Origin of the sequence: Mucilaginibacter sp. (assembly GCF_041660805.1) — a bacterium.
Classification (GTDB): Bacteria; Bacteroidota; Bacteroidia; order Sphingobacteriales; family Sphingobacteriaceae; genus Mucilaginibacter.
The window spans coordinates 1-43,731 of the sequence record NZ_JBAZVP010000038.1 but is presented as its reverse complement, the minus strand read 5'-3'; the positions used below and the strand labels follow the sequence as shown (position 1 = coordinate 43,731).

General features: G+C 42.7%; 27 protein-coding genes. 7 read left to right on the top strand and 20 right to left on the bottom strand.

The genetic code is table 11. The features are described from left to right. The 5 genes from WC743_RS25550 to WC743_RS25530 form a co-directional block, all read right to left on the bottom strand. Positions 1 to 750, bottom strand: a 750-nt coding sequence (locus tag WC743_RS25550; RefSeq protein WP_373016389.1) for a beta-L-arabinofuranosidase domain-containing protein, incomplete at its 3' end; no start/stop codon positions are given. A gap of 10 nt (positions 751 to 760) precedes the next feature. After that, positions 761 to 2,602 (bottom strand): glycoside hydrolase family 2 protein, encoded by a 1,842-nt coding sequence (locus tag WC743_RS25545; RefSeq protein WP_373016388.1) that lies wholly within the window; start codon positions 2,600 to 2,602, stop codon positions 761 to 763. Between the two features lie 84 nt (positions 2,603 to 2,686). Continuing rightward, complete coding sequence (locus tag WC743_RS25540) at positions 2,687 to 3,391, bottom strand: DUF3823 domain-containing protein (RefSeq protein ID WP_373016387.1); 705 nt, start codon at positions 3,389 to 3,391, stop codon at positions 2,687 to 2,689. A gap of 20 nt (positions 3,392 to 3,411) precedes the next feature. Continuing rightward, entirely contained in the window at positions 3,412 to 5,319 is a 1,908-nt protein-coding gene (locus tag WC743_RS25535; protein ID WP_373016386.1) for a RagB/SusD family nutrient uptake outer membrane protein, read from the bottom strand. Positions 5,320 to 5,342: 23 nt separating this feature from the next. After that, positions 5,343 to 8,555: a SusC/RagA family TonB-linked outer membrane protein gene (locus tag WC743_RS25530; RefSeq protein WP_373016385.1), complete on the bottom strand. Its 3,213-nt coding sequence runs from the start codon at positions 8,553 to 8,555 to the stop codon at positions 5,343 to 5,345. Positions 8,556 to 8,746: 191 nt separating this feature from the next. Here WC743_RS25530 and WC743_RS25525 point away from each other — a divergent pair, with 191 nt between their 5' ends. Then, on the top strand, positions 8,747 to 12,736 hold the full coding sequence (locus tag WC743_RS25525; protein ID WP_373016384.1) for a two-component regulator propeller domain-containing protein: 3,990 nt from the start codon (positions 8,747 to 8,749) through the stop codon (positions 12,734 to 12,736). A gap of 2 nt (positions 12,737 to 12,738) precedes the next feature. On the opposite strand, the gene WC743_RS25520 is transcribed toward WC743_RS25525, so the two are convergent. Continuing rightward, on the bottom strand, positions 12,739 to 14,058 hold the full coding sequence (locus tag WC743_RS25520; RefSeq protein ID WP_373016383.1) for a vanadium-dependent haloperoxidase: 1,320 nt from the start codon (positions 14,056 to 14,058) through the stop codon (positions 12,739 to 12,741). Positions 14,059 to 14,329: 271 nt separating this feature from the next. Here WC743_RS25520 and WC743_RS25515 point away from each other — a divergent pair, with 271 nt between their 5' ends. The 6 genes from WC743_RS25515 to WC743_RS25490 all read left to right on the top strand — a co-directional run bounded on the left by WC743_RS25515 (position 14,330) and on the right by WC743_RS25490 (position 23,179). Further along, a complete protein-coding gene (locus tag WC743_RS25515; protein ID WP_373016382.1) occupies positions 14,330 to 17,896 on the top strand; it encodes a VCBS repeat-containing protein in 3,567 nt (1,188 codons plus the stop codon). A gap of 136 nt (positions 17,897 to 18,032) precedes the next feature. Further along, positions 18,033 to 19,109: a YncE family protein gene (locus WC743_RS25510; protein WP_373016381.1), complete on the top strand. Its 1,077-nt coding sequence runs from the start codon at positions 18,033 to 18,035 to the stop codon at positions 19,107 to 19,109. A 144-nt stretch (positions 19,110 to 19,253) separates the two neighbouring features. After that, positions 19,254 to 19,835 (top strand): Crp/Fnr family transcriptional regulator, encoded by a 582-nt coding sequence (locus WC743_RS25505; RefSeq protein ID WP_373016380.1) that lies wholly within the window; start codon positions 19,254 to 19,256, stop codon positions 19,833 to 19,835. 117 nt (positions 19,836 to 19,952) lie between these two features. Beyond that, positions 19,953 to 20,369: an ABA4-like family protein gene (locus WC743_RS25500; protein WP_373016379.1), complete on the top strand. Its 417-nt coding sequence runs from the start codon at positions 19,953 to 19,955 to the stop codon at positions 20,367 to 20,369. Continuing rightward, positions 20,366 to 21,130: a hypothetical protein gene (locus tag WC743_RS25495; protein ID WP_373016378.1), complete on the top strand. Its 765-nt coding sequence runs from the start codon at positions 20,366 to 20,368 to the stop codon at positions 21,128 to 21,130. Before WC743_RS25500 ends, WC743_RS25495 begins: the two co-directional genes overlap by 4 nt. Positions 21,131 to 21,457: 327 nt before the next feature. Then, on the top strand, positions 21,458 to 23,179 hold the full coding sequence (locus tag WC743_RS25490; protein WP_373016377.1) for a hypothetical protein: 1,722 nt from the start codon (positions 21,458 to 21,460) through the stop codon (positions 23,177 to 23,179). Positions 23,180 to 23,206: 27 nt separating this feature from the next. Here the strand turns inward: WC743_RS25490 and WC743_RS25485 are convergent, their stop codons facing one another. The 14 genes from WC743_RS25485 to WC743_RS25420 form a co-directional block, all read right to left on the bottom strand. Further along, the gene (locus WC743_RS25485) at positions 23,207 to 24,199 is read right to left on the bottom strand and encodes a FecR domain-containing protein (protein ID WP_373016376.1); all 993 of its coding nucleotides are present in this window, start codon (positions 24,197 to 24,199) and stop codon (positions 23,207 to 23,209) included. Further along, entirely contained in the window at positions 24,196 to 24,771 is a 576-nt protein-coding gene (locus tag WC743_RS25480; RefSeq protein WP_373016375.1) for an RNA polymerase sigma-70 factor, read from the bottom strand. The genes WC743_RS25485 and WC743_RS25480 overlap by 4 nt, the downstream gene beginning before the upstream one ends. Positions 24,772 to 24,851: 80 nt before the next feature. Next, positions 24,852 to 25,427: a porin family protein gene (locus WC743_RS25475; RefSeq protein ID WP_373016374.1), complete on the bottom strand. Its 576-nt coding sequence runs from the start codon at positions 25,425 to 25,427 to the stop codon at positions 24,852 to 24,854. A gap of 114 nt (positions 25,428 to 25,541) precedes the next feature. After that, a complete protein-coding gene (locus WC743_RS25470) occupies positions 25,542 to 26,609 on the bottom strand; it encodes a hypothetical protein (RefSeq protein ID WP_373016373.1) in 1,068 nt (355 codons plus the stop codon). Between the two features lie 322 nt (positions 26,610 to 26,931). Continuing rightward, a complete protein-coding gene (locus WC743_RS25465) occupies positions 26,932 to 27,753 on the bottom strand; it encodes a family 16 glycosylhydrolase (RefSeq protein WP_373016372.1) in 822 nt (273 codons plus the stop codon). Between the two features lie 10 nt (positions 27,754 to 27,763). Continuing rightward, positions 27,764 to 28,939 carry a galactokinase gene (locus WC743_RS25460; RefSeq protein ID WP_373016371.1) on the bottom strand — a complete coding sequence of 392 codons (1,176 nt, stop codon included), beginning with the start codon at positions 28,937 to 28,939 and terminating at the stop codon, positions 27,764 to 27,766. Between the two features lie 162 nt (positions 28,940 to 29,101). After that, positions 29,102 to 30,970 (bottom strand): glycoside hydrolase family 2 protein, encoded by a 1,869-nt coding sequence (locus WC743_RS25455; protein ID WP_373016370.1) that lies wholly within the window; start codon positions 30,968 to 30,970, stop codon positions 29,102 to 29,104. After that, entirely contained in the window at positions 30,954 to 32,096 is a 1,143-nt protein-coding gene (locus WC743_RS25450; protein WP_373016369.1) for a glycoside hydrolase family 43 protein, read from the bottom strand. Before WC743_RS25450 ends, WC743_RS25455 begins: the two co-directional genes overlap by 17 nt. 2 nt (positions 32,097 to 32,098) lie before the next feature. Continuing rightward, positions 32,099 to 33,337: a DUF2264 domain-containing protein gene (locus WC743_RS25445; protein ID WP_373016368.1), complete on the bottom strand. Its 1,239-nt coding sequence runs from the start codon at positions 33,335 to 33,337 to the stop codon at positions 32,099 to 32,101. 54 nt (positions 33,338 to 33,391) lie between these two features. After that, positions 33,392 to 34,600, bottom strand: coding sequence for a glucuronyl hydrolase (locus WC743_RS25440; RefSeq protein WP_373016367.1), 1,209 nt, complete (start codon positions 34,598 to 34,600; stop codon positions 33,392 to 33,394). Positions 34,601 to 34,611: 11 nt separating this feature from the next. Continuing rightward, a complete protein-coding gene (locus WC743_RS25435) occupies positions 34,612 to 35,934 on the bottom strand; it encodes a BNR repeat-containing protein (RefSeq protein ID WP_373016366.1) in 1,323 nt (440 codons plus the stop codon). Between the two features lie 87 nt (positions 35,935 to 36,021). After that, positions 36,022 to 37,647, bottom strand: a complete 1,626-nt coding sequence (locus WC743_RS25430; RefSeq protein ID WP_373016365.1) for a RagB/SusD family nutrient uptake outer membrane protein — start codon at positions 37,645 to 37,647, stop codon at positions 36,022 to 36,024. A 17-nt stretch (positions 37,648 to 37,664) separates the two neighbouring features. Beyond that, on the bottom strand, positions 37,665 to 40,655 hold the full coding sequence (locus WC743_RS25425; protein WP_373016364.1) for a SusC/RagA family TonB-linked outer membrane protein: 2,991 nt from the start codon (positions 40,653 to 40,655) through the stop codon (positions 37,665 to 37,667). Between the two features lie 265 nt (positions 40,656 to 40,920). Then, positions 40,921 to 43,731: response regulator (locus WC743_RS25420; RefSeq protein ID WP_373016363.1), on the bottom strand; the 2,811-nt coding region annotated here is incomplete at its 5' end.

Here is a 43,731-nt window from a genome sequence, read left to right as displayed (position 1 = left end):
GGCGGTATTTTTATCCAGCTTGGTGGCCAGATCGAGTAAAAATTTATCACCGGTGCGGTTGTAAAGCCAGTACACACTCGTAATGTTATCGCCACCGCGGCTGTTCTCCCAGTAATCCTCCAATAACTTATCATCAGGCAGGGATAACTGATACTTAAAGTATTTGGTCATGAAGGGAATAACGCGCGGATCTTTACTGTACTCGTAATACGACTGCAGGCACCAAAGCATAGGCATATTGGTCCAAAGATCGCGATTGCCTTTACGCTCAACTGCCGGGCCAAAGTCGCCGTTATCCCGCTGATTATTTAGCACGGCATCAATCCAGAACTTGGCTTCGGCAATCATCTTTTTATCGCCAAGCATATAGCCAATGTTGGCATATCCTTTAAGCCAGTAAGGCAGCTCTTCCCAGCCGTATTCGCCTTTACCCTCTTTATTAAGCCATGCATTGTTAGTTTTTGACAGCCAGATACTTATTTCTCCAAGGTTGCCGGTAAGTCCGTCGCGCTGTAGTTCCAATGCTTTTTTAAGCCAGCCACCCGCTTTAATACTACCTACCGGCAGCTTAACAAAGTAGGCTTTTTGCAATGGTGCACGGTTACTTACATAATTGGCATTTATTTGACCATTATCTATCTTTTTAAGCGCAATGGCTTTAATAGCCTGAGCCGATGATGTTTCCATCCCGGCCCAGTTTAGTATCATTGATAAACAAACCAGCTTACCAATCTTGTTTAAATAGTTCATTCAGCAGTGTTTATTTTACTAACGCCGGATCATATAGTTTTACATGTTCCTGATGCAATTTTTCTACCGGCATTTTTATAAATTTTCGGTCGTAAGTTATAAAACCATTTACCTCACCCTCCACATCTGTAGTTTGCGTATATACAGCAGCCGAAAGGCCTTGCCTGATCAGCTCCTGCAACCTGTTGGTAAAGGTGATGTATTTTTTCAGGACATCATCGCCGTTCTTAAAATTCTGGTAACCCCAGTTTTTATTGGCCTGCCAGATGTGGCCTTCAACCGGCCAGCCTAAGCCGCCAAATTCGCCCAGCACTACTGCCATGTTTTTTCCAAAAATATCCGGTCGCGGCATGGCAGGGTTTGGGTAATTGTGCAGGTCAACAATATGGCCTGTTGTATAAAAATTACCTCCGCTGGCGCTGTTAACCAACCGTGACGGATCATTTTTTATGGTCCACTCAGATATCTCAACGGTTTTGAACTGGCCCCATGCTTCATTAAACGGCGTCCATACCACAATACACGGATAGTTGTGCAGGGCTTTCATAATAGCCGCCCACTCTTTACGATAATATCCCTCAGATTCGGGCGTGCGTGCCTGATCTGTGGCCTTGTCCAATACACCGGGGCGGTTCTCCCAACCGTTGCCCAGGTCACCACTTGGCATATCCTGCCAAAGCAGCATGCCGTTTTTATCGCAATAAGTATAATAACGGGCCGGTTCAACTTTAATGTGCTTACGGATCATATTAAAACCCATAGCTTTTAGCTTGTCAATATCATATATCATGGCCTCTTCGGTAGGCGGCGTGTACAAACCATCGGGCCACCAACCCTGATCAAGCGGGCCATATTGAAATACGAATTTGTTATTAAGCAGCATCCGCTGAATACCGTTAGCATCAGGCCCAAGCGATATTTTCCGCATAGCGAAATAGCTTTTTACCTCATCAACCGGTTTGTTATTACGGATAACGGTTACTTTAAGATCGTACAAAAAAGGGTCGGTTGTTGACCATAGTTTCTGATCTTTAATGTTTAATACTGCGGTTGCATTGGCGTCAACCGTTTTATCATCAACCACCGTTTTGCCATCAAATGCTGTTATTTTTAATTTGTCGCCGGGTTGGCTGTTAGCAACTTCTGCAGATATGATGAGCGTTTTATCATCAATGTTTGGTGTTTGTTTGGTAGCCTGTATATAGGTTTTGGCCACACCTTCCAGCCAAACGGTTTGCCATATACCGGTTACCGGCGTATACCATATGCCTTCGGGCTTTTTAACTTGTTTACCACGTGGCTGCGGGCCATCATCTGTAGGGTCCCAAACACTTACCTTAATTTCCTGTTTACTTCCGCTTTTTAAATAAGGGGTGATATTGAATGAAAACGGGTCAAAGCCACCTTCGTGGGTGCCTGCGCTTTTACCATTCACAAAAATTTCGGTACGCCAGTCTACCGCGCCAAAGTGCAGCAGCACATTTTTCCCTTTAAGGTCTTTGCTGAGCGTAATATCTGTCCTGTACCATAACATGCTATCCTTTCCAACGGTTTTACCTACGCCGGAGATTGCCGACTCGACAGCGAATGGCACTAATATCTTTCCGGAATAAGCCGCCGGTTCTTTTTGTGTTTTAGGAACAATAGCATAGTTCCATAAGCCATTCAAATTTTGCCAGCTTCCTCTAACCATTTGAGGGCGGGGATATTCGGGCAGGGGAGCTTTAGGGTTAACCTTTTCGGCCCAGGGCGTGGTAATTCTGTTTTTAATTAAATGCCATTCGCTTTGCTGCGCAACGGCATGGAAGTACGTGGAAATTAATAGAGACAAGCAGAGTGTAACTTTCTTCATTATAGATTAATAGCGGTAAATGTGTTAATGCTTTCTTGAAAGCAAATTAAAAGGCCGCTTTGGGTAAGAGCGGCCTTTGGAAATTTAAAAAGTGACTTTGGTAACAGGTGTAAATATCATATCCTCTACTCCGGCTATCTTGATACCTACACGTGCAAAAACATAGTTTTGCGTGGGTACCAATGCCGGGATAGTAACGTTCATGCTGATATTATTTAAGCTGGTGATAGCAGAGCCGGCCAGATCTGTACGGGCAATATTATTATCACTGTTGCCCGATACAAATTGGGTCTTATTAATAAACAGGCTTACGCTTTCTATATCTTTTGCGTTACTGTCAGTGATTATCTTTTCAATATTAAAAGTGGTGTTAACCTTGCCCGCGGCAGCGGTAAATGTTGCCTGCCTGATCATATAAAAAGGCGTTACTTCGATGTCCAGTGTCTGGCTGCCGCTCATGGTGATGGCAAGCGTGTCCCGCTTTCCGCCGGCCAGCTCTTTCCATAAAAAAGGCCCCTGGTTGGCAGCAATGGTAAATTTATAGTTGCCGTTAAAAAGCAATGTTGAGTAGGCTCCATCCTGGTCAAAAGTTCCGTTTATTGCCCCTGTTTTACCAAAGCCAGGTTGGTATAACTGAAAAGGCACCTGGTTATATTCTACGTTTACATGCTCCCCCTGATAAATAAGATGACCGCTAAGGGTTGCTGAAGGCGCATCGTAATTATCTTTTTTACAACCTGTAGTTGCAAGCAGGAGGGCGATGATTATATGATGAAATTTTATTTTCATGATCTTAAGTTGAAAAATGACTATTGATTTGGTTGTCTTACAATTTTAGGATTAGCCGATAATATATCATCACTAATTTGTGAATAATAATTACCCAGCTGGAACCTGTTGGCGCCGGTAACCGGGCTTGGTTTAACCTCTTTAAATAACCATTTGCCATTGTTTATGTTACCAGGGTTATAGTATTTATAAGGCCATAAGCCAAAGGGTTGCGTGTTGCGTTTCCTGGCATTGCCAATATTACTAACCAAATCGGCAACTGTCATCTGGTTACCATCCCATACTACAGTGGCCAATCTCCAGCGCTTCATATCAAACAGGGTATGGCCTTCAAATACAAGTTCAACACGGCGCTCATGCACTATCCTGTCAAAAGTGATATCACCGACTGTAAGCGGAACGGTTAAACCGGCCCTTGACCTTACCTGGTTAAGATAACCTGCTGCAACTGCTGGCTGGCCAAGTTCAAAAGCGGCTTCGGCGGCATTCAGCAGTACTTCTGCGTAGCGGTAGCGGATAAAATTGATATCACTACCACGCCCGCGACGCCCAGACCCTACGGTTGGATCAAGGTACTTGCGGATGTAAAAACCGGTTTGCGTACGGAATTCAGCTCCGTTAACCGGCCCGTCCTTACCTACCACCTGCACCCTGCCAAGGCCCGGAACATCCTGCGGCAAAGTAGCATCTCCACTGGTAATGATGGTGCCATTGCCTAACTGATATCCTGCAAATACCTCCGTACGTTTACCTTTAAATAAACCGTTTGGTAACAGCACTGTACCGGCAAGCCTTGCATCCCTGCCGGCAAAAATATCCAGCTGGTCTGTATAAAATATAGGATTGCCTGCTGCATCATTAGTTGCAAGCGGGGCGTAGGTATTATCGAGTTTTTCAAATGCCTCTACCAGGTTAAGCGAAGGGTTTAAACGGCCGGCATCCAATCCTTCGTCAGATATTGAATAAGGCTGGTCATTTGTTGTAAAACCATGTGTTTTACCTCCATTCGCTTTAAAATCTTCAACAAATATTGACTCTGAACTATTCTTGTCCAGAAAAAGGTTTGCAAAGTTATCACTCAGATCGGGCAGCTGCCTGTATAAGGAATAACTGCCTGCTGTACCGGTTATTATAGCCTGTGCTGCAGCTAATGCTTTGGTATAATAGCCGTTGGCCATAGATGAGGGTATACCTACTTCGCCACCAGACAAAGCTACCTGAGGGGTTGTTACGCCATATTTGGCAATTGAACCCGCGTATAATGCAGCCCTTGCTTCCATTGCCAGCACGGCACCCGGGGTTGCCCTTGATTTGTCTGTCAAACCTACAGAGAGCAGGCCTTTTATAGCTTCTGCCTCGCTTATTATAAAGTCATATATATCTGATTCCTTAGCACGTGGAACTTGTAATACGCTTACGTTACCAGAAAAATCATAATCAAGCGGCTCGGTAATAAGTGGTACGCCACCCATTCTTTTTACCAGTTCAAAATAGTAATTGGCACGTAAAAACCTTCCCTCGGCAATAAACCTGTTTTTATCTGCGTCGGTAAGTTCGGTGGCGGCAGTAGCGCGCTGAATAAAAAGGTTAAGCTCGCGGATATAGGTATAATCCCAGATGGCCCACTCATTGTAGCCCCAACCTGTTCTTTGTACCAGAAAGTAGCTTCCGTTCTCTGATGGAAAAGCTTCGCTGAAATCAGCAAAAGTGCGCCATCCGGGTTCATTGGTAAAACCATCCAGACTTGAAAAATCTCTTTGCCTGTTATACAGATCGCCCAGGATAGACAGTACGAGGTTAGGATCTGAAAAAGCAACTTCGGCAGTAATCACCTGCTTAGGCGGCACATCTAAAAAATCACTGTCTTTTTTGCAGGATACTGTAATTAACAGGGCTGCATATATAGTTATAAAGGATATTTTTTTCATTTGGTTTAAACTTAAGGGATTAATTAAAAAGTTAAATTAACACCGAAGTTGAGTACTTTACTTTGAGGGAACTGAAGCCCGTTATCGTCTGTTGTTTCCGGATCGACCCCGTATTGTTTCAGATTATCAAATGAGAACATATTGTACCCGTTAATATATACTCTTGCTTTCCTGATCTTTGCTTTTGCGAGTAAGCCCGTAGGTAAAGTGTAACCAAGCTCAATGGTCCTTGCCCTCAGATATTTTACGCCATGAAGCCAAAACGTTGAATTACGTTGCCCGTTAAGCTCATAGTCGCTGTGGGTAAAACTCGGATTTACCCTGTTTGCCGGATATTTACCCGGGATCCAGGTACTGTTCACATCGTACGGATCGGTACGGTGCCATCTGTCCTCAAAAATTGTATTTAAGTTCCCATTATTTTGGAAGGCCCACCTGGTTTCCCAATTTTGGAACCACGTAAATCCGGCGCCACCTGAAAAGTCTGCATGGAAGTCGAAACCTTTATAGGCCGCACCTAATGTAAACCCAAAGTTGATATTAGGCTGCCTGCCATATCCAAAGCCGATAGGGCGTTCATCATACTGGTCAATTTTACCGTCACCGTTCTGATCTTTGTATATCAGGTCACCCGGTATGAGTGTACGGTTACCTCTCCCGTCATTATTGACCGTATAATTATTGATCTGCTCCTGGGATGTGAACTGGCCCGTAACTTCGTATCCCCAGTCAATATTCGCATACCTGTTAACAGTAGAGTTACGGTATTGATCAAGAGAGTTGTTAAACAGCGGTTTGTAACTCTCCAGGTTCTTTTGGCGGCTATAGGAGAAGTTACCCCCAACATTATAGCTAACATCACCAATCTTGCTATTATAACTTAAAGAAAACTCGGCACCGTACTGGGCATCACTTCTCAGGTTTTCAAGCGGCAGCAGGTAGCCTACCTCAAGCGGTAAAACAACATCGCTCTTTCTATCAAGCAACCCGCTTCGCTTTCTGTAAAAGTAATCTACCGTACCGCTTAGTTTATTATTAAGGAGGGTAAAGTCCATACCAATGTCTGTGATCTTGCTTTTAAGCCAGGATATATTTGTGGTTACCAAACCTTTATCTGCCGATGTAACCAATGCATTCCCACCAATTATAGCGGTACCGGTATTGTAGTTATAGCCCGGCAGGTAAGCATAAGGTGTTACAATAGGGTTTGCTGAATTACCAGGATCGCGGTCATCACCGAGTACGGCATATGAAGCACGGATCTTCAAATCATTAAGGAAACTGTTATCACCCAACAGTTTTTTAATAAAACCTTCCTGCGTGATTCTCCAGCCTACAGAAACACCAGGGAAATAACCAACCCGTTTATCCGGAGCAAACAGATAAGAAGCATCGCGCCTTGCAGAAGCTTCCAGGTAGTATTTATTATCGTAGTTATAGTTTAAACGACCAATATAACCTATACGGGTTTCTTTGTTATCGCTGTCCTGATACTGATCTGCCGTTGGGAAATAAATAAGCGGCAGGTTGTTAGACACTGGCGATGCATGTATCCAGTTCCTTAAATGTTGTAGCTCTATCCGTTCAGAAACAAGTGTAGCGCCAATAGTATTTTTCCCAAATGTGTTGTTATAATTTATCTGCAACTGCTGGGTTTTGGCAAACTCTTTCCGCTGTTCACGTTCCCTCCATGGGTTTGTACTACCACCTGTTACGTCATAAGTATTAGTTGCCGGCCTGTAGGTATAGGCATTATAGGTGTATTCCTGATTATTCAACAGATAATCAGCCACATAGTAAGAATATAAACCTTTAACGGTTAAACCCTTCACTCCCGGTATCTGGTACTCGGCACCAAAATTAGTTTGTAATACCCGCCAGTCGCTATGGAAAACACCCGAAAGCTTCTTATTCAGAAATGCATAGTTAGATTCTGTATGACCGATATCATTAAGATACTCGGGGTTATCATTCGCATATGGGCGTTCTAACGGGGTATTTCTTAAAACCGCAAACTTGGCCAATCCATAGTCGTCAAGGCCCGGTACACCGGGGTTTTCGCGCGTTTCTATACGACCGTTTATGTTTAAGTTAACCTTTAAGCCGTTAGCAACTTTTACAGAAACATTTGACTGTATGTTTGAGCGGTTAAATAAATATTCTTTACCCAATTGCGAGCTTTGGTGCAAATTGGTAGCTGATACATAGTAATTAACCCTTTCTGTTGCGCCGGTAAAATTGGCATTGACAGAGTTGAGCGGCGCATTGTTATTTTCTTTGAGGATATAGTCGCGCCAGTTAAAACTGCGGTATGCAGGATCGGTACCAGCTTTGTATTTTTCAAGTTCGGCTGGTGTTATTGAGGTAGATCCATTACTGTTAACCTGCGCTTCTGCCAGGTACCGCATATAATCATAAGCGTTGGTGGTAACGTTAGGGAACCGGTAAAAATTCTGATAGCCGGTATATGCATCAATATTGATACGGGCATCTCCGCTACCTTTTTTTGTTGTTACTACCACAACGCCGTTTGCTGCCCGGACACCATAAATAGCCGCCGAACCATCTTTTAGTACCGAGATACTTTCTACATCGTTTGGTGAAAGGTTATTGAACTGGCCTTCATCCTGTTGTATCCCATCAATTACATATAGAGGAGAACCCATGTTTCTGATCTGCAAACTGGCAGTTGCGCCCGGCCTTCCTTCAGATTGCCTGAAAGTAACACCGGGAATTTTGCCGGCCAAACTCGTACTTACAGTAGAACCCGCGTGCACGCGGTCAATGTCTTTACTGGTAACGCTTGAAATGGAACCGGTTATCGATTCCCTTTTTTGCGTACCAAACCCGGTTACTACAACTTCCTGCAGGGAGGTGTTATTGGCCTTAAGCCGGATGTTGAAGGTTGTTTGCCCGTTCAATGGAACTTCCTGACTTGCAAAACCAATGTAGCTGAATACCAGTACGCTATTGGCATCCGGGGCTGTAAGGCTAAATTTGCCGTTCACATCTGTTGTGGTGCCGGTCTGCGTTCCACGGAACTTGACTGCTACCCCTGTAAGTACAGCACCTGTAGAATCGATTACAGTGCCGCTTATTTTTATCTGGCCCTGGGCGAATACCCTGTCTGATAAAAACATACAAATGATAACGGTACAAATAATAAATACTGATTTGGGGTACAGCCAGTGTGAACGAACATAACCCTCCTGTCTGAGCAGTAAAGATTTTCTCATAAATAAATTTATTATTGGTTAAATAAGTTTTAAGCAGACGAGGATGTCAGCTTTAAACTTAAGTGTAAAGAAAAAGGATTTATTATCCAGTAATTAACCAAATCATATCAAAAATTAGTCAATATGTATCAATATGTTTTAAAACGAAAACCTCTAATTGGATTAAGTATATTTGTTTTAAGTCAACTAATTTGAAACCTATTTATCTACTTTATTATTTGTTATTAACGCTACCATTGCTGAGTAGCGGGCAAACCCATTACTTTAAGCACTACCAGGTAGAGCAGGGCCTGTCAAATAATACAGTTTACAGTTGCCTGCAGGATAAAAAGGGCTTTTTATGGCTGGGGACAAAAGATGGCCTTAATCGTTTTGATGGCTACACTTTTAAAATTTTCAGGCACAACCCCAGCGACAAAAAAACCCTTTCTAACAATATGGTGCACACCCTAAGCCTGGATAAAGACGGCAGTTTGTGGGTAGGCACCGACCAGGGGGTTGATCACTACAACCCCGAAACAGAAACCTTTACACATTTAAACATTGGCAATGATGGCGTTAGGTGCATCATTCAGGATAATTATGATAACTGCTGGTTTATATCCGGGCCGGCTTTAATGAAATACAATAAAAAAACAGCCAGGATCACCAATTACCGGCCCTATCAACACTTTGAAGCCACATCCCTGGCCTTTAATAATGGCGATCTGTGGCTGTCGACCACAGCAGGTACAATTGAGAAATTAAACCCGGCCAGCCGTACTTTCACCAGCTACAATGTGTTTAAAAATTCAAGGCGGGTTGCATCAAACTTTATTGAAAAGATCTGTTTTGCCGGCAACAATAAAATATTTGTAGGCACTACCAACCAGGGATTTAAAGAGTTTAACTGCGCTAATGGCACTTACCGCGATATGCTAACTTACAATGCCGATATGACCGAGGTATATGTGCGCGACTTTGTAAAATACAATGATAACGAGTATTGGATAGCAACTGAATCTGGCCTTTTTATGTATAATATAAGCAAAGGAACTTTCACCAATATCAAAAAGCATTATAACGATCCCTATTCGCTATCAGACAATGCCGTTTACATTCTTTATAAAGATATTGAAGGCGGAATATGGGCGGGCACTTATTTTGGCGGATTAAACTATTACCCAAAGCAATATTCATTATTTAATAAATACTACCCGGCAGAAAAAAATACTTTACAGGGCAACGTAGTGCGCGAAATATGTAAAGATATGTATGGTAACCTTTGGATGGGCACAGAAGATAACGGCTTGAACAAATTATCACCAGATAAGAGTACCTGGACACATTATTATCCCGGCGCATCAAAGGGCATATCAAATTCAAACATCCACGGCTTGTTAGCCGATGGCAATTACCTGTATATAGGGACGTTTGAGCGCGGCCTTAATGTTTTTAATATTAAAACCGGCAAAGTTGAACAGGTTTTTATAGCGGGTGCAGGTAAAAACGCATTAAAAAGTAACTTTATAATTGGTTTCCTTAAAACCCGGACAGGCGTTATCCTGGTTGCTACAACCCGTGGATTATATCGATATAACATCAGCAACAAGGATTTTACACTGATAGACAAGGTTCCACCCAATGATTTTTATTACTCAATGATGGAAGATCATAACGGTAAAATATGGCTCGGCACCGTTCGGGATGGTATTTACTGTTACGATATTAAGAATAACACCAGCAATAAGCTTCCTTATACTTATCATGTTAAAAACGCATTAAAAACGTCCATCGTTAATGGCGTATTTGAAGATAGTAATAATAACCTGTGGTTTGCAACAGAAGGTTTAGGCCTTTGGTACTATAATACAGATCATAAAACCTTCAAATATTACGATTCAAACAACGGGCTGCCCAGCAATTACACTTTTAAGATATTGGAGGATAGTAACAAAAACTTATGGGTGAGCACTACCCGCGGGCTTATTTCTTTAAACCTCAATAATAATGATATAAAGATTTACACCAAAGCCAATGGCTTACTTAGCGATCAATTCAACTATAACTCTGCCTTTAAAGATGCCGATGGGACTATGTATTTTGGATGCGTTAGGGGTATGATTAGCTTTAACCCGTCACTTTTCACAAAAAATGAATTTGTGGCGCCCGTTTATATCACCGGTTTCCAGGTACACAACCGTGAAATTTCAGTCAATGGAAAGGATTCATTACTTAAGAAGTCTATTATTTGCACCAAAAATATCAACCTTAATCACAACCAATCATCATTTAGTATTGATTTTGCCTCGTTAAGCTTTCCTTCGCCCGAAATGACGCAGTATAAGTACATAATGAAGGGGCTTGACAAAGGATGGACCATTCTTAAAACCAATCGTAAGGTTTATTTCACCCAGTTATCACCAGGGCATTATACCTTTATTGTAAAAGCAGCCAATAACAACGGAATCTGGACAAATAAAGAAACCACTATCGAGATAGAGATTGCACCACCTTTCTGGAAAAGCGTATGGGCATATATATTTTATACACTACTGCTGGCCGCTACCATTTATTACCTGCTATGGCGTTATCATACCAACATAAGGCAAAATAATGAACGCCTTATACAACTATTGGAAAATGACAAGGAGAAAGAACTATACAACGCAAAAATTGAGTTTTTTACAAACGTTGCACATGAAATAAGAACACCGCTTACCCTGATCAAGGCGCCAATGGAAAAGGTGATGAAAAAAGCTGATCATGTTCCGGAGATACAAGCCAATCTTAAAATAATGGAGCGTAATACCGACAGGCTGCTTGAGCTAACGAACCAACTGCTCGACTTTAGGAAGACTGAAACCAACGGCTTTAGTTTGAACTTTGTTAAGACAGATATTACTGAACTACTTACTGATACTTATTTGCAGTTTAAGACCATAGCCGAGCAAAAAAACCTAACCTATGAACTTAAACACCCCGGTCAAAACATCTATGCCTGTGTAGATATTGAAGCTTTTACCAAGATCATCAGTAACCTTATCAATAATGCTATAAAATATGCTTCTTCTATTATTGAAATTGAACTTATAGAGTATACAAAACACGATACCTTATTTACAATTGTTGTTAAAAACAATGGTTATCTCATCCCTCCAGAATTACGTGACAGAATATTTGAACCGTTTTTCAGGATGAAAGAATCAGAGAAGCAAACCGGCACCGGTATCGGTTTATCATTGTCGCGTTCGTTAACGGAGCTGCATAAAGGTTCACTTTTTTTAAATGATTCAGTTAATAATTTTAATATCTTCACTCTCACATTACCAATTCATCAGGAGAAAGAATTTGACTTTCATAACACATCTGATGATTATGAGCATCCTGGCATTATAAACCGAGAAGAAAACTTTGACTTTATGAAACCAATTATACTTTTGGTAGACGACAACCCCGAGATACTGGATTTTATTGCAAATGAACTGGCCGAAAAATATGCCGTTATTAAGGCGATGAACGGGCAGGAAGCACTTGATATGATAGATATAGAAAATATTCAGCTCATCATTTGCGATGTAATGATGCCTGTTGTTGACGGCTTTGAGCTTTGTAAGCGTGTTAAAACCAACTTTGACCATAGCCATATACCTATTATATTGTTAACAGCACGAAACACGCTGCAAAGTAAAATAGAGGGCTTGGAAGTGGGTGCCGATGCTTATATAGAAAAGCCTTTCTCGCCTGAGCATTTGCAAGTACAGATAGCAAACCTGCTCATCAATCGAAATAAAATAAAAGATTATTTTGCGAACTCGCCGCTGGCACACATCAAAACAATGGCTTATTCAAAGCCCGACGAAAGCTTTTTAGATAAACTGAATGCTGTTATTTACAGAAACATACAAGATGCGGATCTGGATGTTGAGCATATTGCTAATTTTATGAATATGAGCAAACCCACCTTGTATCGTAAGGTAAAGGCTATATCAAACCTCACTATAAACGAGCTGATCAACATAACACGCTTAAAAGCAGCCGCTAAATTACTGGAAGAAGGCGATTATAAAATTTACGAAGTAGCCAATATGGTGGGTTACAGTTCTCAATCACATCTGGGCCGCAATTTTTTAAAGCAGTTTGGCACCACTCCTACAGAGTACCAGCAAAGTAAACGCGCTAATAAAGTTAAGTCGTTTTAAACCTACTTACGTGTTTTAAGTTTGCTGAGTGCAAACCGGCCAATCCTCTCGCCTTCGTCAACACCGTTTACTATTGATGGCATGTAATGGATACCCCCGTAAAAGCGACTGATAGACGCCTCATTGGCCGCGGCTTTAAAGGATTTGAATTTCCGTGCCGGCAAATCAAATGCAACTTCGGTTGAATCGGTAAAGGAAAGGTTATCTCCAAACATATCACTAAGCACCACAGCCGATGCATTTGATACCACACTATGGCCGCTGGTATATTCGGGGAAGGGCGGTGTTTGTAATAATGGCACCCAGCTTTGATCAATATACTGGTTTATGTACGTCTCCGGCCTTATCACTTTGCTTTTATACTTCTCATCCCAGCAATTAATAAAGCTGTCAGCAATTACAACAGCCAGGCATGCGTAGGTTTCGGCTGTGCGCACATAATCTGCTTTTACCTTACGGCATACAAGGCCGGCTATATTTATCCAATGCCCCCCTGGCGAGATCTTTTTTATGGCATACATAGTGTGCCCGTTAGTGTTCACTTTAAAAGGATTATCATCCCAGTAAGTGGCTATCAGGGTCTGTTCGGGCGATAAACGCATTCCGGTATCTCTAACCGCCATAGCCAGCTTGTAAAAATAACTGTCAGGTTTTAAAGAAAAATCTACAGACTTTGCGGGCTTAAACTGCTGTGCCGAATCCAATAAAAAAGGCCGTATCTCGTTCCAGTGCGGCTCAACCCCTTTCATATACGCAGGCGGGGTGGGTTTCCAGGTGGCATCATCCGTCTGCACATCATATTTAGCTAAAGACCGGGTCTGCTTGTAATTGTCATTACCCGCCCACTTCAAGATCCTGGCTGCTATAAGTTTTCCATATTCAATTGAATTTAGGTAAACATCTTCAGGCATACCGGTTTCTTTAAACTCTTTCATCATTTCATCATGAAAATGTTCTATCCTCCCTTCAGACATCACCAGTATCTTACCAACTGTTAATATAGCGTGCGAGGCCGCCAATGCATAACAGTACTGCTTACCCGCTTCAGGTTTTGGCACTGAGTCTAACCCGTTGAGCTGGCCGGAAAGTGATATGTAATTTTTGCTGCCGTTAACGGCAGCTTCGTACCCCGCAACAGTAACATAGGCATAAATGCGGCTGGCTACCGGTGGCGAATAAATATCATGCAGCATAACATCAGTAACCTGCCTAACCGAGCGGTGGATAAAATTGGGGTTCCCGGCCATCTTTTCCCAATTGTTATTTGACCTGCACGATACAAACAATAATATCGCCAATATGGCAATGCTCGTTTTCTTCATAATAATATAAAAACAATTTACAGGTTTACAGCGCCGGATGCCGCTTATCAAAACTATAAGTAAATATATACTCTTAAAATATGATTATACTTTGCGATACATTTTGACTAACTTTTGAGAGCATTTGACGAATAGCATGTTTTAAAATACATTTTCTTTACAAGTAAATACCGAATATTTGTCGATGGGTAGAAGCTCGACCAAAGCATAAAACCAATTCTGATAACCGCCCGCGGCGCAAATATTTATCATGTTAATTAATAATTTTTAAATGTTAACCTGCATACAAAAACTGTATATCGTGCTGTTGGGTGTGGCGCTTTTTTCATTAGCAGCGTGCTTTAAGAAACAAGATACGCATACGCTTTTTAAATTATTGGATCCCTCCGAAACCGGCATCAATTTTAAAAACACTATTGTTGAAAGTGATAGCTTAAATATACTTAATCACCCTTATTTGTATAACGGAGCCGGCGTTGGCATTGGCGACTTTAACCACGATGGCCTGCCTGATGTTTATTTTGCAGGTAATATGGTGCCGGGTAAACTGTATTTAAATAAAGGGGCTTTAACTTTTAAAGATATTACCGCTACTGCAGGTGTTAATGGTGATGGCAGGTGGTGCACCGGCGTATCGGTAATAGACATCAATAACGATGGCTGGCTGGATATTTATGTTTGCGCTTCTTTTAAAAAAGATGCCGGGCAGCGTAAAAACTTGTTGTATATAAACCAGGGTATCAATAAAGATGGCATACCTACATTTAAAGAATCAGCCCGGTCATACGGCCTGCAGGACACAGGCTATAGCACGCAAGCCATATTCTTTGATTATAACCGCGACGGCTTTTTAGATATGTACCTGCTTACCAATGTGCTTGGTAAAACCACGCCGGTTGCCTATCGCCCTAAATTAACCGATGGCAGTGCCGAAAACAACGACCGCCTGTACCGCAACAATGGCAATGGCACCTTTACTAATGTGACCAAAGAAGCCGGTATTATACTGGAAGGTTTTGGCAACTCGGTATCGGTAGCCGATGTAAATAATGATGGCTGGCCGGATATTTATGTGGGTAACGACTTTATATCGAACGATGTGTTATACATCAATAATAAGAACGGAACATTTACCAATCGTTCTGCAGAGTACTTCAAGCACACCGGTTGGTCGGTAATGGGGGCAGATATGGTGGATATTAATAATGATGGCCTTGCCGACCTCGTCTCTCTTGAAATGTTGCCGGAAGAGAACCTGCGTAAAAAAACCATGCTGGTAGGCGATAATTATATTACCTACATCAATAACAACAAGTTTAACTATGACCATCAGTATATACGCAATGTGCTGCAATTAAACCAGGGTCAATTGTCGGCATCCGGGCATCCGCAATTTAGCGAAGTTGCTTACATGGCGGGCGTTTATCAAACCGATTGGAGCTGGACCCCATTAGTAACAGATTTTGATAACGACGGCTTTCGCGATATGGTAATCACTAACGGTTACCCACGAGACGTTACAGATCTTGACCATGCCCTTTACACAAATGACCAGGGGCGTACCGTTAAAGAAAACACAAACCTTGCCGCCGCAGACTCATTCCCCGTAGTTAAAACGGCTAGCTATGCTTTTAAAAATAAAGGCGGCTACACCTTTAACGACGAATCAAAAAACTGGGGAATTGTTAAGCCTACGTTTTCAACAGGAGGCGTTTATGCAGACCTGGATAATGACGGCGATATGGACCTGGTGATCAATAACATCAATGACGATGCCTTTATCTATGAAAATACATTAAACAGCAAAACCAAAGTAAACAGTGCCTATCATTATCTTGCTGTTAAGCTGGAGGGTGATGCTAAAAACACGGGTGGCATAGGGGCAACTATCCGTATCTATTATCAGGATAAGCAGCAATATTATGACCAGCAGCCCTGCCGCGGTTACATGAGCACTGTTGATGCCATGGCACATTTTGGCCTGGGTGCGGCCGGTTCAGTCGATTCGTTGCGCATTAGGTGGGCAGATGGTAAAAGCCAGTTATTAACCAATGTAAAAGCCAACCAGGTAATAACGCTTCAATATAAAAACAGTTCAGGTAATTATCCGCCGGGTATTCCTCAAATAGCCAGCCCTATTTTCCGGTCTGCTTTAAACCGGTTAGGTATCAGGTATGTTCACCAGGAAAAAGATGCCATAGACTACAATATACAACCCACATTGCCGCATAAACTAAGCCAATATGGCCCATGCATTGCCGTTGGCGATATTGACAATAATGGTTATGACGATTTTTATATAGGCGGGTCCGCAGGCATAAAAGGGGTATTTTTTATGCAGGATAAAAACGGCGGCTTTGCTATGGATAATAAGCGCTTTTTGAATGAGGATTATAAAGATGAAGAGGACATGGGCGCCATTTTATTTGATGCTAACGGCGATGGCTCGCTTGATCTGTATGTGGTTAGCGGCAGTTATGAATTTTCTAAAGGGCATACTACCGCGCAAGACCGTCTTTATATAAACAATGGCAAAGGGCAGTTTAAGCGCGATTATTTGGCAGTGCCGGTTGAGTATGATAACGGGTCATGTGTGCGGGCCGTTGATTTTGATGCCGATGGCGACCTGGACCTTTTTGTAGGCGGGCGTTCTGTTTCAGGCGCTTACCCTTCTTCGCCGCTAAGCCATATTTTCCAAAATAACGGTGGAAAATTTACGGATGTAACCGCCCAGCTTTGCCCGGATATTCTGCATGGTGGCATGATAACCGACGCCCTTTGGAGCGACTTTAATAAAGATGGCCGGCCTGATCTGGTTGTTGTAGGTGAATGGATGCCGGTTACTTTTTATAAAAACACCGGCAGTGGTTTTACCAAAATAAACAGCACAACCGGCATTGATACCCATGTTGGCTGGTGGAACAGCATTGTTGCAGGCGACTTTAATAATGATGGTAATATAGATTACATTGCCGGCAATCTTGGGCAAAATTCAAATTACAAAGCTTCTTTTACGCAACCAATGACAGTTTTGGGTAAGGATGTTGACGATAATGGCTCATTTGATGCCATGATATTCTGCTATATGAAAGCGGAAGATGGTTCGCAAAAGCCTTTCCCAATGCACACCCGTGACGATCTTATCAGTCAGCTCATTTCCATTCGCAAAAAATATCCCACTTACAGCGGCTTTGGCCGTGCTACCATGCAGGACCTTTGGAGCGATAAGGACAAAGAAAATGCCCTTATATTAAAAGCTACAGATATGAATACCAGTTTCATTGAAAACAAGGGTGACGATAAATTCAGCATATCGGCTATGCCATTAGCTGCACAAATGGCCCCGGTTTATGGTATGATAGCCAAAGACATTGACTTTGACGGCAACCTGGATTTGCTGATGACAGGTAACGATTATGGCATGGAACCGTTTACAGGCAGGCACGATGCCTTTATGGGCCTGTATTTAAAGGGCAATGGTAAAGGTAGCTTTAAAGAAATTTCAATGGCACAAAGCGGCTTATGTATAAACGGAGACGCTAAAGGACTGGCATCTGTACAATCGGCCAAAGGGAACGAGCTGTTTATTGCCACACAAAATCAGGATAGTTTGAAAGTTTACGAAAAAACCGGCAATGGGTCATCAAAATTTATCCGCTTAAAACCAGATGATTTTTATGCAGACATTATTTATAAGGATTCAGGCAAAAGAAGAATTGAGTTTTATTACGGCTCTACCTATCTTTCCCAGTCATCCCGCACATTACAGGTTGATCCCAAAATGTCAAAAATAATTATTACAGACTATAGTGGCCGAAAAAGGGAGATAAGAAACTAATCATTCATCTGTCAGCCATAAAGAAAGCTTGGCTGGGGTTCAGTATATTTGTTTTCGGGAAGGTCATTGCTTATGATCAACTTTGGTAGTTATACTATAAACGAATTATTACCTGCTTCTCTAATCTATAAATCATATGGACAAAGCCACGCACAACCAAATCTTTAAAGCTATAAAATTCAGCTTGATCAAAGTACTTGCTGTAAGCTTTTTATGCATATCATTAATTTTTGCAGCAACCGGATGCACCGCGCAGCCTACACCACAGCGTTCTCTGCTTGCGCTTTCAAAAAGTGATCATACCCTGGCCATTATTGACCCGGTTACGCTGAAGGTTCTCACAAGTATTCCGGTGGGTGACGATCCTCATGAGGTTATCGCATCGGCTGATGGGAAGACAGCCTATGTTTCAATCTATGGCGGTGGGAGCCTGCACGAGCTTAGTGTGATCGACCTCGTGGCACAAAAGCCCTTACCCGCTGTTGATACCAGGCCACTGATGGGCCCGCATGGGCTAACGTTTGCTAATGGTAAGGTGTGGTTCAGCGCAGAGGGCACTAAAGCCGTTGGCCGCTTTGACCCGGCAACAGGTAAATTAGACTGGGCCATGGGAACAGGCCAGGACAGAACGCATATGATTTATGTTACCAGCAATGGAAAAAAGGTTTACACCACAAACGTATCGGCAGGAACAGTGAGCATTTTGGTGGATAGTCTGCTCAAGCCCGCAGCCTCCCCAACGGGATTCATGCCTCCCGCACGCCAGGACTGGGTACAAACCGTTATCCCGGTGACTAAAGGTTCTGAGGGTTTTGATGTGTCTCCCGATGGCCGCGAATTATGGACCGCGGGTGCTGATGATGGAACCATCTCCATTATCGATATTGCTGCCAAAAAGGTAAGCGGTAAAATTGACGCGAAGGTTTTGGGGGCCAACCGGCTCAAGTTTACACCGGATGGCAAGCGTGTGCTGATTACGAGCCTGAGAACCGGCGATCTGTTCATTTATGATGCGGCATCACATAAGGAATTGAAGCGCCTAAATACCGGTCGCGGCGCGGCAGGTATCCTTGTAGACGATGACGGGTCACGCGCGTTTATTGGCTGCACCAGCGATAACTATGTGGCGGTGATAAACCTAAAGACATTAGAAGTGACCGGGCATATTGCTATCCGCGGGGCAGACGGTTTGGCCTGGGCCGTTCGACCTTAGTATTGCAATTTGCAAGAAATCAGAGAGGCCGTGCATGCCCGGATTGAAAGTTTTACAATTATCCATGTATATTTGACATAGCTGTTATTACCTGTTAAATGTGACAAATGTTTTTGGCCATTGATAAGCGCTGCCCATTCAAATATGTACGAAGTTATTACGCAATCATTACGAAGCCTTGTTGACTTTACCGATGAAGAGCTTTTTTTGTTTATGCAAAGGCTTAAGCCGGTAGCTTTAAAAAAACATTCTTTTTACCTGAAAAAAGGCCAGGTTTGTAAAGGTATGGCCATTATAAATAAAGGAGGATTAAGATATTTTTCGCGGAGCGAAAAGGGCGACCATACCATTGGCTTTGCTTTTGAAGGCGAATGGATTGGCGATTACGAAAGCTTTTTATTGCAGGCCCCATCGCCAGATTTTATTGAAGCCCTTGAAGATTGTGAACTATTTACCCTGAACTATGCCGATATGCAGGCTTTATACCAGCACAGCCAGCGCTTTGAAAAATTTGGACGCATTATTGCCGAAAGCCTTTTTATTAGTGCTGCAAAACAAAAGCGCAATTTAATGATGCAATCCGCCGAAGACCGATACCTTGAATTGTTAAGCACCCAGCCACATATATTTGAAAGATTGCCCCAACATTTAATTGCATCGTACTTAGGCATCCAGCCTCAAAGCCTCAGCCGTATCCGGGCTAAGCTTTTTAATTCCAAAAATTAACTTAGGTTAATAAAACCGTCTCTTTTTTTAACCCCGTACCATTTCATAGCTGTGTGGGCTTTCCTAATTTTATGCTGTGCATTTATCTGCATATCAGGCATAAGCAAACTAAATAATATGAGTACAGAACAGGTTTTTTCGGCAGTTAGTACAATGGCTGCTTTGCAATGGTTGTTATTAATAGTGCTTCCAAAATGGAAGGTTACGCATTGGTTAATTGATCATGCTGTTGTACCCCTGCTGTTATCATTGGTTTATTGTATTTACATCGCAGGTTTTTTCAAGGTAGATGGCGGGGGCTTTGGTTCCTTACAACAGGTGCGCATACTCTTTAGTAATGACAACCTGTTGCTTGCAGGTTGGGTGCATTACCTGGCCTTTGATTTGCTCATCGGCTTTACCATTATCAAGGCGGCCCAAACAAAGCTGATTTCGCATTGGCTGGTAATTCCCTGCCTGATACTCACATTTATGTTTGGGCCATGCGGCTATCTGCTTTATCAAATCATTATTAAAATTAAAACCACTAAATGAAAAGCTTATTCACACAGATCAGAAATATAAGTCCGGCGTTGTATTATTGCGGTTTAGCGCATTTTGCATTGTTTGTGTTGATGCTTATCATTTCTCAATTTGATCAGCGACAGCTGTTGGGGATCAATTTATGGACAAAGCCCATGAAGTTTGCCTTATCCATAGCTATTTACAGCTTAACGTGGCCCTTGTTTTTGCAATACCTCCCCTTTGAGCGGATCAAAAAACGGTTCATTAACTTTAGTGTATTTGCCCTCTCGTTTGAGATGGTTTGTATTGCTACACAGGCTGCAAGAGGGCAACTATCACACTTCAACAATGCCGGGCTTTATAACAGCCTGGTATTTAGTTTAATGGGGATAATTATCGTTTCACAAACACTATTTGCGCTTTACATTGGGTTCCTGTTTTTTAAAGTGAAAGCTGTGCAAATACCCGCTGCTTTATTGTGGGGTATCCGCTTAGGGATAATTATGGCCGGCATTTTTGCTTTTGAAGGCGGTATGATGGCTACCCGGCTGGCACATACCGTTGGCGCCAGCGACGGCGGGCAGGGGCTGCCCTTTTTTAACTGGAGCCGGATAGCCGGTGATTTACGGATAGCTCATTTTATGGGTTTACACGCTTTACAAATTGTACCCTTATTTGCATTTTTTACGGGGTTTAAAAATGCACGGGCGGTCATCATTTTTGCAGCAGCATATTTTGCACTGGTATCCCTGCTTTTGTACAACGCCATGCAGGGCAGGCCGTTGTTTTAAGGCATCAACCGATATTTTCAGGGCAATATTTTTTTCTCGCTAACCAGTTTGGAAGAGGCTGGTGATTGCGTTGACGTTAAATTGAAGCGCGTGCCGGCACTATCAGTAAGACAACGAGCAGCTCTACTACGTATTCTTATCATGAATTTCCTTTCCGGAAGAAATTATAATTAAAATGGGCTGTAGGGTCAGGGTAGAATCGTTTTTAAGTGTCTTAGGGTACCGAATTTTTATAACTTCATTTCAATTTTCAGCGAGCGACATTATACTCTTCCGATGGATATAAAAAAAAACTTAATTACTCCCGCCCTTTACTTTTTACTATTAATGGCCATTTTTCAAACGGCTGATGCACAAGGCAACCTCACGAAACTCATTAATATTGCTGAAGGAAAACCACAACGTATAGGCACTTTACTCGATAAGATAGCAAGCAAAGGAAATTTCTCTTTCGCTTATAATAACACTACTGTTCCGGCCGACAGCTTAGTAAGTGTTTCCGGTTACAGCGGTACCGTTTTTAGCATTCTTGAAAAAATTCTGGGTAATACTTACGAATATCAGGAGGTGCCTGGCTACGTTGTTCTCAGATACGCACCAGGCAGCCTGTATATTACTGCAGATATGGAACGGGGCCAGGGAAATCAGATCCTAATTAGAGGATACGTCCACAATGTTATTAATGATAAAGGAATTCCCAGGGCCAGTGTTTTTGAAAAGAACTTACTGGTATCAACACTTACTGATGACAGGGGATATTTTGAGTTGCGGGTAAAGAACTGGAATGGGCCCTTATTAATTAACGTTCGGAAGGAAAACTTTCGGGATACGTCTGTTCATTTGTTGGCGGATGTTGTAGTAACGGGAAAACAGGAAAAACCCGATTATAAATACTATCCCGATCAGGGTTCAGCTGGTGTTGAACGGAGCCGTTTTGCACGCTTTTTTCTCAGTTCTAAACAAATGATACAGGGTTTAAACCTGGGGAACTTTTTCACAGCAAGTCCCTATCAGGTATCTTTTACGCCGGGGCTAAGTTCACATGGTTTGTACAATAGTCAGATCATTGATCATTTTTCACTCAATCTGCTGGGCGGTTATACGGCCGGTATTGATGGTTTTGAGATGGGCGGACTGTTTAATATTAACCGCAAGAATGTGCAGTATTTTCAGGTGGCCGGTGTATTCAATTTTGTTGGCGGCAATGCAAAAGGCGTCCAGTTGGCTGGTTTGTACAATAAAGTTGTAAACAATGCCGGCGGCCTGCAGGCGGCCGGGCTGGTCAATAAAACACGAAACTTTACCAGCGGCATTCAATTGGCGGGCCTGGCCAATATTAACGGCAGGGCGAACGGGGCGCTACATGTGGCGGGTTTATTGAATATATATGATGAAGCAAAAGCCGTTACCATTGCCGGATTAGCGAATCTTGGGCATAACAATAGCCATGTGCAGGTTGCCGGTATTTTAAATAAAACCGGCGGCACCTCTGTTTTTCAGCTTTCAGGCTTTATGAACGTTGCCAAAAGGGTTAAAGGCATCCAGGTGGGGATGGTCAATATAGCTGATACCAGTGATTATGCGATAGGTATACTCAATTTCATCAAAAATGGCGAAAAAAGCATTGCTGTTAGTACAGACGAGACGATGTTTATGCAGGTGAATTTCCGTTCGGGAGGACGGATCTTATACACTGTGTTAGGTGCAGGTTACAAACCCGGAACTGAACGCATGAGATATCAATTAAATCTTGGCATTGGTGCGCACCTCATTGATCATCCCCGGTTTTATTTTAACACTGAATTTACCACAAGCATAATCACAGATTTCAAGGAAAACCATTATCAGATGAATTCATTGAAAGCCTTGCCCGGCATCAAGCTCAATAAACATATTAAACTGTTTGCAGGGCCGTCATTGAATATTTCGTCTGCTGAAGCAGGAACAGATATGCCATCTACCGGATGGATCATCAGGAAGTATGGTGGTAATACAAATGTTAATATCTTATCTGTCGGGTTATCAGGGGGCTTACAGTATGCCTGGTAGTGTTTAACCGGCAACAGTAATTCCTATTTACTTTAGTATCACCCCGCCATCTGTTTCATATACTTTCATTTCGGGCGTTGTTGCCTGTAATACTTTTAATACGTTACTTAAAGAATCCTCTAATTTGATAGTAACTGTAATTGGAGTATTCCATAACGCCTTATTGCGGATCTGAATATTGACGCCATATGCCTCGCTCAACACCTCAACCAGGCGCGAAAGTGGTGTATTGTTGGCGACAAATTTTTTAGTCCGGTAGTAATTATAAAGCTGATCATTACTGCCTTCAATTTTGAAGGTTTTATCCTCTGGCCGTATAACTACCTTTTGCAGTGCGTTTAACTCAACAGAAGCTTTATTCTTACTTACTTTAACAATGCCGCTTTCTACAATTACCTCGGTATTATGCTTCCCGGTTTTAACATTGAACGCAGTGCCAATATCTACAATCGTAATATCTTTGACCTGTACGTTAAAGGGTACGGCTTCATTATGTTTAACCTCAAAGAATGCCTCTCCCTTAAGCTGAACATCTCGCCGCGCGCTAAAATCAGCAGCATAAGCAATGCTTGAGTTCTTGTTAATATGAACAATTGATCCATCGGGCAGCGTATCTATCCGTACGGTATTTGTCGCCTTCAGGTTTACCCATTGGCCTGACAGAGCTTGGCGACCGTTATAAAAATAATACATCAACCAGCCTCCTCCAATTAAAAACAGAACAGCAGCAGCAGTTTGCAACCAACGGTAAGCAATACGATGTGTAACAGCTCTGACTTGGGCAGGTTGGTGTCCACTATCCGCCCGCAGCTTTTTAAACTTTGCCCAGGCTTCCGCTTCTCCTAAGGGGCTCTCCTGTGCAAGGCGCCGGCTTGTTTCTAAAATTATTTTAACATCCTCAAATTTTTTAGCGTTGGCATTGCTGGCGGTTATCCAGGCTTCTATTTCCTGTCCTTCGGCCACAGTTGCTTCACCAACCAGGTATTTGATTAGCCTATCTTCGCTCATTTTCTGTTTCATGACCTGAACAAATTATATAACATTAATACCATTAGTGGTAAAAACTCTTTCATCTCTTTTCGTAATATCCGCAACGCTTTACCCATATGGGTTTCTACAGTTTTAATTGAAATATTTAGCTGACTGGCAATCTCCTGATACTTTAATTCCTCAAAACGGCTTAAGTGAAAAATAGCCCGGCATTTTTCAGGCAGCTTATTCAGTGCCAATTGTAAGTGCTGTTCCAGTTCACTCAATTTTAATTTGCCGGCGGTATCATCAATATGGTTCTTCATGGAATAGGCAATTGAACTTTGATATTTTATTTGGACCTTTTGTCGCCTGAGATAATTCAGGCTGTCATGATAAACAGATTTGTAGAGATAGGATTTGATGGAGGTTTGTATATGTCTCCATTCATTCTTTTCCCAAAGCTTAAGGAATTGGCCCTGTACTAATTCTTCTGCAATATCCCAGTCCTTTACTACAGAAAATGCATAAGCATGAAGCTCCCTGAAATGTTTGGTGAACAATTGCTCAAAAAGATCCTCATTTTTATCGTACGGTTCAGCCGCGACATCATTTTTATCCATTATGGCTATCATCGGAAGGTTAAATTACCGCTTCAAAACGGACAGGCGCTCCAATACCTGTCCGCTCATCAAACTTAATGTTATTGAAATTTAAAACCAGCTGCAATGCTGAAAATATTAGACTTTTGGCCAAGTTCAGAATTGAACTTACTTAATCCCAGGCTATATCGTGCATCCAGCGTCAGGGGGCCAATATCAACACCGGCATTAAGTACTCCGCCCGCAGTAAATTTTTTGTATTCAAACCCGGCCGGGGCAATCGGCTTTTTAAGATTATAGTACAGGTCAGGGCCGGCAGATACCCTGAAGTTGAATTCGGATGTGTTAACCAGTTTATAGCCAACCATTAACGGCAAGTTCAATTGCCTGAATTTCGCTTCATAGGAATTGGAGTTGAAACGATATTTATCACTAAAGGTGACATAGTTAAGTTCCGGCTGAAAGAAAAGGTCATTTCCTGCTCTGGCGAAAACGCCTGCGTTGAAGCCTATTTTGCCAGACTTATCAGTTACTGCGTTCAGGCCAGTCTTAAGTGTAGAGAAATTTACACCGGCTTTAATACCAAAATTAACTTCGGATGTTGACTGAGCTTTTACCGACGTAATGCCAAGCAAGGTAAATAATGTTGCCGAGGCAAATAATCGGATTACTTTCATGCGTTTTTTGTTTTTAATTGTTTTCATTGGATTTTTTGTGTTGCGATTATGTTATTTATGTAAGGATTGGAAAAGTGTGAAGGCTGCGACCGGGCCAATCTTTTGGTCTATCAACTAAAAGACAGATACCTGAATACCGGCGGTATAACCGATATAAAACCCATACAGATCACGCCCGTTATTTCTGGACCAGCTGGATATATATTTTTTGGTCATGTTTTTGCCGTCTTCGGTATCGGTATTAATATAATTGATGGATGGGCCTCCAAATATTTCTATACGGGGAGCTAGTTTTAGGGAAGGCATTAACCTAAGTGATGATTTAGAGTATTCGCCGCCTTTAAAGCTTAGTAAGCCACCACTAACCAATTCGGTATTTAAGCGAAATGATTTGATCTGTAACAGGTGAGCGCCCACGCCGGCTTCAAATGCATACTTATCCCGTTTGTTTTTAAAATTATAGCCGGTACCTATAATACCGTACAGTGTTTTCCCGCCTGAACGAAAGGTCAGCAAGGTGGTTTGATTTTCATCAATGGTAACGCCAATGGCCTTTTCGCCGTTTTTAGCAATATTAATAATGCCTATCTGCGATCCGGCACTGTCTGCCAAGTTTATAAACCCCAGTTGGACACCTTTTACTTTTTTAGCAATGTTCAGGAAACCTGCCACCTGGATACCTTTTACATCCCGGGCAATATTTGTAAAACCCGCTATTTGCATGGAGGAGATTTGACTGCCCTTGTTGAGGAATCCGGCGATCTGGGCACCGCTGCCATTTCGGCTAATGTTAGTGAAACCTGCAATGGCTACCGCTTTTCCTCCCGAATAAGTATTCATGAAACCAGCCACCAGTGTACCATTTGCATTTTTGCCGATATGATTGGAAAAGCCTGCTACCTGCAGGCCTTTTGCATCCTGGCGAATAATATTTGACACCCCGGCTATAGAAATGCCATCCTCCGCTGCAGAAACACCTGCAAGCAGGTTCAATGAAAAGCTATTGGTATCGCGTGGTGCATCTGTCCAATTGCTGCTAAGCGGGTAAACCAGGCCGATGTTAGCCCGGGAATGTTTTCTATCCTGTGCATAGCTATTTGTAATGCTTAAAGTGATTAAGGCATAGCAGGAAGTTTTGAAAAGAAAAGAAGTTATGTTCCCTTTTCGCGGTTGTAATTTCATAAAAGTCAATTTTTTGTATTTGCAGTTAGGACACACTGCAAAGGCTTTACCCTGACTCTTATGAAATATTTATTAAAGAAGCTGTTAGATGCGACAACTCCGGGAAGAATCGGCGTCCGGAAGTTTTGGAGATCACTTCATGAAGTCTTTGAAAAATCAATACGGCGCGGTTACGATCTCCCTCAGATTAAAGAATTAATCAGAGAGCATCAGGTGTTTATAATATCGCTGTGAACCATAAAGGTGCAAAAACATATGCTTTTGCACCTATTCCTATCTTTTAGATTGTGCGACTTCTAAACTTTTATATGTTAAAAGCAGTTTATTTTTGATAAACACGAACATAATCAACCAGATACTTCCGTGGAAAAGTAGTCGCGGATGGATCTCCGCCGTTATCCCCGCCAATAGCCAGGTTCAATAAAATATAATGGGGCTGCATAAATGGATTGAGTTTGCCGGGGTTTTCGTTTACCAAATCGGCCATTGCTACCTTGTTCAACAGGATATCATCCACATACAGGCTGATAGCGTTTTCATCCCAATCCATTCGCCACACATGAAATTTTTTAGCCCATGATGGATCTTTAAATGTTTCAATGGCCCGCGATGTAGTGAACCACCGGGCATTGTATGGCTTATCGGTTCCTTTGGCAATGTTGGCTAACAGGTTGCCTTTATAGTATTCCATGATGTCTATCTCGCCGCTTGATGGCCATTCCCCTTTTACGCCCAGGGTCCAGAAGGCCGGCCATAATCCCGGGTCAATCTCAATTTTAGCGCGCATTACAAAACGGCCATACTGCCAGGCCTGCTTGCCGGAAGTATTGATACTTGCCGATGTGTAGTTGATAAACTGGCGGTTAAACCTCCAGTTATCACTTCCCTGTTTATACCAGGGGTTACTTTTATGTTCTTTTTTGGCTTCAATAACCAGCATGCCTTTATGGCACTGTGCATTTTGCGGTTGGTACCATTGGTCTTCGTTGTTTCGGGTAAAGCCCTGTTCAAACTGCCAGTTAGTGGTATCAACCGATCCCTCAGTATTAAACTCATCGCTCCAAACCAGTTTATACTCATTGGTCTGGGCTATCCCGGTCATGTGAATGATAAGCGCTGCGGCTAAAAATATAATCTTTCTCATAGTTATCTTATTATATGGTGGCAACCGGGTTAACCAGCCGGCCCACACCCGGGCCGATAGCCGACCGGTATACTGTGGGCGGGTAGCCAATCAATTCGGTGTAATATGATGTCAGGTCGGCTTTATAACTGTCAAAACTATCCTCTTTTACCAGGGCTATTGCACAACCCCCAAAACCCGCACCGGTCATCCGCGCCCCAATAACGCCTTTGTAAAACCGGCTGTACTCGGCAATGGTATCCAGTTCAATCCCACTAACTTCGTAAAGCTCTTTTAACGACAGATGCGATCTATACATCAGTTCACCAAAGGCTTTTAGGTTATCTTGCTCAAGCAACAAGGCCGCAGCTTTTACACGGTCATTCTCTTCTACCACATACCTTGCTCGCTTCAATAAAACCTCGTCTTTAATGAGGTATTTATACTCCATTAAAGTTTCGGTATCTATATCGCACAATACGGTAATGGGTAACTGCTGTTGCAGATATTTTAAAGCTTGCCTGCATTGCGCTACCCGCTCGTTATACTTCGATTCGGCCACGTTTCCTGGTCTGTTGCTATTGATAATGGCCAGGCAGTATTCGCCCAGATTTAAAGGGACTGCCTGATAAGTAAAGGTATTACAATTTATAACAAGTGCCTTCTCACTTTCGCCGAAAGCTACCGAAAACTGGTCTATAAGGCCGCTGGTAACACCAATGTAATCATTCTCTACCTTCATCGTCATTTTAACCAGGGCAAGCTTTTCATAGCCTGCTTCAAGCAATTCATTAAATGCAAATGCCGTTACCATTTCAATTGATGCCGAGGATGAAAGTCCTACAGGCAGGTTGCCATAGTATAACAAATCATAGCCCTGCTGTAAAGCATTTCCATCGGCCGCTAAATAATGCAACACGCCCATCGGGGAACTAAACCACATCAAAGTATCCCTGTTTAAATGGCTATTGATTGCTACATCAACTTTGTTAGGAAAATTAAGACTGCGGAACCTGATAACGCCATCATTATTGGGGGCAACCAGCAGATATGTACCTAAGGTTATGGCACAGGGCATAACCAAACCGCCATTATAGTCGATATGCTCACCGAGCAGGTTAACGCGACCGGGGCAGAAATAAGTTAACGCAGATGGTTTGCCAAATAATTTTTCAAACTCCTCCTTTAAATGTTGTAAGTCGTCCATATATCTATTCCACACGTATTAATCAGCCTGTGTGCAGCAAAAATAGTTTTCGATGCCTTCAAGCTTTCTTAACTGGTGATCTCCCTTTTATTTTGATTTTAATATGTTTAAGATTGGTTCACTGATAACAGGCAAGGTTTGCTGATCATGTGTGAACAGTTATTATTTATTGTAATAATTTTTTCCCTTTGAGGCCATCTCCTCATAATATGCTTTGATTATGTAGAAAGCTTTTTTCTTATTGCCCTTATCATCATACAAACCTTTGCGGTTCCACCCTTCCTGATAAAGCGGGTTATTGCGTTTAGGTGATCTGAAATCGTTTAAAACCCAGGGCGAAACACCGGCAAAATTTGCGGGCATGCGTTTAAACATTGCTACCTGTTCTTTAAAATACCATTCCTGATATTCCTCGCCAAAGCGGGTCAGTGAGTCGGCATGGAAACCGCCTTTTGCACCGGCACCGGTCTCACTGATAAACATGGGTTTGTTGTAAGGAGTAGCCCAATTGGTTGTGCGGCATTTATCCGGCGAGCCACCATACCATCCCAGGTACTCGTTAAAGGCAATCAGGTCTACATACTGTCCCAGCGGGTCGTCAATAACGTTAACATCCTTGCCCGATGCATAATTAACTTCGAGCGCGGCAGAAACCAGCCGGGTTGGATCAAGGCTTTTGGCTTCGCTGATAAGGCTGCGCATAAAATTAGTGCGGGTTTCACTTACCGGTGTTTCATTTCCAACAGACCAAATGATGATACTGGCGCGGTTATGATCGCGCGTTATCATTTCTTTAAGCTGGGCTTTTGCTTTATTTAAAACATCGGTACTTGCAAAATTGATGGTCCAATACACCGGTATTTCTGACCATACCAATACCCCAACCGAATCGGCCAGGCGTGTGATGGCTTCATCATGAGGATAGTGGGCCAGGCGCACCATATTACTACCTAATTCTTTAGCCTGATTGATCAATTGCCGGGCATCTTCGGGACCGCTTGCGCGCCGTACCTGCTGCGGTATTTCGCCATGTATACATATTCCCCGCATAAAAAGAGGCTGGCCATTTAAAAGCAGTTGCTTACCTGACGCTTCAATAAGCCTAAAACCTATTTTATCTTCAACCTTGTCGGTAGCCGTTTCCACAACTACCCTATATAGTTTAGGGTTATCCGGCGACCATAGTTGAAGCTTAGGCGCCTTAAAACTGATCCGGGTTATACCGCCCGATACAGCAAATATCTTTTTTATCTTTAACTCAGGTATAGAAACGGTAATGTTGCCTGTTGCAGCAGCACCGCCAAATTTTATCCAGCCTTCAACTTCCCGGGTAGCCGCATTGATCTTTCCGGCTGGCTTTTTTAACTGAATAAAATAATCCTGCAAGTACGTTTGCGGCAGTTCAATTAGTTTTACATCCCGGGTTATGCCGCCGTAATTCCACCAATCGGTATTTAGGGTAGGTACATCGTCGGCATGCCTTTTATTATCAACCTTTACCACCAGGAAATTTTCGGTTTCTTTAAGCAGCGTCGGCGGTATCTCAAAATTAAAAGGCGTAAAACCTCCAATATGCGTACCTAACTTTTTGCCGTTCAGATAAACATCGGCCCTGTAATTTACAGCGCCAAAATAGATAAAGAAGCGACTCCCCTTGTTCGCGGGTTTGTAATCGAAAGATTTTTTATACCAGATGGTGCCTTCATAATATACAAATTCGGGTTTCTGATGGTTCCAGTCGCCCGGTACCTGCAGTGTATACTTGTCATTATAGCCGTGTTCCTTTTTTTCGGTTTTATTGGCTTGTTTATCAGTGTTCCAATAAGCGTCGGGGTTATTCTCCTTCAGCTCTTTATAACGATAGTCATAAAACCCTGTTTCGTAAGGATCAACAATATATTGCCAGGCTCCGTTTAAAGACATTGCCTTGCGCGAAAATACATTGGTTATTAGACTGTCCTGCGCGCTAAGCCTGCCGTAAAACGTTACCAGAAGGCACAACAACAGCCACTTTTTATTTGTTAAAATCATTTAAGCTCCATTTATCTTTCCACAAAATTTCAATGTCGTCACCTTTAAAGGTTACAGGCAACCACAGGTATCTGCCATCAATAGCGTTTTTTGGGCTCCATTTATCGGCCATAAATATGAAGGCGTCTTTTTTGCCATTTACAGGTAACACATAAGTGCTTTGGCCGCCAAACGTGATTTCGGCACCGGTTCCCTGGCAGGGATTGCCACGATATGTCCATGGGCCGAAGATAGATTTAGCCGAGAACCAGCGCGCCGGATTTGGATCCCACCCGGTAGTGCCCGAGCCAACCATGTAGTAAATGCCATTATGTTTAAAAATGGCGGGGGCCTCGGTAGACCGGCCGGGATAAACCCTTGCAAACTTGCCGGTGTGCCCTGTGTAATCGTCAGTGAGTTCGGCAATGTTAAGCGTAAAGTTTTCCTCGGCCGAAAATATGTGGTAGGCCTTGCCGTCGTCGTCAACAAACAAGTTCATGTCTCGCGCCATCTGGCCGCCAGGCAAGTCTCGGCAAAAGAATTTTTCGCTCTTATTTCTTTGATTTGCGCAATCAACCTTTTCATCTTCGGGAGTGCCGGGAGGGTAAAACGGCATGATGCCCGCATTTGGACGGTAGCTTTTGATGAACTTATACGGCCCGTTCACTTTGTCGCTAACAGCAAGGCCGGTACGCGCAGCCTTGTAACCCTGGCCACGCAGCTCCAGGTGAAACCACATCACGTATTTACGCGTCTTTTTATTATAGATCACTTTTGGCCTTTCAAGGATGCAGCCCTTGGCAATATCGCTGGTAGTATCTTCAGAAACGCTCAGGGCAATTCCCTCATCTTTCCAGTTGTACAGATCTTTTGACGAGTAGCAATGCACCCCTACCATTGCCTTATTGCCTGCCGGCCCTGCTATTTTATGTTCGCCAAACCAATAATAGCGCCCTTTGGCAAAAAGCAGCCCGCCGCCGTGGGCATTAATGTGTACACCATTATTATCGGGCCAGGTATCTCCGGGGGTAAATGCCTGCATTTTAGCCGCCTTTACCGTGGTATTCTGCCCAAAACCGTATACAGGCATCATTAACAATAGCAGTAAACCCAATTTAAACGAGGGTAAAAGTTTGGTATAGTTCATCTTTAGTATTTAATATCAATAGCGTGATCGGCGGGAACATCTTGCCCGCTCCAAATTTTAACCGATGTCCATGGCGCGGCCGGTGCGCTCCAGAAATCGTCAGTTTCCGGCAACCCCAGCGGAAGAAATATATCGTTGCAGATATATAAGCTGCCTGTGGTGATATAAAAATCGGCCACGCTGGGTTGCTTCCCGTATAAACCTATATTGAGCCAGCCATTGGTAAATGTGTTTGGCGCCCCAAGTGTTTTTTGTATGACTGCCGTAAGCGCCTCTCTTACCTGTGCCGGTATTAATGATGCAGGCAGTTGCTTGCGGTAGGCCACCTCAGAAAGGTGATGGAAAACGCCGCCGCGATAAACAATTGACCTGCCTATTGCCGGGTAGCTGCCGTCGGTGTTGATGAGCCGCTCCAGTATTTGAGCGTAACGTTGCCCTATCAGCCGCTGTTTTTGAAATTCATTTACGTACTTTTTTTTCTTTGTGCTAAACTCTTCCAGTATCAGGCTCAGATATGGCTGAATAACGATACTGTTATAATAATCAAAATGGAATTCCATTCCATCAGAGTACATGCCATCGCCTACGTACCAGTGTTTAGTAAACTCACGCACACCAAACTCAACCCGCAACGGATCGTAATTCAGATCATATTTCATAAAAAACGTCTCTATCATGCCCGAAAACAAGATCCAGTTGCTGTAAACAGGAATTGTAGGCCTGGTAGACTGCAGCGCTTCAACTAATTGCTTTTTTACATTCTCATCCAGATGTTCCCAAAGCCACGGGGCGCGTACAAGGGCAAGCGCCACAAATGATGCATCAACCAAAGGCTGGCCGCCCTGCCATTGCATATAATCTTTTGCATTAGGATTCACTGCGTTGGCTATTGCCTTTAGTGCCCACTCGCGGTATTGATTTCTAAGTTTCACTTCATCAGCATTGCCGCCCTCCAACTGTAGCCAGGGTGCCAGTCCGCTCAGTGTACGCCCAAAAGCTTCAAGGTATCCTGCCGAAGTACGCGATGTTTTATTGTCGATGTGATCAGAAAGCTCCATTGGCATTTTAGCCCTTAACTGGTCGGCCGCCAGGTTTTGCATTACGGGGCGCGATACTTTGTCCATATACTCCAGCCATAGTTTACGTGCGGGCTTTTGCGTTTTGGTACTTTGCGCAATACCCGTTGCTGATGCAAAAAGCAGCATGCAATATATCATAGCCTTAATAGTCATCCTTTTCATTTAATTCGTCCTTTTAGTTTTACAGGTCTTAGCTAAAAAAATTCTGTCCCATTTTTAAAACTTAGCAGTTTTATATCGTTTCAACGCTTCAATAAAATAATAATCGGCATAGGTTAGCGGTACATCAATTTCGGTTTTGCCGGGGATGCTACCAACGCTATGCTTTAAGATAAAACCGCCGTTTGTACCAACCGCTGCCAGGTATTGCGGCGACGAGAGATTTTTAATAATGGTTTCGGCAGTGGTATAATATTTTTTGGCCAATTGTTTATCAGAGTAATGGTAAAGCTCTAAAAGGGCCGATGCCATAACCGCCGCGGCTGATGCATCACGAAGAGCATTGGGCTTATTTGGCGCATCAAAGTCCCAGTAAGGTATCTTGTCGGCCGGCAGATATGGATTATCTAAAATAAACCGGGCTATATTTTGTGCCTGTTCAAGATATTTTTTATCCCGGGTTTCGCGATACATCACGGTATAACCGTAAAGTCCCCAGGCCTGCCCTCTTGCCCATGCAGATTCATCGGCAAAGCCTTGTGCCGTTTTCTTTTGCTGCACAGCACCGGTTGCAGCGTTATAATTTAGCACATGATAAGAACTGTAATTACTCCTGAAATGGTTTTTCATGGTGGTGTTAGCATGGGTAACGGCCACTTTATAATAGCTGGAATCGCCGGTTTGCTTTGTTGCCCAAAACAATAGTTCCAGGTTCATCATATTATCGATGATCACCAGGTAATCGTTAGGTTTTGAATCCCATGATTTTATACAGCCTACCTTTGGGTCAAACCGGCTCATCAGTGATTTGGCGCTGTTAATCAAAATAGTTTCAGTAGCCGCGCCAGGTTCCAGCTTTTCGAGATTGCCGAAGCTGCAGTACATCATAAAACCCAGATCATGCGTGGTTTTATTGTATTGTTCTTTCGCCAGCACTTTCATTATTCTTTCCGATTCATTCAGCAAGGTTTGCTCTTTCGACTGCTCAAAAAGATAGATAAGCGTACCGGGATAAAAACCACTGCACCACCATCCCGAACCGCTATTCTCAGCTTTATCACTTGCAGGAAAATAGGTTTTTGGGAAATCTTGGGGACCAAGGCGTTTCATCATTAGCTTATATTGCTCAATGCCAACTTTGTAGTCCTTATCAATAAGTTTCAAAACATCTTTGCGTTGGGGGTATTTACCTTTTTGCGCCAGTGTAACAGGGCCAAAAAACAGTAAAAGCACAGAAGAGAAAATGAGTGTTTTTATTTTCAACATATTAGTATTGGTTAATTATTGCCTGGCACCCATTTGAGCACCTGTACTGAACTTTGTTTTACTGATGACATTCCTTCGCCATCAACCTGTTCAACATTCTGGATAAGCAGGTTAAGCACTTTTTTATCGGCCCATAAGCCTGTATCGTAAGTGGGTTCCCAGGAGCCCACGCTTGATGAGAGCAGATCTTCAATCTCCCAACTATCGTTGGTTAAATTTTTATTCAAAGCCATCGAAACTTTATTGCCCCGCTCCAGGTCTCGAAAAATGAGCGCAGCATGGATCTTTTTACCTTTATTCCAAACCAGTATTTGCGGCCGGGATGCCGGGATGCTTTTTGTGCCAACCCCGCTCAGGCTGAAAGCCAGTTTACGGCTGTTTAAACTCTGCACTTGCCAGTTACCGCCCGTTTTATAAACCAAATGATACTGCGGGATGGTTGATGAACTATCGCGCCAATAGGTAGCAATGTAAGGCCTTCCCTGGTTATCGGTGGTCATGGATGTTTGGTTGATGAGTTCGCTGTTTTGCGGTATGTGCAATGCATACTCTGCTTTTGATTCGGTTATAGGCAACTGATAACTTTCTCCGGTGGATTTTTGCCAGGTTACCCCTCCGTCGGCAGAGCGGGCATAGCACAGGTCATGATTACTCGCAACATTAGGCGACTCGCGCCAAACCCAGGAGATGTTTATCACTCCTTTTTTATCTATACACAATTGCCAGTATGCATTACGACGGCCTTCGCCGTCAATCAGGTTACTCAGCACCCGCTTCCATTTTTTTTGAGAGGCGCTATACTTGTTCAACACTAAATTTCCGTTACCTGATTTTCCGTCACGATAAAAAAACAGTAAATCGCCACCGGGCAATCTGTAAAATTCAGGGTAGGTAACCCGTTCCTCATTTTTATCGAGCATGGGCATTTTTTCTGTCAGCTGTAAACTGCCGGGCATAACTGATCGCGCATAATTCAATGGCTGGTTATGTAATCCCCAGGCAACATGCAAATAGCCCTGCCCGTCGCACATGATGCTGATGCTTTTGTGTGCATCAGTTGCATCACCTTTATAAGATGTTTTAACCACTTGCCAGCGCGTGGCGTTAACGGCCCTTTTTGCCAAAACCATTACCTGATTTTGGTCGTAATATGCAGTAAATTGGGTGTCTTTAAATGTAACGAGTGAGTTTTTACGAAATATTACAACGTTTACAGAATTACCGGCCCAACCGTCGTTAGCTACGGTGGTTAACTGTGCGTTAGCGCTTGCAGACAGCATTAACAAAACAGGTAAAAGATATTTAGCAATAACGCTCTTTATTTTCAATGACATTATAACAAATTTAAAAGTAAGCGGCAGTAAAAACTGCCGCTCATCAATCAATTATAAATTAACTACTCATACTCCATTAAAAAAGTACTAATAACCCGGGTTTTGCTCAATCACCGCATCCTTGTTAAGCTGGATCTCGCCCAGCGGAATTGGCAGTAAAAGGTTTTTAGCAGATAAACCGGTTATTGGTTTAGCCGGGTCATTTGAGTTAAGGCGCAAAGCACGCTCAACCAAAGTACCTGTACGCATCAACGTCATGCGGCGGTTTTCTTCACCAACCAGTTCACGTGCGCGCTCATCCAGAATGAAATTCAGATCCATTTGAGATGCGGTAACCTGGTTGGCCTGTGCCCTGGTTCGCAAAGCATTAATCGAAGCTGCGGCCTCGGCTGTCTTACCCTGTTTTAACTGGGCTTCTGCAAGCAATAAATAAGTTTCACCTAAACGCATAAGAATGAAATCCTTGATCATGGCATAACCGAAGGTATCATTAGGGTCGAAAGCACCCCATTTAGTTATACTTGGGCAAATTTTGAACAAGGTATCAGGCCCCGTAAACGGGATCTGTTTACCGTAAATGTTTTTATATGCCGGAGCCGGATCATTGTAATAATAGCGCCTGCGAATATTATATTGTGAATTACGAACATCTGTACCTTTAAATAAGCCATACAGTACCCAGTTGCTCAAGCGTAAACGGGCAATACCGCGGCCACCCAATGAATCGACGATGGCCATACCTGCCACGTTGTAATAAGCAGCGCCCCATACGCGGCGTTGCTGCGGGTTATCAGTAATACCACCTACAACGGAAGTAGGGTTTTCTTGTTCAAGCACCCAGATAGCTTCAGTATTCCCTTGTGAACGGCGTTGATTACCATATTGGAACATATCTGAATAATAATCGCCCGGAAGGCTTGATTTAACGCCATAACGCGCTTTTATAAGGCTGAATTTACCACTGCTGATAATACTCTGCGCTGCTTGTTCGGCCAGGTCATTCTTATTCATTCGCAGGTAAACCTCTGCCAGTAACTGCAGAGCCATATATTTATTTGCCCTGCCAAAAAGCTTACCTTTTGAGTTAGATTTTACAGCATCAATATCGGGCAGGCTTGCAGCAGCAAATACAAGATCAGCTACTATGAAATTGTTTACATCTGCAATAGGGGCACGTTTAAAGTCGGTTTTTGGCCCGGTTAAAGCGTGCTCTATTAACGGTACGCCACCAAAAAGAGTAGCCAGGTTGTTATAGGCATAAGCCCTGAAAAAACGAGCCTCGGCACTTACCGCTTTTTTACCATTAGCGCTAAGACTTGTATTTGAGGGGTTTTCAACACCATCAATAATCGTATTGGTTAAATTCACCAGGATATAGTCCCGGTTCCACATACGTGCTGCAGCACCATCTGTAGGTGTTAATGATGCATAATTGTAATAAGGTACTTCAACACCTTGCTGATTTGCCGTAGCATTGGCAATATCGGTACCAACTGCCCATACGCTCGGCCAGCCTTGCTGATCGGCCCAGGAAAAGATGGTACTAACGTGATTGTACACCCCCACCAATGATGCTTCAAAACCGAGGGAGTCGGCAACGGTTAGCGGTGTGTAGGCCGAGAAAGGCTTTTCATCGAGGAATGACTTTTTACAAGAAGTAATCATTAAGAACATGGCTGATATGCCAGCCACAATAGCTATATATTTTTTCATATCTATCTTATTAAATTTTAACGTAATGAAACATTTACACCTAAAATAAATGTGCGTGTAAGCGGATAATTGTTTGTCCAGTCTCCGGAACCACGTGTTGAATAATTATTCTCAGGATCCCATCCTATCCAGTTGGTGAAGGTGTGCAAATTACGCCCGCTTGCATAAATCGTCATACTGCCAAGATTTAGTTTTTCAAGAACAGACGGACCAAAAACGTAGCTTAAAGTAACGTCTTTTATACGCGTGTAACTTGCATCAGATGCATAACCATACCCCCTTGTGTTGTTGTAAGATAGGGCAGGCCTGGTGTTATTTCCGTTGGTTGGAGTCCAGTAACTTACTGCCACCGGCGTGTTTCTACGGCCTGTTTCATCACCATAGTTTAAGTCAGGGTTGTTTTTAAGCATTCCCTGCGCAGTTTGGATAAACACATTCAGGTTAAAGTTTTTGTAGTGGAAGGTGTTGGTTAAACCACCGGTCCATTTAGGTGTTGACTGGCCAAGTATGGTCCTGTCTCCATCTGCGGTGATCTTACCATCGCCGTTCAGATCAGCAAACTTCAGGTCACCAGGTTTTGCGCCAGGGTCTTGCGTTGAAGCATCCTGGCCTGTTTGCCAAATACCGGTCATTTTATAATCGTATACAACGCCGATAGGTTTGCCGATGAACCACCTGTTACCCAGGTCATCTTTACCATCTCCATATAGATCAACTATCTTGTTTTTATTGGCAGAAAAAACTACAGCTGTTTCCCATTTAAAATCCCTGCCCTGGATATTACGTGTGTTTATAGTAACCTCGATACCTCTATTTGATGTACGGCCTATGTTTTCAAGCACATTGTTGTAACCTGTGATGATAGGTAGGCTTCTTGATAATAAAAGGCCGTTGGTTTTATTCTGATAAGCATCAACTGTACCGGCAATACGGCCCTTGAACAACGAAAAATCGACACCTAAGTTAGCTGTTTTTGTGTTTTCCCACTTAAGGTTGCTGTTGCCAAGGTTGGTTGGCAATACGCCTATAGTACTGATACCATTAAATGGCGAACGGGCAGTACCATCAGTAGTTATTGTACGATAAACTGATACCGCCTCATTACCTGTTTGCCCGTAAGAAGCTCTCAGTTTAAGGTTGTCAACGATCTTTGAATCCTTCAGGAACGATTCGTTACCGATGTTCCAGCCTAACGCCGCCGAAGGGAAAACACCATATTTATCAGTATTAGCACCAAACACTGATGATCCGTCACGACGGGCAGTTAAGGTTAAAAGATACCGGCTATCATATGAATAGTTGATACGTGCCATTTGCGAGTTTATGCCATACCTGTCGCGATATGATGCGCTTGTTTGTGTAGCACCGGCACCTAAGTTGTATGGCCCCAATTCATCGTTAACAAAGCCTACTGCACCTGCGGTAGTTGAAAAGTATTTACGTTCCTGCGAACTGTAAAGGCCTGTAAAATCAAAATGGTGTTTGTTAATATCCCTGGCATATGTTAAAATATTCTCAAGTGTATAGCTGTTTGTGTTAGCTGCAAAATTACTTGCAGTACCATTCAAGTCATTAGCAATCCGCCCGGTGTAGCTGGCGCTGCGTTCAGGGAAAAAGGTGTACCCTGCATTTAAACGATATTTTAATCCTGATAAAACACCCGGAAACTTGATCTCTGCATATCCGTTACCATTAATATTAGTGCTCCGTGAAAGTCTTGTTGTGTTAAGGCCCAGCAATGGGTTAACGTACAACTGTTCCGGATTCATTGGATATATGGCATAGGTGCCATCGGCATTGTAAAGGTTGCCATACGGGCTCATAGCTGTGGCCAGCAAAAGGTTAGCCCTGCCACCATCGTAATTATTACTTGTTATAAAAGTAGATGTACCAATAGTAAGGAAACTGGTTACATTGATATCTAAGTTTGAACGCAGCGATATACGTTTATAATTGTAGCCTTTGATAGTACCTTTCTGATTAAGATAATCGCCCGAGATAAAGTACCTTACATCTGGAGAACCGCCGCTGATACTTAAGTTATGATCTTGTATAACGCCTTGTTGTGTTGTCTCTTTTATCCAGTTGGTTGTTTTGCCGGCGTTGTAGTTTGCCAGTTCTCCAAAGTTTGGAACAGGGTTGGTTTGTTTCTGGCCTGTTTGTGAAAGCCAGTCTGCATATTTTTGAACATACTCAGCTCCCGACCTTGGTTGTAAAATATTTGCCAGGTCTTCAACACCAGCGTATCCATTATATCTGATCACCGGCTTACCAACAGTACCGCGTTTAGTTGTTATCAAAATAACACCATTAGATCCGTTAGTACCGTAAATAGCCGTTGCAGATGCATCTTTCAACACCTCAACCGATAAAATATCGTTGGGGTTGATGTCATTTAAAGACCCACCTGTTTTGCTTAAGGGGATACCATCAACAACTACGTAAGGGCCTGATGTTGCAGTGATGGAATTTTGCCCACGTATTAACGCGGCCGGCTGGCTGCCCGGAACGCTTGATGTGGTGGTTACACTTACACCCGCAACAGAACCTTCAATAGCCTGCAAAACGTTAGTTACCGGTAGTTGGGATAAACGTTGTTTAGGAACAGAAGTAACGGAACCTGTTACGTCTGATTTTTTTTGCGTGCCATAACCAACCACAATAACCTCAGCAAGATCGCGCCCGCTTTGGCTTAATGTAATTTTCAGGTTGTCAGTTGCACTGGTAACCACAACGCTTTTAGGCGCCATACCCAAAAAGGATATGTTTAATGTTGATGGCCTGGTAAGGGTGATGGAGAATTTTCCGTCTCCGGCTGCCACGGTACCAAGGGATGTGCCGGCAACGCCAACACTTGCGCCGGGCACCGTATTGCCTTTTTCATCAACAACAATACCGCGGACGGTAAAAGGTTGGGTGGTCTGCGCGTAACCCGCCATGCCAATCCCCATGATAAGGGCGCAAAGCGTAAATGTTAGGCGAAGTAGTTTGGTAATTGTTTTTCTCATATTGTCTTATTTGGTTTAAAAGTTTGGCTGGTTAATTAGCTGGTAACAATTGTCCATATAAGGCTGCAAAGCCTATCAAATGGAGCTGACAACAATAAAATTTATTAAGTAGTTTATAATTAAATGAGGGATTAATTGTGAATCCGACATTTATTGGTTAAGACGAAATACGGGGTAAATTTTTAGAAGTATAAGGGGTAAAACTGTAAATTTAAGGGGGGTAAAATCAAGTTAAGTGTTTTTTTGACAATTAATACCCATAAATTTATTTGAACGATTGTTCGATAGTAAAGTTTTTATTAAAAGCATTGCGGTGCTGTTTTATAAAATCGGAAGGTTTTACGCCAAACAGTTTGATAAACTGTTCTCTAAAATATTTAATGTCGTTGAAACCAGCATTAAGGGCAGCCTCATTAACATTACAATTGGTATTGATCATCATTTCCGCAGCTTTGCGCAGGCGCACAAAACGTACAAAGTTATTTACCGATTGCCCGGTAATGGCTTTAAGCTTTTTAAACAAACTGGAGTAGCTCATGCCCAATTCGTCGGCAATTGTCTTTACGTCAAAATCAGGTTCTATAATTTTATTCTCGATGACGGATACACACTTATATAAAAACTCCTTATAGTCTTCAGAGATATTGCGGGTATTTAATTTAAGTGTTACCTCGTTATAAAAATAGTTTTGCAGCTCCTTACGGTCCCTTAAAATTCCTCGTACCCGAGCCATAAGGATGTCTTTTTCGAAGGGCTTGTTAACAAAATCAACCGCGCCAACTTCAATACTTTTTAACCTGATGTCCGAGTCAGCTTCGCCGGTAAGCAGTATTACCGGTATATGATTTAAAGAGGTATCCTTTTTAATGATGTCGCAAAACTCAATTCCGGATATTCCCCCCATTTTCACATCGCAGATGATCAGATCAGGAATGTGCTTCCTGGTAATGCTCAAACCTTCCTCACCGTTTGAGGCTTCGATCATCCTAAATTCGTCTTTAAATATTTTTTTGATGTAACTCCTCAAATTCTCGTTATCGTCGATAACCAAAATGGTCTGGCGTTCAGAAATAAGCAAAGGTAACTGTTCATAATGCTCTTCGGCCATCTCTGAAGACTCTATTTCTTCAACCATTTCGTTGATAAGCTGGTTATCTGATAGTATTGAAGGCTGGTCGTCATCATCATTCATTACCGGGTTGTGCGGTATCTCAACTACAAAGGTTGTACCCTGCAGGTTGTTGGGGAAATACGATATGCTTCCGCCATGCTTCTCTATAAAGTTTTTGGTTAAATATAACCCTATCCCAAAACCGGTTTTTAAAGATGTGTTGTCTTTTACCTGGTAGAATTTATCAAACAACCTGTCACCTATTTCTTCTTTAACACCGCAGCCACTGTCTTCTATTTTAACCGATAGTTTGCCATTTACTGCGCCAACCACAATATTTATAGTGCCACCTACGGGGGTGAATTTTATAGCATTGGCTATTAAGTTAAAGATGGCTATCTCCAGTTTCTCTTTATCAGCGGCTACTGTCAATTGCTGGTCGTCATCATAATAATTGTAATTTATGCTTTTCACCTTAGCCTGATAAGAAAAGCAGTTAAAAGTATCCCGGCAAATTTTAGCAAAGTCGCACTTAACAATGTGAAGTGTATCGTTCTCGCTTTCTGTTTTTCTGAAAAGCAGTAGCTGATCTACCAGGCCCAACAGCCTCCTTGCGTTACGATAAATGGTGTTCAATTCGTCGCGCGTATCTGCTGAATTGGTTTTTAACAGATCTTTTATAGGGTTAATGATAAGGGTAAGCGGCGTACGAAACTCGTGCGAGATATTGGTAAAAAAAGATAGCTTCTTTTCATTTAACTCTTTCTCGCGCTCCACATTTAAATTAGCTAAAGTAACTTCATACTTCAACCCCGCCTGCCTTATACGGTACATCCGAATAAGATATATGACCAACGAGATAAATAAGAAGTACAATAAATATGCCCACCAGGTTCGGTACCATGGCGGCATCACGATTATTTGAAGGCTTATCTCGCTACTTAAAGCCGGATTAGTCCGGTTCTGTGCCCTTATCCGAAGTTTATAGGTTCCTTCGTTAAGCCTGGTATAATAAGCTGTTTTTAGCTTCCCTACATTGTTCCAGCCATGATCCCAGCCCTCAAGGTAATAAGCGTAATTAATTTTTTCAGCAAATGAATATTCGGGCACGGTGTAACTGATGGCAATAGTGGCATCGTTATAAGGCACCAACAGCTTGGCCATATCAATAATTCCCTTGTAATCAGTAAGCTTGCTTGCGCCCAGTAACTGCTTGTTGTTTACCTGAAGGCCAACGATTTTAAGGTTTGGTTTTGACTGATACTGATTGATACTATCCGGATGAAAAACATTGAAACCGTTTATTCCCCCGAAAACCAGTTCGCCGCTTCGTAACTTCAGGGCCGCGTTAAAATTGAACTGGTTACTCTGTAAACCATCAGATACATCATAATTTTTAAAAGTATTTGATCGTACATTATACTCAGCCAGGCCGTTATAGGTACTTGCCCAAAGCCTGTCCTTGCCGTCCATAAGTACATTAAGTACCGAATTACTTGGCAATCCGTTTGCCTGGGTGTACCTTACAAGTTTATCTGTGGCTTTAATATATTTTAGTAAGCCGCCGCCCTCTGTGCCAAGCCATAAGTTGTGCCACCGGTCCTCTGTAATGGAACGTACCGCATTCCTGACCGAAAGGTATTGGTGCCGCTTTCCAGAACGGTCTATCCTTATCAAATTGGAATAATCTCCGGCCCAAAGATCGCCTCCCGAATCTTCGAACAAGGCATGTATATTTATAAGCCTTTCGTCAAACAGTTCAAACTTGTTTTGGGCGCTGTTAAATTTGTATAATGCACCACCACGCGTGCTGCCCGCCCACAGGTTATTTTTGCGGTCAACATACAGTTTCCAAAGGTTCTTATCCTCTGTGCCGGTTGCGGTGTTGAAACATTTGTAATGAATAAACTTACCTGTTTGATCGTCAAACTGATCGATACCACCATTAAACGTGGCAACCCAAAT

Bases quoted from the DNA above. Each gene is read 5' to 3' on its own strand.
- WC743_RS25545 (WP_373016388.1), bottom strand. From the start codon at position 2,602: ATGAAGAAAGTTACACTCTGCTTGTCTCTATTAATTTCCACGTACTTC.
- WC743_RS25540 (WP_373016387.1), bottom strand. From the start codon at position 3,391: ATGAAAATAAAATTTCATCATATAATCATCGCCCTCCTGCTTGCAACT.
- WC743_RS25535 (WP_373016386.1), bottom strand. From the start codon at position 5,319: ATGAAAAAAATATCCTTTATAACTATATATGCAGCCCTGTTAATTACA.
- WC743_RS25530 (WP_373016385.1), bottom strand. From the start codon at position 8,555: ATGAGAAAATCTTTACTGCTCAGACAGGAGGGTTATGTTCGTTCACAC.
- WC743_RS25520 (WP_373016383.1), bottom strand. From the start codon at position 14,058: ATGAAGAAAACGAGCATTGCCATATTGGCGATATTATTGTTTGTATCG.
- WC743_RS25515 (WP_373016382.1), top strand. From the start codon at position 14,330: ATGTTAACCTGCATACAAAAACTGTATATCGTGCTGTTGGGTGTGGCG.
- WC743_RS25510 (WP_373016381.1), top strand. From the start codon at position 18,033: ATGGACAAAGCCACGCACAACCAAATCTTTAAAGCTATAAAATTCAGC.
- WC743_RS25505 (WP_373016380.1), top strand. From the start codon at position 19,254: ATGTACGAAGTTATTACGCAATCATTACGAAGCCTTGTTGACTTTACC.
- WC743_RS25500 (WP_373016379.1), top strand. From the start codon at position 19,953: ATGAGTACAGAACAGGTTTTTTCGGCAGTTAGTACAATGGCTGCTTTG.
- WC743_RS25495 (WP_373016378.1), top strand. From the start codon at position 20,366: ATGAAAAGCTTATTCACACAGATCAGAAATATAAGTCCGGCGTTGTAT.
- WC743_RS25490 (WP_373016377.1), top strand. From the start codon at position 21,458: ATGGCCATTTTTCAAACGGCTGATGCACAAGGCAACCTCACGAAACTC.
- WC743_RS25485 (WP_373016376.1), bottom strand. From the start codon at position 24,199: ATGAAACAGAAAATGAGCGAAGATAGGCTAATCAAATACCTGGTTGGT.
- WC743_RS25480 (WP_373016375.1), bottom strand. From the start codon at position 24,771: ATGGATAAAAATGATGTCGCGGCTGAACCGTACGATAAAAATGAGGAT.
- WC743_RS25475 (WP_373016374.1), bottom strand. From the start codon at position 25,427: ATGAAAGTAATCCGATTATTTGCCTCGGCAACATTATTTACCTTGCTT.
- WC743_RS25470 (WP_373016373.1), bottom strand. From the start codon at position 26,609: ATGAAATTACAACCGCGAAAAGGGAACATAACTTCTTTTCTTTTCAAA.
- WC743_RS25465 (WP_373016372.1), bottom strand. From the start codon at position 27,753: ATGAGAAAGATTATATTTTTAGCCGCAGCGCTTATCATTCACATGACC.
- WC743_RS25460 (WP_373016371.1), bottom strand. From the start codon at position 28,939: ATGGACGACTTACAACATTTAAAGGAGGAGTTTGAAAAATTATTTGGC.
- WC743_RS25455 (WP_373016370.1), bottom strand. From the start codon at position 30,970: ATGATTTTAACAAATAAAAAGTGGCTGTTGTTGTGCCTTCTGGTAACG.
- WC743_RS25450 (WP_373016369.1), bottom strand. From the start codon at position 32,096: ATGAACTATACCAAACTTTTACCCTCGTTTAAATTGGGTTTACTGCTA.
- WC743_RS25445 (WP_373016368.1), bottom strand. From the start codon at position 33,337: ATGAAAAGGATGACTATTAAGGCTATGATATATTGCATGCTGCTTTTT.
- WC743_RS25440 (WP_373016367.1), bottom strand. From the start codon at position 34,600: ATGTTGAAAATAAAAACACTCATTTTCTCTTCTGTGCTTTTACTGTTT.
- WC743_RS25435 (WP_373016366.1), bottom strand. From the start codon at position 35,934: ATGTCATTGAAAATAAAGAGCGTTATTGCTAAATATCTTTTACCTGTT.
- WC743_RS25430 (WP_373016365.1), bottom strand. From the start codon at position 37,647: ATGAAAAAATATATAGCTATTGTGGCTGGCATATCAGCCATGTTCTTA.
- WC743_RS25425 (WP_373016364.1), bottom strand. From the start codon at position 40,655: ATGAGAAAAACAATTACCAAACTACTTCGCCTAACATTTACGCTTTGC.